This window comes from Frigoribacterium sp. PhB24 (assembly GCF_003755185.1).
GTDB lineage: Bacteria > Actinomycetota > Actinomycetes > Actinomycetales > Microbacteriaceae > Frigoribacterium.
Genome location: NZ_RKIC01000014.1, coordinates 1 through 55,148, shown reverse-complemented (window position 1 = coordinate 55,148; position 55,148 = coordinate 1). Strand labels below are relative to the sequence as shown.

At 69.5% G+C, this 55,148-nt stretch carries 56 protein-coding genes (1 of these 56 running past the window's edge); 37 read left to right on the top strand and 19 right to left on the bottom strand.

What is annotated here, in order from left to right; translation table 11 throughout:
* The 3 genes in view from EDF50_RS13335 to EDF50_RS13325 are tightly spaced (at most 46 nt apart) and all read left to right on the top strand, a layout consistent with a single transcriptional unit that may run on beyond the window.
* Window positions 1-532, top strand: partial view of an NADP-dependent oxidoreductase gene (locus EDF50_RS13335; RefSeq protein ID WP_123520161.1) — the 3' portion only. The gene continues 464 nt to the left of window position 1, outside the view; 532 of the gene's 996 nt are visible here — the last part of the coding sequence; its start codon lies off the left edge, out of view; it ends in the stop codon at window positions 530-532.
* 46 nt (window positions 533-578) lie between these two features.
* Entirely contained in the window at window positions 579-1,433 is an 855-nt protein-coding gene (locus EDF50_RS13330; RefSeq protein WP_123520017.1) for an alpha/beta fold hydrolase, read from the top strand.
* A gap of 30 nt (window positions 1,434-1,463) precedes the next feature.
* A complete protein-coding gene (locus EDF50_RS13325) occupies window positions 1,464-2,168 on the top strand; it encodes an SDR family oxidoreductase (RefSeq protein WP_123353566.1) in 705 nt (234 codons plus the stop codon).
* Window positions 2,169-2,189: 21 nt separating this feature from the next.
* Here the strand turns inward: EDF50_RS13325 and EDF50_RS13320 are convergent, their stop codons facing one another.
* Entirely contained in the window at window positions 2,190-2,795 is a 606-nt protein-coding gene (locus EDF50_RS13320) for a TetR/AcrR family transcriptional regulator (RefSeq protein ID WP_123520016.1), read from the bottom strand.
* 109 nt (window positions 2,796-2,904) lie between these two features.
* On the opposite strand from EDF50_RS13320, the gene EDF50_RS13315 reads away from it, so the two are divergent.
* Window positions 2,905-3,615 carry an SDR family oxidoreductase gene (locus EDF50_RS13315; RefSeq protein ID WP_123520015.1) on the top strand — a complete coding sequence of 237 codons (711 nt, stop codon included), beginning with the start codon at window positions 2,905-2,907 and terminating at the stop codon, window positions 3,613-3,615.
* Between the two features lie 72 nt (window positions 3,616-3,687).
* Here the strand turns inward: EDF50_RS13315 and EDF50_RS13310 are convergent, their stop codons facing one another.
* Together EDF50_RS13310 and EDF50_RS13305 are read right to left on the bottom strand one after the other, a co-directional pair.
* Window positions 3,688-4,725, bottom strand: a complete 1,038-nt coding sequence (locus EDF50_RS13310; protein ID WP_123520014.1) for a LacI family DNA-binding transcriptional regulator — start codon at window positions 4,723-4,725, stop codon at window positions 3,688-3,690.
* Between the two features lie 34 nt (window positions 4,726-4,759).
* On the bottom strand, window positions 4,760-7,045 hold the full coding sequence (locus tag EDF50_RS13305) for an alpha-L-rhamnosidase (protein WP_123520013.1): 2,286 nt from the start codon (window positions 7,043-7,045) through the stop codon (window positions 4,760-4,762).
* A gap of 329 nt (window positions 7,046-7,374) precedes the next feature.
* On the opposite strand from EDF50_RS13305, the gene EDF50_RS13300 reads away from it, so the two are divergent.
* The 3 genes from EDF50_RS13300 to EDF50_RS13290 all read left to right on the top strand — a co-directional run bounded on the left by EDF50_RS13300 (window position 7,375) and on the right by EDF50_RS13290 (window position 10,486).
* A complete protein-coding gene (locus tag EDF50_RS13300) occupies window positions 7,375-8,640 on the top strand; it encodes an ABC transporter substrate-binding protein (protein WP_158612720.1) in 1,266 nt (421 codons plus the stop codon).
* A 96-nt stretch (window positions 8,641-8,736) separates the two neighbouring features.
* Window positions 8,737-9,663, top strand: a complete 927-nt coding sequence (locus EDF50_RS13295) for a carbohydrate ABC transporter permease (RefSeq protein WP_123520011.1) — start codon at window positions 8,737-8,739, stop codon at window positions 9,661-9,663.
* 1 nt (window position 9,664) lies between these two features.
* Window positions 9,665-10,486, top strand: coding sequence for a carbohydrate ABC transporter permease (locus EDF50_RS13290; protein WP_123353573.1), 822 nt, complete (start codon window positions 9,665-9,667; stop codon window positions 10,484-10,486).
* Window positions 10,487-10,510: 24 nt separating this feature from the next.
* Here the strand turns inward: EDF50_RS13290 and EDF50_RS13285 are convergent, their stop codons facing one another.
* On the bottom strand, window positions 10,511-10,981 hold the full coding sequence (locus EDF50_RS13285; RefSeq protein WP_123520010.1) for a MarR family winged helix-turn-helix transcriptional regulator: 471 nt from the start codon (window positions 10,979-10,981) through the stop codon (window positions 10,511-10,513).
* Between the two features lie 111 nt (window positions 10,982-11,092).
* On the opposite strand from EDF50_RS13285, the gene EDF50_RS13280 reads away from it, so the two are divergent.
* Together EDF50_RS13280 and EDF50_RS13275 are read left to right on the top strand one after the other, a co-directional pair.
* Window positions 11,093-12,916 carry an NAD(P)/FAD-dependent oxidoreductase gene (locus EDF50_RS13280; protein WP_123520009.1) on the top strand — a complete coding sequence of 608 codons (1,824 nt, stop codon included), beginning with the start codon at window positions 11,093-11,095 and terminating at the stop codon, window positions 12,914-12,916.
* A 134-nt stretch (window positions 12,917-13,050) separates the two neighbouring features.
* Window positions 13,051-13,947, top strand: coding sequence for an SMP-30/gluconolactonase/LRE family protein (locus EDF50_RS13275; protein WP_199738794.1), 897 nt, complete (start codon window positions 13,051-13,053; stop codon window positions 13,945-13,947).
* A gap of 71 nt (window positions 13,948-14,018) precedes the next feature.
* Here EDF50_RS13275 and EDF50_RS13270 read toward each other — a convergent pair whose 3' ends face one another.
* From EDF50_RS13270 to EDF50_RS13260, 3 genes are all read right to left on the bottom strand, one after another.
* Window positions 14,019-15,695, bottom strand: a complete 1,677-nt coding sequence (locus tag EDF50_RS13270; protein WP_123520007.1) for an Mbeg1-like protein — start codon at window positions 15,693-15,695, stop codon at window positions 14,019-14,021.
* A 43-nt stretch (window positions 15,696-15,738) separates the two neighbouring features.
* Window positions 15,739-16,248, bottom strand: coding sequence for a DUF1269 domain-containing protein (locus EDF50_RS13265; protein ID WP_123520006.1), 510 nt, complete (start codon window positions 16,246-16,248; stop codon window positions 15,739-15,741).
* An 80-nt stretch (window positions 16,249-16,328) separates the two neighbouring features.
* Window positions 16,329-16,928, bottom strand: coding sequence for a TetR family transcriptional regulator (locus tag EDF50_RS13260; RefSeq protein ID WP_123353579.1), 600 nt, complete (start codon window positions 16,926-16,928; stop codon window positions 16,329-16,331).
* A 130-nt stretch (window positions 16,929-17,058) separates the two neighbouring features.
* Here EDF50_RS13260 and EDF50_RS13255 point away from each other — a divergent pair, with 130 nt between their 5' ends.
* The 3 genes from EDF50_RS13255 (at window position 17,059) to EDF50_RS13245 (ending at window position 20,202) form a co-directional block, all read left to right on the top strand.
* On the top strand, window positions 17,059-18,357 hold the full coding sequence (locus tag EDF50_RS13255; RefSeq protein WP_123520005.1) for an ABC transporter permease: 1,299 nt from the start codon (window positions 17,059-17,061) through the stop codon (window positions 18,355-18,357).
* Window positions 18,354-19,493 (top strand): ABC transporter permease, encoded by a 1,140-nt coding sequence (locus EDF50_RS13250; RefSeq protein ID WP_123520004.1) that lies wholly within the window; start codon window positions 18,354-18,356, stop codon window positions 19,491-19,493. Before EDF50_RS13255 ends, EDF50_RS13250 begins: the two co-directional genes overlap by 4 nt.
* 70 nt (window positions 19,494-19,563) lie before the next feature.
* A complete protein-coding gene (locus EDF50_RS13245) occupies window positions 19,564-20,202 on the top strand; it encodes a TetR family transcriptional regulator (RefSeq protein ID WP_123520003.1) in 639 nt (212 codons plus the stop codon).
* 8 nt (window positions 20,203-20,210) lie between these two features.
* Here EDF50_RS13245 and EDF50_RS13240 read toward each other — a convergent pair whose 3' ends face one another.
* The 3 genes from EDF50_RS13240 to EDF50_RS13230 all read right to left on the bottom strand — a co-directional run bounded on the left by EDF50_RS13240 (window position 20,211) and on the right by EDF50_RS13230 (window position 23,084).
* A complete protein-coding gene (locus tag EDF50_RS13240; RefSeq protein ID WP_123520002.1) occupies window positions 20,211-20,975 on the bottom strand; it encodes an SDR family NAD(P)-dependent oxidoreductase in 765 nt (254 codons plus the stop codon).
* A gap of 105 nt (window positions 20,976-21,080) precedes the next feature.
* On the bottom strand, window positions 21,081-21,896 hold the full coding sequence (locus EDF50_RS13235) for a carbonic anhydrase (RefSeq protein WP_123520001.1): 816 nt from the start codon (window positions 21,894-21,896) through the stop codon (window positions 21,081-21,083).
* Between the two features lie 183 nt (window positions 21,897-22,079).
* The gene (locus EDF50_RS13230; RefSeq protein ID WP_123520000.1) at window positions 22,080-23,084 is read right to left on the bottom strand and encodes a LacI family DNA-binding transcriptional regulator; all 1,005 of its coding nucleotides are present in this window, start codon (window positions 23,082-23,084) and stop codon (window positions 22,080-22,082) included.
* A 101-nt stretch (window positions 23,085-23,185) separates the two neighbouring features.
* Between EDF50_RS13230 and rhaI the strand changes: the two genes are divergently transcribed.
* The 13 genes from rhaI (at window position 23,186) to EDF50_RS13165 (ending at window position 39,573) form a co-directional block, all read left to right on the top strand.
* Entirely contained in the window at window positions 23,186-24,349 is a 1,164-nt protein-coding gene (gene rhaI, locus EDF50_RS13225) for an L-rhamnose isomerase (RefSeq protein WP_123520160.1), read from the top strand.
* 59 nt (window positions 24,350-24,408) lie between these two features.
* Complete coding sequence (locus EDF50_RS13220) at window positions 24,409-26,448, top strand: bifunctional aldolase/short-chain dehydrogenase (protein ID WP_123519999.1); 2,040 nt, start codon at window positions 24,409-24,411, stop codon at window positions 26,446-26,448.
* A complete protein-coding gene (locus EDF50_RS13215; protein WP_123519998.1) occupies window positions 26,445-27,992 on the top strand; it encodes a rhamnulokinase family protein in 1,548 nt (515 codons plus the stop codon). Before EDF50_RS13220 ends, EDF50_RS13215 begins: the two co-directional genes overlap by 4 nt.
* Before the next feature lie 37 nt (window positions 27,993-28,029).
* Complete coding sequence (locus EDF50_RS13210) at window positions 28,030-29,265, top strand: alpha-hydroxy acid oxidase (protein WP_123519997.1); 1,236 nt, start codon at window positions 28,030-28,032, stop codon at window positions 29,263-29,265.
* 8 nt (window positions 29,266-29,273) lie between these two features.
* Window positions 29,274-29,567: a helix-turn-helix domain-containing protein gene (locus EDF50_RS17125; protein WP_123519996.1), complete on the top strand. Its 294-nt coding sequence runs from the start codon at window positions 29,274-29,276 to the stop codon at window positions 29,565-29,567.
* A 531-nt stretch (window positions 29,568-30,098) separates the two neighbouring features.
* The gene (locus tag EDF50_RS13200; RefSeq protein ID WP_123519995.1) at window positions 30,099-31,085 is read left to right on the top strand and encodes a LacI family DNA-binding transcriptional regulator; all 987 of its coding nucleotides are present in this window, start codon (window positions 30,099-30,101) and stop codon (window positions 31,083-31,085) included.
* A gap of 97 nt (window positions 31,086-31,182) precedes the next feature.
* Complete coding sequence (locus EDF50_RS13195) at window positions 31,183-32,568, top strand: ADP-ribosylglycohydrolase family protein (RefSeq protein WP_199738792.1); 1,386 nt, start codon at window positions 31,183-31,185, stop codon at window positions 32,566-32,568.
* A gap of 68 nt (window positions 32,569-32,636) precedes the next feature.
* Entirely contained in the window at window positions 32,637-33,986 is a 1,350-nt protein-coding gene (locus EDF50_RS13190) for an ABC transporter substrate-binding protein (protein ID WP_123519994.1), read from the top strand.
* A gap of 119 nt (window positions 33,987-34,105) precedes the next feature.
* Window positions 34,106-34,918, top strand: a complete 813-nt coding sequence (locus EDF50_RS13185; RefSeq protein ID WP_123519993.1) for a carbohydrate ABC transporter permease — start codon at window positions 34,106-34,108, stop codon at window positions 34,916-34,918.
* Window positions 34,915-35,832 carry a carbohydrate ABC transporter permease gene (locus tag EDF50_RS13180; protein WP_123519992.1) on the top strand — a complete coding sequence of 306 codons (918 nt, stop codon included), beginning with the start codon at window positions 34,915-34,917 and terminating at the stop codon, window positions 35,830-35,832. The genes EDF50_RS13185 and EDF50_RS13180 overlap by 4 nt, the downstream gene beginning before the upstream one ends.
* A 179-nt stretch (window positions 35,833-36,011) precedes the next feature.
* Window positions 36,012-37,544, top strand: coding sequence for a sugar ABC transporter ATP-binding protein (locus EDF50_RS13175; protein ID WP_123519991.1), 1,533 nt, complete (start codon window positions 36,012-36,014; stop codon window positions 37,542-37,544).
* Entirely contained in the window at window positions 37,541-38,536 is a 996-nt protein-coding gene (locus EDF50_RS13170) for an ABC transporter permease (RefSeq protein ID WP_123519990.1), read from the top strand. The genes EDF50_RS13175 and EDF50_RS13170 overlap by 4 nt, the downstream gene beginning before the upstream one ends.
* Before the next feature lie 38 nt (window positions 38,537-38,574).
* Window positions 38,575-39,573, top strand: coding sequence for a sugar ABC transporter substrate-binding protein (locus EDF50_RS13165; protein WP_123519989.1), 999 nt, complete (start codon window positions 38,575-38,577; stop codon window positions 39,571-39,573).
* 52 nt (window positions 39,574-39,625) lie between these two features.
* Here EDF50_RS13165 and EDF50_RS13160 read toward each other — a convergent pair whose 3' ends face one another.
* The 5 genes from EDF50_RS13160 to EDF50_RS13140 are packed head-to-tail and all read right to left on the bottom strand — an operon-like array spanning window position 39,626 to window position 43,678.
* A complete protein-coding gene (locus EDF50_RS13160; RefSeq protein WP_123519988.1) occupies window positions 39,626-40,489 on the bottom strand; it encodes a MurR/RpiR family transcriptional regulator in 864 nt (287 codons plus the stop codon).
* A gap of 30 nt (window positions 40,490-40,519) precedes the next feature.
* A complete protein-coding gene (locus EDF50_RS13155; RefSeq protein ID WP_123519987.1) occupies window positions 40,520-41,461 on the bottom strand; it encodes an NAD(P)-dependent oxidoreductase in 942 nt (313 codons plus the stop codon).
* Window positions 41,458-42,426: a shikimate dehydrogenase gene (locus EDF50_RS13150; protein WP_123519986.1), complete on the bottom strand. Its 969-nt coding sequence runs from the start codon at window positions 42,424-42,426 to the stop codon at window positions 41,458-41,460. Before EDF50_RS13150 ends, EDF50_RS13155 begins: the two co-directional genes overlap by 4 nt.
* On the bottom strand, window positions 42,423-43,082 hold the full coding sequence (eda, locus tag EDF50_RS13145; protein WP_123519985.1) for a bifunctional 4-hydroxy-2-oxoglutarate aldolase/2-dehydro-3-deoxy-phosphogluconate aldolase: 660 nt from the start codon (window positions 43,080-43,082) through the stop codon (window positions 42,423-42,425). The genes EDF50_RS13150 and eda overlap by 4 nt, the downstream gene beginning before the upstream one ends.
* The gene (locus EDF50_RS13140; protein ID WP_123519984.1) at window positions 43,079-43,678 is read right to left on the bottom strand and encodes a glucose-6-phosphate isomerase family protein; all 600 of its coding nucleotides are present in this window, start codon (window positions 43,676-43,678) and stop codon (window positions 43,079-43,081) included. Before EDF50_RS13140 ends, eda begins: the two co-directional genes overlap by 4 nt.
* Window positions 43,679-43,819: 141 nt before the next feature.
* Here EDF50_RS13140 and EDF50_RS13135 point away from each other — a divergent pair, with 141 nt between their 5' ends.
* From EDF50_RS13135 to EDF50_RS13125, 3 genes are read left to right on the top strand one after another with little or no spacing between them, the layout of a single operon-like run.
* Window positions 43,820-44,551: an SDR family NAD(P)-dependent oxidoreductase gene (locus tag EDF50_RS13135; protein WP_123519983.1), complete on the top strand. Its 732-nt coding sequence runs from the start codon at window positions 43,820-43,822 to the stop codon at window positions 44,549-44,551.
* Between the two features lie 19 nt (window positions 44,552-44,570).
* The gene (gene xylB / locus EDF50_RS13130) at window positions 44,571-46,064 is read left to right on the top strand and encodes a xylulokinase (protein ID WP_123519982.1); all 1,494 of its coding nucleotides are present in this window, start codon (window positions 44,571-44,573) and stop codon (window positions 46,062-46,064) included.
* Window positions 46,061-47,008, top strand: a complete 948-nt coding sequence (locus EDF50_RS13125) for a phosphotriesterase (protein WP_123519981.1) — start codon at window positions 46,061-46,063, stop codon at window positions 47,006-47,008. Before xylB ends, EDF50_RS13125 begins: the two co-directional genes overlap by 4 nt.
* Before the next feature lie 91 nt (window positions 47,009-47,099).
* Here the strand turns inward: EDF50_RS13125 and EDF50_RS13120 are convergent, their stop codons facing one another.
* On the bottom strand, window positions 47,100-47,951 hold the full coding sequence (locus EDF50_RS13120) for a LuxR C-terminal-related transcriptional regulator (RefSeq protein ID WP_233570639.1): 852 nt from the start codon (window positions 47,949-47,951) through the stop codon (window positions 47,100-47,102).
* Window positions 47,952-48,128: 177 nt separating this feature from the next.
* On the opposite strand from EDF50_RS13120, the gene hxlA reads away from it, so the two are divergent.
* Complete coding sequence (gene hxlA, locus EDF50_RS13115; protein WP_043597635.1) at window positions 48,129-48,752, top strand: 3-hexulose-6-phosphate synthase; 624 nt, start codon at window positions 48,129-48,131, stop codon at window positions 48,750-48,752.
* A 92-nt stretch (window positions 48,753-48,844) separates the two neighbouring features.
* Here the strand turns inward: hxlA and EDF50_RS13110 are convergent, their stop codons facing one another.
* Genes EDF50_RS13110 through EDF50_RS13100 form a run of 3 tightly spaced genes read right to left on the bottom strand, consistent with a single transcriptional unit; the run spans window position 48,845 to window position 50,297 of the window.
* Window positions 48,845-49,180 (bottom strand): hypothetical protein, encoded by a 336-nt coding sequence (locus EDF50_RS13110; RefSeq protein WP_123519980.1) that lies wholly within the window; start codon window positions 49,178-49,180, stop codon window positions 48,845-48,847.
* Window positions 49,177-49,785: an Asp23/Gls24 family envelope stress response protein gene (locus tag EDF50_RS13105; RefSeq protein ID WP_148076838.1), complete on the bottom strand. Its 609-nt coding sequence runs from the start codon at window positions 49,783-49,785 to the stop codon at window positions 49,177-49,179. The genes EDF50_RS13110 and EDF50_RS13105 overlap by 4 nt, the downstream gene beginning before the upstream one ends.
* A complete protein-coding gene (locus EDF50_RS13100) occupies window positions 49,782-50,297 on the bottom strand; it encodes an RNA polymerase sigma factor (RefSeq protein WP_123519978.1) in 516 nt (171 codons plus the stop codon). The genes EDF50_RS13105 and EDF50_RS13100 overlap by 4 nt, the downstream gene beginning before the upstream one ends.
* A gap of 282 nt (window positions 50,298-50,579) precedes the next feature.
* Here EDF50_RS13100 and EDF50_RS13095 point away from each other — a divergent pair, with 282 nt between their 5' ends.
* The 8 genes from EDF50_RS13095 (at window position 50,580) to EDF50_RS13060 (ending at window position 54,995) form a co-directional block, all read left to right on the top strand.
* A complete protein-coding gene (locus EDF50_RS13095) occupies window positions 50,580-51,026 on the top strand; it encodes an Asp23/Gls24 family envelope stress response protein (RefSeq protein WP_123519977.1) in 447 nt (148 codons plus the stop codon).
* Window positions 51,023-51,211, top strand: coding sequence for a DUF2273 domain-containing protein (locus EDF50_RS13090; RefSeq protein ID WP_043597628.1), 189 nt, complete (start codon window positions 51,023-51,025; stop codon window positions 51,209-51,211). Before EDF50_RS13095 ends, EDF50_RS13090 begins: the two co-directional genes overlap by 4 nt.
* Window positions 51,208-51,561 (top strand): hypothetical protein, encoded by a 354-nt coding sequence (locus EDF50_RS13085; RefSeq protein WP_123519976.1) that lies wholly within the window; start codon window positions 51,208-51,210, stop codon window positions 51,559-51,561. Before EDF50_RS13090 ends, EDF50_RS13085 begins: the two co-directional genes overlap by 4 nt.
* A complete protein-coding gene (locus EDF50_RS13080; RefSeq protein ID WP_123519975.1) occupies window positions 51,558-52,136 on the top strand; it encodes a DUF6286 domain-containing protein in 579 nt (192 codons plus the stop codon). The genes EDF50_RS13085 and EDF50_RS13080 overlap by 4 nt, the downstream gene beginning before the upstream one ends.
* Window positions 52,133-52,735: a hypothetical protein gene (locus EDF50_RS13075; protein WP_123519974.1), complete on the top strand. Its 603-nt coding sequence runs from the start codon at window positions 52,133-52,135 to the stop codon at window positions 52,733-52,735. Before EDF50_RS13080 ends, EDF50_RS13075 begins: the two co-directional genes overlap by 4 nt.
* 96 nt (window positions 52,736-52,831) lie before the next feature.
* Entirely contained in the window at window positions 52,832-53,899 is a 1,068-nt protein-coding gene (locus EDF50_RS13070) for an Asp23/Gls24 family envelope stress response protein (protein WP_123519973.1), read from the top strand.
* Entirely contained in the window at window positions 53,896-54,312 is a 417-nt protein-coding gene (locus tag EDF50_RS13065; RefSeq protein ID WP_233570638.1) for a hypothetical protein, read from the top strand. Before EDF50_RS13070 ends, EDF50_RS13065 begins: the two co-directional genes overlap by 4 nt.
* 77 nt (window positions 54,313-54,389) lie before the next feature.
* Entirely contained in the window at window positions 54,390-54,995 is a 606-nt protein-coding gene (locus EDF50_RS13060; protein ID WP_123519971.1) for a hypothetical protein, read from the top strand.
* Window positions 54,996-55,148: the final 153 nt, after the last annotated feature.

The window sequence follows — 55,148 nt, the reverse complement described above, 5'->3', positions numbered from 1 at the left end:
CGGCTCGATCGCGATCCAGCTCGCGAAGCACCTCGGCGCACACGTCGCGACCACCGCCTCCTCGTCGAACGCCGACTTCCTCCGCGAGCTCGGGGCCGACGTCGTCGTCGACTACCGCACCCAGGACTTCGAGGAGGAGCTTTCCGGCTACGACCTCGTCCTCGACAGCCTCGGCGGTGAGAACCTGGCGAAGTCGCTCCGGGTGCTGCGCCCGGGCGGCCTCGCGATCGGCATCCAGGGCCCGCCCACGCCCGCCTTCGCCGAGGCCGCGGGCCTCAATCCCGTCGTGCGCCTCGCCATCGCTGGCCTCAGCCGCAAGGTGCGTGCCCAGGCGAAGAAGCTCGGGGTCCGATACGAGTTCCTCTTCATGCACGCCGACGGCAGCCAGCTCCGAGAGATCGCCACACTCGTCGACGCGGGCGCGATCCGCCCGGTCGTCGGCGCGACGCACCCGTTCGTCGAGACCGCCACCGCCCTCGACGGGCTCGGCAAGGCCGGGATCCGCGGCAAGGCCGTCATCACCCTCCTGTAGCTCGCCCCGCCACAGACCCGCGTCGCCTCCTAGGAAGAGAACCGGCATGACCACCTCAGAACCCGTTGTCAGCTCGTATGCTGACGCCCCCTCGAAGACCGTCACCGCGAACGGCGTTCGTTACGCCTACCGCGAGCTCGGGCCACGGGGAGGCATCCCGGTCGTGTTCTTCGTGCACCTCGCCGCTACCCTCGACAACTGGGACCCGCGCATCGTCGACGCGATCGCGGCTCATCGGCACGTGATCACCTTCGACCAGCAGGGCGTCGGCGCCTCGTCGGGGCGTGTGCCGGACACCATGGAACAGGCGGCCGACGACGCCTACGCCTTCATCAGTGCTCTCGGTCACGACACGATCGACGTCTTCGCGCTGTCGATGGGCGGCATGATCGCCCAGGACCTCGTCGTGTCGCACCCCGAGCTCATCCGCAAGCTCGTCTTGACCGGGACCGGCCCGCGTGGCGGGAAAGACATCGACAAGGTCGCCGGCATCACCTTTTACGACGTCCTGCGATCTGTCTTGACGCGGTCCGACCCGAAGGAGTTCCTCTTCTTCAACCGAGACCGTGTCGGCAAGACCGCCGGCGAGGCGTTCGTGGCCCGCCTCGCGGAACGCACCCGCGACCGCGACGCCAAGATCAGCCTCCGAGCATTCGCCACCCAGCTCAAGGCGATACAGAGCTACGGCCGCTCGAGACCGTCTGATCTGGGTGTCATCACGCAGCCGACCCTGATCGTCAACGGCGACCACGACCGCATGGTTCCCACGGTGCTCTCGCATGACCTGCACCGCCGCATCGCCGGGTCAGAGTTGATCATCTACCCGAACTCCGGCCACGGCAGCATCTTCCAATACTGGGAGCAGTTCACGACGGCCGCGGCGAAATTCCTCACGGACTGATCCCTCTTTTCTCCGACGAAAGCAGCCCACATGACCTCACTCCAGAACGCAGTCGTCCTTGTCACCGGTGCGAACGGAGGCCTCGGGACCGAGTTCGTCCGTGCCGCCCTCGCTCGTGGGGCAGCCAAGGTCTATGCCACAGCCCGGGCCCCTCGGGAATGGGGCGACGAACGCGTCGTCGAGTTGACGCTCGACGTGACGGACGCCGCGTCGGTCGCCGCTGCGGCCGCCGCAGCGCCCGACGTGACCGTTCTCGTCAACAACGCAGGCGGGCTGCCGGCTACCGCGAGCATGCTCGACATCGAAGAAGCCGACCTCCGTCAGACGATGGAGATCAACTTCTTCGCTCCTGTCCGAATGGCCCAGGCCTTCGCCCCCGCTCTCGTCGCTGCCGCCGACGGAGCCCTGATCGACATCCACTCCGTGGCCAGTTGGTATGCCTTCGGCGGGGGATACAGCGCTTCGAAGGCTGCGTTCTGGTCCGCCACCAACACGCTGCGGCTCGAGCTGGCTCCCCGAGGGGTGCTGGTCACGGGCGTGCACGTCGGGTACGTCGACACCGCGATGGCCGCGCATGCAGACGGAGAGAAGATGCGCCCGGCCGAACTAGTGGCCGCCGTCCTCGACGGGGTCGAGGCGGGTGCCTTCGAGGTCGTCGCCGACGAGCTCAGCGCGGCCGTGAAAGCAGGTCTCTCCGGACCGATCGCAGAGCTCTACCCCGAACTCGCCAGCTGACCGCCTGGGGGCCTGCTGGGCTCACCGAGGCGGCAGGATCGCCTTGAGCTGACGTCGCACCCCCGCGACGATCTCGTCGTCCGGCACGGACTCGTCGACCGCCGACGACATCGCGAGCATCATCACCGCCGACACGACGTGGGCGAGCGCGGCCGCGTCGGAGGGCGCCGCCGAGGTGAGGCGCACCACGATCCCGGCCACCGCCTCCTCGGTCCTGGCCACGATCGCGAGCGCCTCCGCGTGGTGCGGCTCCGTCGCGTCGCCGAACGCCATCTCGCGGAGGTACGTGCGGCCGTTCTCGACCTGGGCCCGGTTGCAGTGCACGATCGGCTCGAGCACGGCGACGACAGCGTCGAGCGCGGTCGAGGCGGCCGAGGAGGCGCGGATCCCCTCGTCGAGGGACCGCGCGTACGCCGCGTTCTGCGCCAGCAGCAGCAGCTCGCCCTTCGTGCGGGCGTAGAGGAACAGCGTGCCGGCGCCGACGTCGGCCGCCTCGGCGATCTGCTGCGTCGTCACCTCGTCCACCCCGTGCCGGGCGAACAGGTCGGAGGCGGCGCGCGTGATGCGCTCGAGCTTCTCCTGCTTGTTGCGCTCGCGCCGGCCGGGGGGCGGGGCTGACGGCGTCATTCGGATCTCCCGGAATAGAAACTGACTGAACTCAATTATGACATGAGTCACCTACGGCGACTCGATCACGAGCCGCCTCATCCTCGCACCACCCCCGAAAGGAACACCCATGATTGACATCACCGGCTCCGTCGTCCTCGTCACCGGAGCGAACGGGGGCATCGGCACCCAGTTCGTCGAGGCCGCCCTCGCCCGCGGCGCCGCCAAGGTCTACGCCACGGCCCGCACCCCGCGCACCTGGGACGACGAGCGCGTCGTGCCCCTCACCCTGGACGTGACCGACGCCTCCTCGATCGCGGCCGTCGTGGAGGCCGCCCCCGACGTGACGATCCTCGTCAACAACGCCGGCGCGAACGCGCCCACGCCGGGCATCCTCAGCCACACCGACGACGAGATTCGTGCGAACGTCGAGACCAACTTCCTCGGGCCGCTGTTCCTCGCCCGGGCCTACGCGCCCCTCCTCTCGGCCCGCGGCGGCGGCACCGCGATCATCGACATCCACTCCGCCCTCTCCTGGTACGCCGTCGCCGGCATCTACTCCGCGACGAAGGCCGCGCTCTGGTCGGCCACCAACTCGCTGCGCCTCGAGCTGCAGCCCGCGGGCGTGCAGGTCGTCGGCGTGCACGTCGGCTACGTCGACACCGCCATGGCCGCAGGCGTCACCGACGCGAAGACCGACCCGGCAGTGCTCGTGTCCGACGTGCTCGACGCCCTCGAGGCCGGCGAGCACGAGGTGCTCGCGGACGAGACCTCGCGCCAGGTGCGGGCGGCGCTCTCAGCACCGCTCGAGGCGCTGTACCCGCAGCTCGCACGGGACTGACGACGGGAGCGTCGACCCTAGGTCCACCAGGCTCGCTGCTCCGACCGATGGTCGGTCAGTGTGCCCGGCGTGCTACCGCTGTGCGGACGAGTTGCGGATCACGAGCATCGGGTCGAGCTCGACGTGGCGTGGCTCCGTCGGTGTCTCCCGGATGCGGTCCATCAACAGCTCGATCGCGGTCGCTCCGATCTTGACGCCGTATTGATCGACGGTCGTGAGCGAGACGAGCGGGTGGCTCGCCAGCTCGATGTTGTCGTAGCCGACGACAGAGACTTCACGGGCGGACAGCCCCCGTTCGGCGACGGCACGCAGGGCCCCGATGGCGAGGGTGTCGTTGCCGGCGAAGATCGCCGTAGGGCGACGGGCCCTGTCATCCAGGAGGAGTCGGGTGGCGATGTAGGCCGAGTTCTCCGATGCGTCCGAGATCACGACGTGGGGTCGCAACTCGTTCTCGAGCATGCATCGTTCGTAGGTCGCCTGCCGGATCGCGTGTGGGGTGGAGGAATCGGCCCGGGTCGGGCCGGACCCCACCGTGAGGTGTGCGATGTCCCGGTGGCCCAGTGCTAGGAGGTGCTCCATCGCCGACGTGACTCCCGCACGGTCGTCGTTGGTGACCGTGTCGTAGTTGATCTGGCGGTCGTGGCGGCCGACCAGCACCATGGGGACGTACTCGGCGAGCCGATCCAGGTAGCTCGGAGTGACTTCGAGGGAGATCGCGAGGATGCCATCGACCTGCCTGTCGACGAGGGCGTCGAGGACCTTCTTGTCCCCCTCGCCGTCGAGAGCCGGAGCGATGATGAGCTGGTAGCCGCTGCCGGCCAGCCCATGTGCCGCTCCCGTGGTGACCTGCGTGAAGAAGTCGTTGCCGAGCTGGGGCATCTCCGAGCCGATCGCGATCGTGAAGGTCTGACCACGCATGCCACGCGCCCCGGTGCGCGGACGGTAATTCAGGTCGTCGATCGCACGTTGCACCCGCTGCTGCATCGCGGGGCTGACTCCGTAGGCGTTGCGGATGACCTTGGAGACAGCACCCTGAGACACTCCCGCATGGCTGGCGACATCGGCGAGCGAAGGTCGACGACGACGCCCTTGCTCGTTGACCTGTGTCATCGTCGCTCCCTCTGCGTCCTGCCCTCGGGCTGCCTCACTGTACTGGGGCGGCGTCGATCGGTTCACGGACAGGTGCGATGACCTGGTGGGTTCCTGGCGGCAGTTCCTCGTCAGGTCGTCCCCTCCGGCGGAACACGCCGACCGAGCCGCGAGGGATCGTGATGTCGAACCGTACGTCGTCGCCCGATCGCGCCCAGCTGACCTCGGCGTGGCCGTGGGGGGTGACCAGGGAGCTGCGCGCCCAGTCGATGCCGGGGCCGATGTCGGGGGCGATGAGGATCTTGCGGTAACCCGGTTCCAGAGGGGCGAGGCCGCCGACGACACGATGCATCCAGTCAGCGACGGCGCCGAGCGCGTAGTGGTTGAAGCTGGTCATGCCACCGGGATTGATGCTCCCGTCGGGGAGCATGGAATTCCACCGTTCCCAGATGGTCGTCGCGCCCATCGTGACCGGGTAGAGCCACGAGGGGCACTCGCGCTGGAGCAGGAGCCTGTACGCCGTGGCCGTCTGGCCGGTGGACGTGAGGGCGTCGTTGATGAAGGGCGTACCGGCGAAGCCGGTCGAGATGTGGAAGCCGCTCTCCTGGACGAGTTCCGCGAGCCGCTCGCCTGCCCACGCCTCCTGCTCGGGTTCGAGGAGGCCGAAGACGATGGCGAGCGAGTACACGGTCGTGCAGTCGCTGAGGATCATGCCAGAGTGCACGTACTCACGGTGGAAAGCGGCGCGAAGGCCGTCTGCCATGCTCTTGAACTCGGCTGCCTCAGCGGCATGTCCGAGGACGGTCGCAGTTGCGCTGATACGTGCAGCGCTGCGGTAAGCACACGCGGTCGCGACGACTCCGGGGTGCGCCTTGGCGGCGCCGGGCTCATCTGCCGGCGCGTCGGGGTCGAGCCAGTCCCCGAACTGGAAACCGGTGTCCCACACCCCTGTCGAGGACAACAGGGATCGTAGGCGGCGACCGTAGGTGACCATCGACTCGAAGGTCTCGTCGAGCACTCGCGGATCGCCGTACGCCTCCCAGAGCGACCACGGGACCCAGACGGCCGCATCGCTCCAGAACGCGGCGATCTCCTCGGCGCCGGCGCCTTCCTGAGCGACAGTCGCGTACTTCAGGACATCGGGAACGATGTACGGGACGACGCCGTCGTGGTGGTCCTGCTCGAGGGTGACGTCACGGAGCCAGTCGGCGAGGAAGTCCTGCACGTCGAAGAGGTAGGCGGCGGTGGGGGCGAATGCAGACAGGTCGCCCGTCCAGCCGAGGCGTTCGTCTCGTTGCGGGCAGTCAGTGGGGATGTCGACGAAGTTGCCGCGCATGCCGCGAACGACGTTCTCGTGCAGTTGGTTCAGGTCGGGCACGGAGCACTCGAACGATCCGATGCGTCGCAGGTCGGACGAGATGGCGATCGCAGAGGACGCTGCCTCGACGTCTCGCAGGGGTGCGTCCCAGCCGATGATCTCGGCGTAGCGGAAGCCGTGGAACGTGAAGGTCGGCTCGAAGACGTCGTCCCCGCCCGAGAGGATGTAGACGTCGGTGGACTTCGCCGACCGGAGGGTGCGCAGGGCCAATTCTCCGTCTTCCAGGACTTCAGCCTGCCTGACCGTGATCGTCGTTCCCGGGGTGCCCCTGAGCTCGAGACGAACGAAGCCGACGATGTTCTCGCCGAAGTCGATCAGGGTCGTCCCGGAGGGGCCGTACCACGTCCTCTGTGGGGGAAGCTCGTCGATGCGTCGGACCGGCGCGGCGGGATCGAGGTCGAACTGTTCAGGGTCGTAGTCGACTACGTGGACGGAGCCCCAGTCGGGGCTGCTGAAGCCGGGCATCTTCCAGCTCTCGTCACGGAGCCGGGCATCGATGATCTGCCCGTCGTAGAAGTCGTTCGCGACGATCTCGCTGGGCCCGACGGACCAGGTCTCATCTGTGACGACGACCTGCTCGTGCCCGTCCTCGAAGCAGATGCGCAGCTGCGCCCAGGCGGCGATCTCCTCGCCGTACCGGGCGGTCTCGATCCACCCGAGTCGACCCCGGTACCAGCCGTTCCCTACTGCGATGCCCAAGGTCGAGTCCTTGGCGAGCAAAGTCGTGACGTCGTGATCGACGTAGTGGAGCCGCCACTCGTAGCTGGTCCACCCAGGTGTGAGCAAGGCGTCGGAGACGGGGACCCCGTTTATCCAGGCTTCGCAGATGCCGAGCGCGCTCAGTGACAGAACGGCCGCCGTCACGAGTCCATGACCGTCGTCGAGCTGCAGATCGCGGCGGAACAGTGGTGCGCTTGCTGGCTCGTCGTCGGCAGCGACGAAGCGAGCGGTTCCGAAGGTCATGAGGGTCTCTTTCAGGGCACACAGACTGAGTCTGCGGACGAGTCGGTGCTGGTGCGGACATCGCTCTGGCAGCGGCCGCAGGCCCACTCCGACGCGTAGCTCCGCGCCGAGCGAACGACTCACGGTAGTTCCCGACGAGTTCAGGTGTCAATCGATTTACGGACCTCGTCCCGCGTGCGTCAATCGATTTACGTCAACTGATTGACGAAAGAAGACGAGGCCCCTAATGTCGGTCTCGCATCGCCTCGTGGCCGTTCTCGTGACCGTCAGGCGACCTGCCTGGCCAACGCGGTCCGGGTACTCACCCTTGAAGTCCAATGGAGCATTTCATGCGTAAAGCAGCAGCACTCGTGCCCGCGGCCGTTCTCTCGGCACTCGCACTCGGCCTTGCAGGTTGTTCTGCCGGCCCACAGTCCGCCGGTGGCGGCGACGAGAACACCTTGACCGTCTCGGGGTGGAGTGGAGACGAGGTGATGTCTGCCCTCGCGAGCCAGTTCGAGGATGACAACCCGGGCGTCACCGTTGAGATCACCGAGCTCCCGTGGCCGAACATCCTCACGCAGATCAACACCGAGATGGTCTCAGGAACCGCATCCGACTTCGTCGTCGTGTTCCCGGGCAACGGGAACCCGATCACGGCGCAGACCCTCGCCAAGGGCAACTTCCTCGAAGACCTCAGCTCAGACGAGTGGACGGGCGATTTCACGGACGTCAACAAGGCAGTGATGGGCGCTGACGGCAAGATCCTCATGGGTTCCAACAACTTCACCATCATCCCTGCCACCTACAACACGCAGGCCCTGGAAGCGCTCGGTGCAACAGCTCCCACCACGTGGACCGAAGTTCTCGACCTGTGTTCTGCTGCGAAGGCGGAGGGAAAGGTCGCCTACGCGTTGGCGGGACTCGCCGGCGGAACCTTCAACTACCTCCCCTACGCCCTGTCGGCAACGCTGGTCGATGGCGCCGACCCCGACTTCGCCTCCGAGCAGGCCTCGGGGGATGCGACATTCGCCGACTCTGAGTGGTCGACGGTCCTCGACAAGTACCTCGAGATGATGGATGCAGGCTGCTTCACCGCCGACGCCTTGGGGACGAGTCTCGAAGTCGCTCAGGGTCAGGTCGCGACGGGCGACGCCGTCGGCATTGTCACCGTCAGCAACCAGATCGGTGACATCGAGCGTGCCGCCCCGGAGGGTTCGACCTTCGAGACGGCACCTCTGCCCGCAACGGACGACCCGTCCGAGACAGTCCTGCCAGTCGGGCTCGGATCCGGATACGGCGTGAACGCGAAGGCCAAGAACAAGGATCTCGCGAACAAGTTCATGGACTTCTACCTGAGTGAGCAGGGCGTCCAGCTGGCGCTCGACACCGGGTCCATCTTCCCCAGCGTCCCCGTGGACGGGTTCGAGCCGACTCCTGCCCTGGTGGGCGTCTCCGAGCAGGCCCAGAGCGACAAAACCGCTGCGTTCCCCGACCAGACCTGGCCCAACTCCAACACCACGAAGGTGTACCAGGACGAACTGCAGAAGCTTCTCGGGGGTCAGACCTCGGTCGACGACGCCCTGGCGGCCATGGACTCCGCCTACGCAGGCTAGTTCTGCGACGCCCCCGAGGCGGTGCGATCCCGCGTGGACCCGACGCATCGCACCGCCTCTCCACGCCAGTCACTGCGCCGAGAGAAGAAGAGCACCATGGCCATCGCCCCTGCCGCCGCGGCGAGCACCCTGCCAAAGAAAAAGCCGAGCCGCCGTTACCGCGGGTATGCCCAAACCGTCTGGTGGTTCGTCTTGCCTGCCGCCGTCGTCTACGTGTTCGCAGTCATCGTCCCCAGCGTTCAGGGTGCGTTGTTCGCGTTCACCAACTGGGATGGCGTGTCGGCCGAGCGGGCGTGGGTAGGGGCGAAGAACTTCTTCGCGATCCTCGACGATCCCAATGCCGTCGTCGCCATCCGGAACACCCTGCTGATCGCTGTCGCGGTCACCATCATCCAGAACGTCCTCGGACTCCTGATCGCACTGGGGCTCAACTCGCAGATCAAGTCACGGAACGTCTTGCGCGTCGTCATCTTCGCCCCGGTGGTGATCACGTCGATCGCGGTCGGTTTCCTCTGGCAGAACCTCTTCGCTCCCGCCGGCGGGATCAACGTCGCTCTCGAGGCGGTCGGACTGGGCGGGCTGCGTCAGAACTGGCTCGGCGACCCGGACGTCGCGATCTGGTCGATCATCATCGTCGTGATCTGGCAGTTCGTCGGGTACTCGATGGTCATCTTCCTCGCCGGACTCCAGGGTGTGCCGGAAGAAGTGCTCGAGGCTGCCGCCATCGACGGCGCAGGCCCGGTTCGCCGATTCTGGTCAGTCGTGCGGCCCATGCTCGCACCGGCGATCACGATCAACGTGATGCTCTCGATCATCGGGGGCTTCAAGCTCTTCGACCAGGTCTTCGCCATGACCCAGGGCGGTCCGGGTGGTGCCACGAACACGATCTCGACCTTGATCTACTCGAATGCCTTCCAGCTCGGCCGATTCTCGTACGGAGTCACCCTCGCCGTGGTCCTGACCGTGTTCGTCGCGATCGCCTCTGCCATCCAGTACAAGCTGCTGTCACGACAGGAGAACTGACATGTTCCGATACACATGGCGGACAGCCGTTCTCGAGGCGGTCATGATCTTGGTGGCCATCATCTTCCTCTTCCCCATCTATGTCTTGGTCAGCCTCGCGCTCAAGGCCCCAGGCGACCAGAGCTCCACCCTCGCGCCACCACTCGAGCCGACGTTCCAGAACTTCGTCGACGCATGGAACCAGGGTGGACTGGGAACGGCACTGATCAACAGCGCCGTCGTCTCGGTCGTGGCCATCACGATCATCGTCGTTCTCAGCGCCGCCGCTGCCTACCCTCTGTCGAGGCTCGCCACTCGATGGTCCAAGGGCACCTACTACCTGTTCCTCCTCGGACTGCTCCTCCCCGCCCAGCTCGCTCTGCTGCCCCTCTACCAGACGATCCGCGACCTAGGCCTGCTGGGGAGCCTCGCGGGTGTCATCCTCGTCACGGTCGGGCAGAGCATGCCCTTCTCGATCTTCCTCTACGCCGGGTTCATGCGTGCCCTGCCGGCGGACTTCGAGGAGGCGGCGTCGCTCGACGGGGCCAGTGCGTTGCGCGCCTTCCGGTCCATCGTGTTCCCACTCGTCCGTCCGATCACGGGCACCGTGATCATCCTCACGGCAGTGTCGACGTGGAACGAGTTCCTCACGCCTCTGCTCTACCTCTCTGGATCGCAGCAGCAGACGATCACGATCGCGGTCTATGGTTTCGTCGGCCAGTACGGGGCGCAGTGGAACCTCATCTTCGCCGGAATCATCATCAGCATCTTGCCGATCTTGATCGCCTACTTCTTCCTGCAGCGGTACATCGTCGCCGGATTCGCCGGTGGGCTGAAAGGCTGACGTCTCCCACCGGGCAGGCGGCGGTCAAGCCTGGTCGAGAGCAGTGATCTGGCGGGCGATCCCTGTCATCCCTCTGAGGAGCCCTCGCAGTTCCGGGAGACTGAGGCCTTCCAGCACGTCGTCCCGGAATTCGGGGCGGGCCGAGACGATGTCGCGTACGACCGAGCGACCTAGGGTCGTCGCCGTCACTCGCCGGACACGGTGGTCGGCCGGATCCTCGACCCGCTCGACCGCTCCCAGTGCCGTGAGGCGGTCGAGCAGGCCGGACATTGCGGCCTCGGAGACCCCACACGTCGTCGCGAGAACCCGACCAGTCGCGGCGCCGTCACCGGTGACGAGAAGTGTCAGCACCTTGAGCTGCTGAACGGTCAGGCCTAGGGACAAGAGGGGCGCGGCCGAGGCTGGCAGCGTCGCCGTCTCGAGGAGCGTCGTGACGACGCGGAGTTCGCTCGCGATGCGCTCTCGTTCGGTCACGGTGCCCTCGTCGGCGTTCACGTTCTCACACTAGAGCAGAACTGACAGGCACGATTCAGGTCCAGATGCTTAAGGTCGCATTAAGCAGTTGTCACATGTCGGCTGCGTTCACGAGACCGCACGAGGAGCACCATGACCGACCGTACGTCCGACACCCTCGACCTCGCCCCCAGCGCCGACGACCTCGACGCCCTTCGTGACAAGTACGCGGCGGAACGCGACCGCCGCCTCCGTCCCGACGGGGCGGGCCAGTACCGCCGGGCTGCTGGTGAGTTCGGCTACTACGCGAAGGACCCTTACACGCCGTGGACGGAGAGGCAGGCGTTGACCGACCGGGTGGAAGTCTTGGTCGTCGGTGCGGGCTTCGGCGGTCTCGTGACGGCCGCGCGCCTCCGCCAGGCCGGGATCGACTCTCTCCGTCTCATGGACGAGGCTGGTGACGTCGGCGGTACCTGGTACTGGAACCGCTACCCCGGGGTCCACTGCGACATCGAGTCCTACGTCTACATGCCCCTTCTCGAAGAGGTGGGGACGGTGCCAGAGTGGCGGTACGCACCGGGGGAGGAGATCAGGAGACACGCCGTCGCGATCGCCGAGGCGTTCGACCTCTACCGGGACGCGGTCTTCCAGACCCGCATCACAGAGCTCACCTGGGACGACGATGCGGCGGAGTGGATCGTGAACACCGATCGAGGCGACCGGATGCGTGCCCGCTTCGTCGTCACCTCGTCTGGCACCCTCAGCCAGCCGAAGCTCCCCGGCATCCCCGGGATCGAGTCCTTCCGCGGGCACACCTTCCACACGAGCCGATGGGACTACGGCTACACGGGCGGCACGCCCGACGGCGACCTGACCGGGCTGGCCGACAAGAAGGTGGCCGTCATCGGGACGGGAGCGACCGGCCTGCAGGTGGTGCCGCACGTGGGCCGTGACGCGCAGCACACGTTCGTCTTCCAGCGCACGCCCTCGACCGTCGACGTGCGGGACAACCGCCGCACCGACCCGGACTGGGCCGCGTCACTCCGACCCGGGTGGCAGAAGAAGCGGCAAGACAACTTCCTGGCCGTCGTCTCCGGCGAGGACGTCGATGTCGACCTCACGCAGGACGGCTGGACGTCGACTCCCGACCTCCAGCGCGCGATGATCACGGGCAAGCTCGACCCCGCCCTGACGCCCCAGGAGCGCGAGCGTCGTGACGAACTCCTCGACGCGCAGAAGATGGACGCCATCCGGGCACGGGTGGACGCCGTCGTCGACGACCCGACCATTGCGGAGGTGCTCAAGCCCTGGTACCGCTACATGTGCAAGCGCCCCGGCTTCAGCGACACGTACCTCCAGACCTTCAACCGCGAGAACGTCACACTCGTCGACGCGGCCGACCACGGTGGCATCACCCGCATGACCGAGACGGGGATCGTCGTCGGCGACACCGAGTACGAGGTCGACTGCGTCATCTTCGCCACCGGCTTCGAGGTCGGGGTCTCGGGCGTCCTCAGCGGGACCATGCCCGTGCACGGTCGTGATGGCCGCACCTTGCTCGAGGCTTGGGCGAGAGGGCCCGAGACGCTGCACGGCTTCTACAGCCACGGGTTCCCGAACCTCTTCCAGCTCGGGGCCCTGCAGAACGCCAATTCGGTGAACTTCGTCCACATCTTGCAAGACCAAGCAGAGCACATCGCGGCGGTCGTCACCGCGGCGCGTCAGGCGGGTGCCGGGATCGTCGAGCCCAGCGAGGAGGCGCAGCGAGAGTGGACGAGGGAGGTCCAGGAATCGGCCTTCGACAACGAGCAGTTCCAGGCCGATTGCACACCGGGCTACTACAACAGCGAGGGCAAGGGGCGGCCGAACGACTTCACGTACGGACCCGGTCCCGTCGAGTTCCACCGGGTCCTCGAGGCTTGGCGTGAGGAGCACCTCGACGAAGTCCTCCGGGTCGAGACTGAGGTCTGCTCGTGACTGGACGTCGCGTCGTGGGCGGCCTCGCCGCGTTCGTCAGTGCGACCGTCTTCCTGGTCGGGTGTACGTCCACGTCGAAGCCAGGACCCGGCGGCACGCCCGACACGCAGGTCACGACCGCCACTCAGCTTCTCATGGTCACTGACGTCCACCCGGAGACCGGGTCGACGTTGCTGGAAGGCCCGACGTTCGGGCCGGACGGAGATCTCTACGTCGTCGACGTCACGGCACCGGCGGGCGAGCCGAAGGTGATCCGCATCGACGTCGAGACCCAGGCCGTCACGCCGGTCTACACCGACGACATCAGCGCGTTCACCTCGGCGCAGTTCAGCCCGTACGACGGCCGCCTCTACCTCACGGACATCGCGGGCGGCGCCATCACGAGCATCACCCCGGAGGGTGAGGACCCCCAGGTGTTCCATGCGGGTGAGGTAGACGGTCAACGGTTCAGCCCGGACGACTTGGCGTTCGACGAGCACGGTGACCTCTACGTGAGCGACTTCACAGCCTTCCCCGGAGCGCCTCTCGAGGCTGCCTCCCTCGGGGGGCGCGTCGTGCGGTTCGACGCCGAGACGGCCGAGCCCACGGTCGTCCTGGACGGCCTGGCCTCGCCGAACGGCATCTCGTTCACCGACGACTTCAGAGGTCTCTGGCTGAGCCAGTACGCGGCGAACCGCATCGACCTGCTGACGCTGACCGAGGACGGAAAGGGCGCAGCATCCGTGCACCCGGCTGTGTACGTCGACGCCGGGTCGGCGCACGTCGACTCGAACGCGGTCGACGCCGAGGGCAACATCTACCAAGGGTTCGAGGGCTCGCCACGGATCGTGGTGCACGGCGCGGACGGCGACGAGCTGGCTGCGATCGAGCTCCCCGCGGACGATGTCGCCGCCGGCCTGTCGTCGGCCACGAACGTCGCGATCGAGCCAGGAACTGACAAGGGCTACATCATGGTCAGTGGGGCCGCCGGCGGGTACGTGTACGAGTTCACGGCGCTCGCCGAGGGCATCAGGCAGTCCAACGGAGGTTGAGCGGTCGACGCAGCTGGCAGAAGGGCTTCCACGACTACTCGGAGCGGTGAGCGACCCGGACTGGAAGGGCGCTACGAAACCCGAGCGTCATCGCCGAACTTGGCGAGGTCCTCGATCGCGGACTCGTCGACGTAGGCGCGGCGGACGCGGTCATGGACGGTGAACAGCATCTCGACGAGCCCGGCGACGATGAAGTACAGGCCCACCTGTAGCACGAAGAGCGACATGACGCGGTCGGCCGTCACGAGGGCGACGACCCCCATCAGCACCGCAACGGCAGCGCTGATGAGCAGGAGTGCACCGCGCATGCCACGGCGAGGGCGACGGTACAACAAGGGAAAGCCGTCCTTCGCGCTCGAGCAGCCGGCCGCGATCAGGGCCGCGCCGAGCAGCAGGTTGGTCGGCGTCACGAGGCTCTCCACGTTCGCCAGGCCGACCAGCAGGAGCGCGAACGCGAAGACGCCGCCGGCGATCCAGGGCCAGCGCACCTCGTGCTCCTTCCTGTACCGGGCCGCGTACCGCAGGAGGCGCACGGCGACGACCACGCTCACGACGAACGTGGCGAAGGCGCCCAGCACCTGGAGCGCGACGACGGGTGCCTCGACGAACAGGACCCCCACGACGACGAGGAGCGCACCGCGCACCATCTGGCCCCGGCGCAACAGCTCGGACGTGTCGACCCTGCGCACCGCGCGACGCAGTACGCGGACCGTCGTACCGAGGGAACGACGCGTCTCGCTCCGGCTGCGCACGAGGGAGAAGAGCACCGATTCGAAGCTGCCGTGGTCACGACGGGCGACGTCCTGGACCAGGGTGGCGCCTCCGGCCCCCAGGGCGGTGAAGAGCGCGTCGGTGAAGTCGCGACGGTCGTCGTGTGCCGCGTCCTCGAGCCAGGCGTCGATGAGGCCGGAGACGGTGGCGGCACGGGCGGAACCGGTCGCCCGCTCCACGAGGTGCGTGCCCTCGACCTGCCACGTCATGATGTCGTGCTGCACGATGCCCTTACCGGTCGACGCCACGATGAGCGAGGCGGGACCGCTCTCGAAGAGCCGTCCGATGACGGCGAACTCGGGCACGATCTTCGTGGTCCGTGAGCGGAGGACCTCACGGGCATCGAGATCGGTGATCTCGGGGCTCAGCCCGGGACCGTCGTTGTCGTAGACATGGACGATGCGCTCCCGATCGGCAGGTGTCGTCGACAGGGCGGCGAAGACCGCGAGGTGCCCACCCTTGGAGTGCCCGCCCACGCGCACGGGCCCTGAAGTGGTCGCCAGGACCTCGCGGAGATACGCGGCGGCCGAGGTCTGGGCCGGCACGCGGTCGAAGCTCAGGGTGAAGTCCTCGCGCCAGCCCACCAGGGAGTTGTCGGTGCCCCGGAACGCGACGTAGCTGCTGCCGTCCGGCAGAGCCACCGTCACGGCCGCGAACTGGGTGCCGGTCACCGCGTCCGTGATGTCCACGGCGCGGGAGAGGAGGGCCTCGCCGAAGCGCCGCGACGAGCCCGCGTCGACGACCAGCGCCGGGGGCACGAAGACGAGACGCCGGGAACGTGGCGTGCCCGCCTCCTGCTCGGTCAGCGCCCGTCCCACGGCCTGGAGCGTGACCGCCCCGCCCCCGAGGGGCGGGACGAGGTCTCCGAGTTCGACGTTGGCCAACGCGGCGAGCACCAGATTGTCGACGATGTTGAAGGCGTCGTCGTCGAACGGCAGGTCGCCGCGCCAGCGCACGTAGTCGTGGAGGTTCGGCATGAGGTCAGAGGGCAGCGGAACCGGTGGGCGCAGTCACGCCGGGTCAGTCGCGGTCGGCGTCGGGAGCCGGGACGGATGCGAAGAGGTCGGCGACGCTCGTGTCGACGGGGACGGCGACGATCCGCTCGGCGTCGAGGGACTCGAGCACTCGGCGTGCGCTGGCGACGGTGTCCGTCGCGAGCTCGAACACGACGACGGATTCACGGGCCCCCAGGGAGGCGCCGAGCTCACGCAGCTCCGCGTCCTTGAACCCGACGTCGCGGAGCTTCGAGGCCAGAACGCCGATGCCGCTGCCTGCGAGCACGCCGAGGGGTCCTCCGATGAGGCCGATCGCTCCGCCTACGAGTGTTCCCCGCCCGGCTCCCCAGTCCTTGGTCTCCATGAAGCGGGGTGTCCCGTCCGACTTGACGGAGAGGATTGCTGTGTTCCCGATCTTGCCTGGGTGCGCGACCGTGACGGCAGCGCCTGCACGGGAGCCGCCATCGGGCGTGCTGAACGACGCGGCGAGGATCTGGCGGGTGGTGGCTCGGTCGTGTTCCGTGGTGGTGCTCATGATGGGCTCCTTCTCGTGGCGCCGGCATCTGCCGGCTCATGGGACCACTCTCGCCGACGCCGCCGGGGGCGGAGTCGTCCTCAGGGACGGTCCTCGCCTCGTCCGTCTGCAGTAGTCCCGGTGAGGAGGCGCTGCAGGCCAGGGGCATAGAGGGCGACGACCTCGTCGGCAGGTGCGTCGCGGAGGAAGCGGTCGTCGTAGACCGCGAGCGCGGACATGAGGCCCGTCAGCTGGGCCGCGAAGAGGTGCGCCCGTAGGCGGGCGTCCGGACCGGCGAGCTTCGCGACGAGCGGGTCGGCGAAGAACGTGATCGTCGACTCGCGGAGGCGTGCGTGGATCTCCGGTCGGCCGGAGGCTCGCACGATCGCCCCGAAGCTCTGCAGTCCCTTCTTGCGGCTCGCCATGATGCGTGCCACCGCCCGCTCGGCGACCTGCTCGACGGGCCCGTCGAGCAGGGCCTGCCACGCCTGGACGCCGTCCACGCTGACGACGAACAGCGCCTCCTTCGATCCGAAGTGGCGGATGACGATCGCCGGATTCACGCCGGCGTCGGCAGCGATGTCACGGATGCCGGTCGCGTCGAAGCCGTCGGCGGTGAAGAGGCGACGCGCCGAGGCGCGGATCGCGTCCTTCACCGAAGCGCTGCGATCAATGCGGCCTGGCGGCGGTGAAACGGACATCTTGCCTTCTCTCGGGTTGCGACGTCGTCAGTCAGAGTCTCGCGCATCCGAGATGGGCCAGGCGCATTTGACCTGACTGTCAACGCCGTTTACATTGTAAATGCTGTTTACATCTACCTGTGGAGATCCCGTGACCGACACCCCCGCCCCCGCGATGGCTCAGGGGGCCGAGACGGCCTCTGCTCCCTCGGTGGCTGAGCCAAGCCGCGCTTCCGTCGCCAAGAAGCTCGTCTTCGCTCTTCTCCTGCCGCTGTACTTCGTCATCGTGTTCCCTGTCATGTTCGTGTCCGCCCTGCACGCGCCCACGCCCCACGACCTCTCGCTGATCGTCGTCGGGCCGGCTCAGGTCGTGGGGCAGATCGCCGACGGGCTCGACGAGACCAGGGAGTTCCGGGCGACCCACACCGACGTCGTCGAAGAGGCGCGCAGCAGCGTCGAGGACCGCACCGTCGAGGGGGCGATCGAGATCACCCCCGTGCCCGCTGCCGACCCGACGGAGCAGACCGACTTCGTGGTCACCACCTACTACGCTGACGCCGAGGGGCGATCGGTGGGGTCAGCCGTGCGAGCAGCAGGCGACCAGGTCGCCGAGCAGCTGGGCACGACGGCCGAGGCCGTCGACGTCGCCCCGCTGGCTGCGACCGACACGCTCGGCACGACGCTCTTCTACCTGCTCACCTACACGTCGCTCGCGGCTTACCTCGTCATCATCGTGCTGACCCAGGTCCAGCCTCGCGCCCGGCTCCGCACCCGGTACCTCGCGTCGGCGATCACGGCGGTCATCGCTCCGCTCATCGTCTTCGGCCTGTCGTCGATCTGGGTCGGCGACTACGGCGCGAGCTTCGGCACCATCGCGGGACTGCTCGGCGTCAACGCCCTCTACGTCTTCACCGTGGGAGCGGCGGCGATCCTCATCCAGCAGTTCCTCGGCAACGTAGCGACCTTCGGGATCATGGGCTTCATCGTCTTCCTGAACTTCCCGAGCGCAGGAGGCGCGGGCCCGTCGGCCATGCTGCCGCCCTTCTGGCAGGCGGTGCACTCCTTCTACTTCGGCGCCGGTGCGAACGAGGCGTTCCGGTCCATCGTCTACTTCGACGGCGCCGGGGCACAGAGATGGGTGCTGCAGTTGCTCGCGTGGACGGTCGGTCTCGTCCTCGCCACGGTGGTCGTGCACCTCGTCAAGACGGTGCGGGCGCAACGTGTCGATCTCGCCCTGCTCACCGACCGCGATGCGCAGCACGTCGACGCGCGGCGAGAGCTGCGCGAGGCGAACCGCCTCGTCGACGACGAGGCTGGCGACCGTCACCGCCACGTCAAGGTCGAGGCCTACGTCCTGGACGACGAACCCGACGCCGAAGCACCGACGAGCGAGCCACGCCGCTCGATCACCGCCGGTCACCCCTCCACTTCCGAAGGAACGGCCCGATGACCCCCTCCGAACAGCGCCCGCACGGCACGCACCTCCCGGAGCGCTTCGAGATGCCCGAGAACCACCTCGACGTCGTCGTGTCGCCCGGGTCCATCGACACCTCGCGGCGTGCGTCGCTCAAGACCACGCTCATCGCGGTCGTCTCCATGCCGTTGTTCTTCCTGCTGGCCTTCACCATCTGCTACGTCAGTGCCTCACACGCGCCGGTGCCACACGACCTGGCGCTCACCATCAGCGGTCCGGCCTCGATCACCGACCCGCTCGCTGAGATGATCGACGACGAAGCCCCGGCAGCCTTCGACGTCACGCAGACGATCAGTGCCGACGATGCTCGCGAGGCCGTGGCGAAGCGGGAGGCTGTGGGAGCGGTCGTCGTCGACGGCTCCGACGTCACGACGGTCATCGCCTCCGGAGGCGGTGCCCTGGCCACGCAAGTCGTCCAGACCGCAGGGCAGGAGATCGCGGACGAGCTCGGCGGCGTGAACACGGTCGAGGACGCATCGCCCCTGCCGGCCGACGACCCCGGAGGATCGGTGCTCTTCTTCCTGCTCGTCGCCTGCACGGTCGGCCCGTTCCTCAGCATCACGGCCATCAGCCAGGTCCTGCGGAAGGCGCGGACGCGAACGTACGTGGCGACCGCGGCGGGTGCCGCCGTGCTCGTGCCGATCATCGCGTTCTCGATGATCAGTCTGTTCGTGGACTACGGAGTGACTTTCGGCACGGTTGCCGCGGTCCTCGGGGTGGCGATGATCTACGCCTTCACCGTGGGCCTGCTGGCGACGTTCTTCACCAAGGTCGCCGGCCAGGGCGGGGTGCTGCTCGTCATCCTCTTCCTGGTCGCCCTCAACTTCCCGAGCGCGGGCGGGACCGCTCCTGAGTCGATGCTCCCGCCGTTCTGGCAGGTGCTGCACCAGGGATGGCTCGGGGCCGGAGCCTTCGAGCAGATGCGGAACATCCTCTTCTTCGCCGGTGACGGCAGCCACCGCTGGCTCCTGCAGCTGCTCATCTGGACGGCGGGCGCCGCAGCGCTGGTCGGGCTCGTCACGGTACGCGACAGGCGGCGCTCCGCAGCGGGCGACGTCGACCACGACGCTGATGGGAACAGCCCCTCAGTGGGAGCAGCCGTGGTCGGGTGAGGTGCAGGGGCAAACGACCCGAGACATCCGAGGCGCGTCGTCGAGTTCGTCCGGGAGCTAGCCTCGCAACATGTCGACAGCTGCGTCCACCTCCTCGTCCGACATGACGCGACGCGTTGGTCGTCCGATCGCGACCGACCGCGCGGCGGTCGGCCGGACTGCCCTCGCCCTCTTCGAGGAGCGCGGGTACGACTCCGTGAGCATGGCCGACATCGCCGAGGCTGCAGGGGTCGGACGGCGCAGCCTGTTCCGTCATGCCAGGAGCAAAGCGGATCTCGTCTGGGACGGCGCGGGCCCCGCGGCCGACGAGATGGGCAGGCGTCTCCGATGTGCGCCTGCGGGGGTGCCGATGCTCGTCGCGTACCGCGAGGCGTTCGTCGGCGCGATGGAGTCCGCCGCGGTCGACCTCGTCGCGACGCGCAGCCGCCTCCGGCTCATCGTGCGGCACGCGGAGCTCCGCGCCGCTGCGCCGCAGCACCTCGCGGAGACCGCGGAGGTGCTGTCCGGTTTCGTGGAGGACAGGCGGCCGGAACTGGCCGGGACTGTCGGACTCCAAGTCGTGGCGGAGGCTCTCGGTGCGGCATCCTTCGCGGCGCTGCGCTGGTGGGCGACGGCTCCCGACGAGAGGGGCGAACGTTCGCTCCGTGAGGCGGTCGAGGAGGCGCTGGAGGCGCTCGCCGTCTTGTGCGGACCGGCCAGCGCCTCCTGAATCGTCGCTCAGATCGCTGACCAGCCACCGTCCGAAGCGAGGACGACGCCGTTGACGTTCGACGCGTCCTCGCTGGCCAGCCAGGTGATGGACGCAGCCATGACGTCTGCCTCGACGGGGGTCGGGATGGTCGCCTGCATGATCGGCCCGAGCACCGCCGCGGCGACCTGCGACTTCATGGGAGCCTCGATGTTCGTGATGGTGGGTCCGGGTGCGACGGCGTTCGTGCGGATGCCCTGCTTGGCGTAGATCACCGCGGTGTTCTTCGTCATCCCGGCGACGGCGTGCTTGGAGGCGGTGTACGCGAGCCCTGCTGCCGAGCCTCGGAGGGACGCCTCGGAGGCGACGTTCACGATGGCACCCCGGCCGGCCTCGAGCATGAGGGGCAGGACGGCGCGCGTGAGGCGCATGACCGCCGTCACGTTGACGGCGAACACGAAGTCCCACGCCGCGTCGTCGATCTCACCGGCGGGCACGAACGCGTCCATGACGCCTGCGACGTTGGCGAGGGCGTCGACTCGTCCTCCGGCGGCCTCGACGACCGCTTGGATGCCTTCCTGACTGGTGATGTCGCCCGCCACAGTGATCAGCTCGAGGTCGGGGTGCTCGGCGACGAGCTCGTCGAGACGCTGCGCGACGACGTCCGCCGCGATCACCCGAGCGCCCTCGCGGGCGAAACGCAGGGCGGACGCGCGGCCGATGCCGCTGCCAGCTCCGGTGACGATGACGGTCTTGCCAGCGAATCGGTCGGCGACGGTGGTGTTCTCAGACATGGTTCCCCTTACGTTCGGGGCGGGCTTCGAGGCCCGCCGGTGAAACTATTGTGGCATCAAGTGCCGTAAGTCTTACGGCATGCATCTCCACGCATACGACGTCGGTCACTCGGACCTGAGCATCGCGTCCCCTCCTCGGACGACACGATCGTTCAGGCCTTGAGTGGGACGGGCGTTGTGGTCGTGAACGGCGTCCAGGCGGGCGATCTGCTCCGTGGACAACGTGACTGGTTCGGAGAAGACGACCCAGGAGACGCCCTCGCTGCAGGGCGGAGTGGTCAGGCTCCCGTCGTAGGACCAGTACTGCAGCGACGACGGAAGAAGCGATGCGACATCGATCGTCGAAGTGGTGCCGTCCGGGCCGGTCGCCGTGTCGAGGAACGTCTGCCACGGCTCCGACGCGGAGCCCTCGTCGACGAGGACGCTCAGGACGAGCAGCTGTCCGTCGTCAGAGGTGTGCACGAGGTGCATTTCGGCGACCGGTGCAATGCCGTCCACGGTGTGCTCTGCCGGCGTGTGTGCGTGCATCTGGAGGAGCTCGAAGTCACGGCTACCTGCGCGCACCGTAGAGCCGTCCGCACCGACCTCGACCTGCGAGGCGTGACCGGTGTCCGCTTCCGTCACCGGAGCGACCCGAGTGCCGATGCTCACGTCGTCTGAGAGGTCAGGCACGGTACGCGGCAGGTCGATCGGTGATTGCGAAGTTCCCGAGGCACACAGGTCGTAGTCCTCCGATAGGCCACCCCACGCCTCGGGCCCGCCGACCTCCTCGTAGGACCAATGGGCCGGGGCCCGACCAGTGGAGGGCGGTGCCCCGGTCTGTCGCGAGGCCTCGTCGCTGGTGCTGGAACAAGCGGTGAGGAAGAGGGAGCTTGCAGTCAGGCCCGCGAGAGCGAGCACGAGGGGCATCTTCGATGGCATGGTCGTCTCCGAGAAGTCGATGACCTGGTCCGCGGTCGGCCAAGTACTGAGGAGACCAGCCTCGTGACGCTCTGTCGCTCGTGCGTCATCCGCGTGAATCGGTTCCGCTACTCCAGCTGCAGTACTACGCCGAAGACTCGAACCAGTACCGCGAGGGCGAGCGTGTTCACGGGCAGGGCCTTCTCAACCTGTGCTGGCACGCACCACGAGTTCCGGAGTGAAGATGACGCGTTCATGTTCACGGTGGGGGTCGGCCGCGTCCGCGCGCAGAACCTCGACGGCGGAGCGGCCCATGAGTTCTCGGGGCTGGCGTATGGAGCTCAGGGGCACCACGGTGGCTCGTGCGAAGTCGATGTCGTCGTAGCCGATGAGTGCGACGTCCTCCGGCACGCGGAGGGCGCTCTGCATGACGAGGCCCTGCAGCACGCCGACGGCCACGAGGTCGTTGGCGGCGAAGACGGCATCAGGGCGCTTTCCCGGACCACCATGCGCGAGGGTGTGGGCCGCAGAACGCCCTGCCTCGACCGTGAGATCGGGCGTGTCGAGCACCTGCAGGACGGCGTCGGGCGTGGCCGCCACTGCTGCCCGCGCTCCGGACAGACGGTCAGAGACCTGTCGGAGGCCGCCCGGTCCGCCGACGAAAGCGATGCGTCGCCGACCGAGGGAGAGCAGGTGCTCCACGGCCATCCTCCCGCCCGCGACGTCGTCGACCGACACGGAGGACAGTGTTCCGGGTGCCGCCTCCCTGTCGACGAGGACGGCAGGGATGCCGTGGTCGCGGAGTCGCCGGAGGGGCACGGTGACGTCGCCGACCGGGGACACGAGGACGCCCATGACGCGCCGCTCGGCGAAGATGTTGAGGTAGTGGGCTTCGCGGTCCGTCCGCTGATCGCTGTTCCCGACGAGGATGACCTGACCCAGCTCTTCCGCAGCGGCCTCCGCGCCCCGCGCCACGTCGGCGAAGAAGGGGTTTCTGGCGTCGAGGACTACGAGGCCGATGGCACGGCTGTCACCACCCCGGAGCTGCCGCGCGGCGTCGTTCCGCAGGAATCCGAGCTCGTCGATGGACCGGGCCACCCGGGCCACGGTCGCTGGGCTGACGCGGTCCGGGTTGTTGAGGACGTTCGACACCGTGCCGACCGAGACGCCGGCGGCCGCCGCCACGTCTCGGATGCTCGTTCGTTTCAAGAGCGACTCGTGAGCTCGTGGTGGTTGGGATTTGACGGCGGCACAGATCGAACCCTATCGTCAGATTGAAACGATTCAACGTCGAACGAGCCGGAGCCACCATGACAACCTTCGAATCCATCGCGCCGACCCTCGAGCGCCAGGCCATCGAGCTGCCCAGCTGGGCCTTCGGCAACTCCGGCACGCGGTTCAAGGTGTTCGGCACGCCGGGCACGCCGCGCACGGCGGAGGAGAAGATCGCGGATGCGGCCCGTGTGCACGAGCACACCGGCCTGGCGCCGAGCGTGGCCCTGCACATCCCGTGGGACGAGGTCGAGGACTTCGGCGCCCTCCGCTCGTACGCTGAGGGGCTCGGCGTCGCGCTCGGGACTGTCAACTCGAACACGTTCCAGGACGACGCGTACAAGTTCGGCAGCCTCGCGCACAGCGACGCCGCTGTCCGCCGCAAGGCGGTCGACCACCACCTCCGCTGCCTCGAGATCATGCACGAGACCGGGTCGCGCGACCTCAAGATCTGGCTCGCGGACGGCACGAACTACCCGGGGCAGGACTCGCTGCGCCAGCGTCAGGACCACCTCGCCGAGTCGCTCGCCGAGATCTACGCCGGCCTCGGCGACGAGCAGCGCCTCGTGCTCGAGTACAAGTTCTTCGAGCCGGCGTTCTACCACACCGACGTGCCCGACTGGGGCACCAGCTACGCGCAGGTGAGCGCCCTCGGCGACCGCGCGCTGACCTGCCTCGACACCGGCCACCACGCCCCCGGCACGAACATCGAGTTCATCGTCATGCAGCTGCTGCGCCTCGGCAAGCTCGGCTCGTTCGACTTCAACTCGCGCTTCTACGCCGACGACGACCTCATCGTCGGGGCGGCCGACCCGTTCCAGCTGTTCCGCATCCTGTTCGAGGTCGTCGACGGCGGCGGGCTCGACGAGGGCTCGCCGGTGCAGTTCATGCTCGACCAGTGCCACAACGTCGAGGACAAGATCCCCGGCCAGATCCGCAGCGTGCTGAACGTGCAGGAGATGACGGCGCGCGCCCTGCTCGTCGACCGTCCGGCGCTCGACGCGGCCCGCGCCTCCCACGACGTGCTCGGCGCGAACGCCGTGCTGATGGACGCCTTCTACACCGACGTGCGGCCGGCCCTGGCCGACTGGCGCGAGTCGCGCGGCCTGCCCCGCGACCCGATGTCGGCCTACCTCGCCAGCGGCACCCCCGAGCGCCTCGCCGCGGAGCGCGTCGGCGGCAAGCAGCTCAGCTGGACCTGATCTGCACCTCCTGGCCCGCGCCTCCTCGACCTGCCCCTGACCTCGAACGGAACCCCCTCGTGACCAGCACCACCACCGCCGCCGACCTCGTCGCGCGCAGCAACCGCCTCGGCGCCGACCCGGCGAACACGAACTACGCCGGCGGGAACACCTCGGCCAAGGGCACCGCGACCGACCCGGCGACGGGCGAGCCGGTCGAGCTGCTCTGGGTCAAGGGCAGCGGGGGAGACCTCGGCACCCTCACCGAGCAGGGCCTCGCCGTGCTGCGCCTCGACCGACTGCGCGGCCTCGCGGGCGTCTACCGCGGCGTCGAGCACGAGGACGAGATGGTCGCCGCCTTCGACTACGCCCTGCACGGCAAGGGAGGCGCGGCGCCGTCGATCGACACCGCCATGCACGGCCTCGTCGACGCGGCGCACGTCGACCACCTGCACCCCGACGCAGGCATCGCGATCGCGACCGCTGCCGACGGAGAACGACTCACGGCCGAGATCTTCGGCGGCGCGGTCGTCTGGGTGCCCTGGCGCCGACCGGGCTGGCAGCTCGGCCTCGACATAGCCGCGATCAAGGCGGAGCACCCGGAGGCGCGCGGCACGATCCTGGGCGGGCACGGCATCACCGCCTGGGGCGACACCAGTGAGGAGGCGGAGGCCGCCTCACGCTGGATCATCGAGACCGCGCAGGCCTGGCTCGACGAGCACTCGAGGCCCGAGCCCTTCGGCCCAGCCCTCGCCGGCCACGCGGCCCTGCCCCTCGACGAGCGCCGCGCCAAGGCCGCGGCCCTCGCACCCGTCATCCGCGGAATCGCGTCGCACGACCGGCCGCAGGTCGGCTCGTTCACCGACAGCGACGTCGTGCTCGACTTCCTCGCCAGCACCGAGCACCCACGGCTCGCGGCGCTCGGCACGAGCTGCCCCGACCACTTCCTCCGCACGAAGGTGCGGCCGCTGGTCCTCGACCTGCCGGCCGACGCGACCGTCGAGGAGTCGATCGCGCGCCTCCGCGAGCTGCACGAGCAGTACCGCCTCGACTACCAGGCGTACTACGACCGGCACGCGACGCCCGACAGCCCGGCGATCCGCGGGGCCGACCCGCTGATCGTGCTCGTGCCGGGCGTCGGCATGTTCTCGTACGGGGGCGACGCCCAGACGGCGCGCGTCGCGGGCGAGTTCTACGTCAATGCGATCAACGTGATGCGCGGCGCCGAGGGCGTCTCGAGCTACGCGCCGATCGACGAGGCCGAGAAGTTCCGGATCGAGTACTGGGCCCTCGAGGAGGCGAAGCTGCAGCGGCGGCCCGCGCCGAAGCCGCTCGCCACCCGCGTCGCGCTCGTGACCGGTGCTGCGTCGGGCATCGGCAAGGCCATCGCCACCCGGCTCGCCGCCGAGGGGGCCTGCGTCGTCATCGCCGACCTCGACCTCGCGAAGGCGCAGGCGGCCGCAGCCGAGATCGGCGGGCCGGACGTGGCGCGAGGGGTCGCCGCCGACGTCAGCGACGAGGCTGCGGTGAAGGCGTCGATCGCCGAGGTGCTGCTCGCCTTCGGAGGGCTCGACCTCGTCGTCAACAACGCCGGGCTGAGCCTGTCGAAGTCGTTGTTCGACACCACCGAGGCCGACTGGGACCTGCAGCACGACGTGATGGCCAAGGGCTCGTTCCTCGTCGCGAAGAACGCGGCCCGCGTGCTGGTCGACCAGGGCCTCGGCGGCGACATCGTCTACATCTCGTCGAAGAACTCGGTCTTCGCCGGCCCGAACAACATCGCCTACAGCGCGACGAAGGCCGACCAGGCGCACCAGGTGCGGCTGCTCGCGGCCGAGCTCGGCGAGCACGGCATCCGCGTCAACGGCATCAACCCCGACGGCGTCGTGCGCGGCTCGGGCATCTTCGCCAGCGGCTGGGGCGCCAACCGCGCGGCGACCTACGGCGTCGACGAGAAGGACCTCGGCGCCTTCTACGCTCAGCGCACCATCCTCAAGCGCGAGGTCGTGCCCGAGAACGTCGCCGCCGCCGTCTACGCGATCTGCACGAGCGACTTCTCGCACACGACCGGGCTGCACGTGCCGGTCGACGCGGGGGTCGCCGCGGCCTTCCTGCGATGACGGGCACCGGGCCGAACGCGACGGGCGGCGTCGTCGCCGCGGTAGACCTCGGCGCGACGAGCGGGCGCGTCGTGCTCGGCCACGTCGACCCCGACGGAGTGCGCCTGCAGCACGTCGCCCGGTTCGCGAACGACCCGGTCACGCTGCCCGAGGGGCGGGGCGACGGCGAGGGCGCCGTCGAGAGCCCAGGAGGCGCGGGCTGCGTCGGCCTGCACTGGGACGTCCTGGGGCTCTGGCGGTCGGTCGTCGCGGGGCTGGCCGAGGCTCTCCGTGACGAGCCGGGCGTGGCCTCGATCGGCGTCGACTCCTGGGCGGTCGACTACGGGCTGCTGCGTGAGGGCCGCCTCCTCGGCTCTCCGTACCACTACCGCGACGAGCGCTCGGCAGCGGGGGTCGAGACGGTGCACGCCGTCGTGCCGCCCGATGAGCTCTTCGCGCGCACCGGCCTGCAGCACCTGCCGTTCAACACGGTGTTCCAGCTCGCCGCCGACCACGCGTCGGGCGTCCTCGCCCCGGCCGATCGTGCCCTGCTCGTGCCCGACCTCGTCTCGTGGTGGCTCACCGGCACGGCCGCGACCGAGCGCACCAACGCCTCGACGACGGGTCTGCTGTCGCCGGCGACGGGGGAGTGGGACGTCGAGCTGATGCGTCGACTCGGCCTGTCGCCCGACCTGTTCGCGCCGCTCGTCGACCCGGGCACCTCCCTCGGTCCGCTGCTGCCGTCGGTCGCCGCGGCGATCGGTGCCCCGGCGTCGCTCGGGGTCACGGCGGTCGGCTCGCACGACACCGCCTCGGCCGTGGTCGCCGTGCCGCTCACGGGCGACGACGCTGCCTACGTGTCGAGCGGCACGTGGTCGCTCGTCGGCCTCGAGCTGCCGTCGCCGCTGCTCGGCGAGGACGTCCGAGCGGCCGGCTTCACGAACGAGGGCGGCGTCGACGGGCGGGTGCGGTTCCTCAAGAACGTGTCGGGCCTGTGGCTGCTGAGCGAGTCGATTCGTGCGTGGAGCCGCTCGGGCACCTCGGCCGCCGAGCGCAGCAGCGACCTCGCGGCCCTGCTCGCCGAGGCGGCGGCCGTGACCCGGCCCGTCGCCGTCTTCGACGCCACGGACGCCCGCTTCACGCCGCCCGGCGACATGCCGGCGCGCATCGAGGCGTGGTGCGTCGAGCACGACGTCGCGCCGCCGCGCGGGCGGGCCGAGACGGTGCGGAGCATCCTCGAGTCGCTCGCCGCGGCCTACGCCGCGACCCTCCGCGACGCCGAGCGGCTCTCCGGCCGCACGGTCCGCACCGTGCACGTCGTCGGGGGCGGCTCGCAGAACGAGCTGCTCTGCCAGCTGACCGCCGACCGCACCGGCTGCACCGTGCTGGCGGGGCCGGTCGAGGCGACGGCGCTCGGCAACGTGCTCGTCCAGGCCCGTGCTGCCGGGCTCGTCGAACGCGCGTCCTCGCTCGAGTCGCTCCGGGCGCTCGTGGCCGCGTCGTCCGCCCCCGTGACGTACCGCCCGCGGTCGGGAGCGTCCTCAGCCGCCGCCCGCGCCTCCTGATCTCCTCCCTCCCCACCGACCCGGAAGGACCGTCCCCATGGTCGACCGCCGCCTGCCGAAGTTCCACGACCTCGCGCCGCTCATGCAGTTCAAGAAGCCCACGTTCGACCTCAAGGCCAAGCGCCTGCGCGAGGCGCTGACCATCGAGGACCTGCGGCGGATCGCCAAGCGCCGCACCCCCACGGCGGCCTTCGACTACACCGACGGCTCGGCCGAGGCGGAGATCTCGCTGCGGCGGGCTCGGCAGGCGTTCCGCGACGTGCAGTTCAACCCGGAGATCCTGCACGACGTCGCAACCGTCGACACCGGGTGGGACGTGCTGGGTGCGCGGGTAGAGCAGCCGTTCGGGATCGCCCCGACGGGCTTTACCCGGATGATGCAGACCGACGGCGAGAAGGCGGGCGCCGCGGCGGCCGCGGCGGCGGGCATCCCGTTCAGCCTCTCGACGATGGGCACGGCGAGCGTCGAGGACGTCGCGGAGGCGGCGCCCGACGGTCGGAACTGGTTCCAGCTCTACATGTGGAAGGACCGCGACCGGTCGATGGCCCTCGTCGACCGGGCGGCCGCGGCGGGGTTCGACACCCTGCTGGTGACGGTGGACGTGCCGGTGGCCGGTGCGCGCCTCCGCGACTCACGCAACGGCATGACGATCCCGCCGTCGCTGACGCCCAAGACCATCGTCGACGCGCTGCCCCGGCCCTGGTGGTGGATCGACTTCCTCACCACTGAGCCGCTCGCGTTCGCGTCGCTCGACCGCTGGTCGGGCACCGTCGCCGAGCTGCTGAACACGATGTTCGACCCGACCGTCACCTACGACGACCTGGCGTGGATCAAGTTGCAGTGGCCCGGGAAGCTCGTCGTCAAGGGCGTGCAGACCGTCGAGGACGCCCGCCGGGTCACCGACCTGGGCGTCGACGCGTTGATTCTGTCGAACCACGGCGGGCGTCAGCTCGACCGCGCGCCGATCCCGTTCCACCTGCTGCCCGACGTCGTGAGGGAGGTCGGGGCCGACACCGAGGTGCACCTCGACACGGGCATCATGTCGGGTGCCGACATCGTCGCCGCCATCGCCCTCGGCGCCCGCTTCACGCTCGTCGGCCGCGCGTACCTCTACGGGCTCATGGCCGGCGGGCGCGAGGGCGTCGACCGCGCGATCGAGATCCTCTCGGTCGAGATCGCCCGCACGATGCGCCTGCTCGGCGTCAACTCGCTCGAGGAACTCGAGCCGCGGCACGTGACCCAGCTCGAGCGGCTCATCCCGCGGTCCCGCTGAGCCCTGACATGTCCAACAGCCACGGCTCGGTCGACGCGGGAGCGGGCAGGTCGGGGCACCAAGAAGCCGTGCTTCTCGGCCGCCAGATACGTCTGGCAAGGTCGGCATCGGGAATGCGCCAAGAGGACCTGTCTTCTCTGGTCGGCATCGGTGTGGCCACACTGCGCCGCATTGAAAGAGGCGAAACGGCTCATCCGAGCGTCTTCGTCGTGACTCGCCTGCTCTACGAGTTGGAACTGTCCCCGAACGTGCTCTTGGCCATCCACGCTCGTGCACCTCGCGGTGGCTCAGGGGCGCCGTGATCGGGGCACGGACATCACCAATCCGGTCACTGCTCAACACGGTCGAGACCACGCCGACCTTCGGGCAGATGGCCTTGCTCGCCTTTTTGGTCGCCCTAAACGGCCCCACTCAGATGCATCTCGATGGTTCTCGATCGCAGAAGCCGGTGAACTGCACGTTGTCCGTCCCCCGTGTTTGTCGACGACCCGGCCTCGCCAAGGGCTCGGCGACGGTCTGACCACGGATCAGAAGGTTGGGGGTTCGAGTCCCTCCAGGCGCACAGACAACGAGGCGGTCCACGACGTGGGCCGCCTTTTTCGTGCACCCTCCGGGGCTATGACCCCCCAGCGGCCCGGCGGCGCTGGCGCGGCTGGTGGCACGAGAAACCCCTGATCGTCAGAGCAGCCGCACGTCCTCGTGCAAACGGTCATCAGTACCGTTTGCTTCTTGACAGGCACAGCGCCCTCTCGCAGTGTTGATGAATCGGATCATGCAAATCGATTTGTATCGATCTTTCTCTCACCGCCGATCGAGACAGGGGGCCGAACGCCATGAAGAGGATGGGCGCCAACATCTCTCAGGTCGCCGCAGAGGCGGGCGTGAGTCCGACGACCGTTTCGCACGCCCTCAGCGGCAAGCGTTCGGTCTCAGCCGAGACGAAGGTTCGCATCCACGAGGCGGTGGATCGCCTCGGGTACCGACCGAACCTCCTCGCCAAGGGGTTCCGCAGCCAGCGGACCCACACGGTCGGTCTGCTCGTCGCGGACATCTCGAACCCCTACTACCCCGAACTCGCCAGGTCGGTCGGCGACGTCCTGGCCGTCGACGGCTACATCGCCTTCATCCTCAACACGGACGGGTCGGCGGACCGAGAGAGGACGTACTTGCACGAGGTCGTGGCACGAAGCGTCGACGGCGTCATCGTGCAGGCCATGTCCCTCGGACCGGAGGAGATCCGTCACATCGTCGGCGACGAGACTCCCTTGGTGGTCCTCGGGGATGGTCGTGGTGAGCATCTGTTCGACCAGGTGTCGACTGATGACGCCCTGGGCATCCATGAAGCCGTGGATCATCTTCGCTCCACCGGGCGCACGGACCTCGCGTTCCTCAACGGTGCCGGCTCGGCTCGGCTCGCGGCGTTCGAGGTGGCGTCGAAGCGGTCCGGTCTCGAGATCGGAGCGAACCGGACGGCCTCGACCGAGTTCACGCGTGCGGGTGGCGTCAGCGCCATGACGTGGATGCTCGAGGTCGGCCCCCCTCCGCAGGCCGTTCTCTGTGCGAACGATCTGATCGCCATCGGTGCGATGGACGTCATCCATGCTCGTGGCCTGCGCATACCCGACGACATCGCCGTCGTCGGGTTCGACAACATCGAGACGGCCGACCTCGTCACCCCGCGTCTCACGACGGTCGACAACTTCGCGGCGGCCGTCGGCTCCGCTGCGGCGCACGCGCTCCTGGGCCGCATGCTCGGGGGAACCTCGCCCTATGAGTCGCTGGCGCTCCCCACCAGGCTCGTCGTCCGAGAGTCCGCCTAGACCGCCGAGATGTGACCGTCGAAGACTGACCGCCGGGCCCACAGAAGGCCTGCTCCGCTCCGCCCTGCCCTCCACCACCCCATCGAAGGAGAAACCCGTGCCTGACACCCGCAGAGTCCCCGTCCCGTCGACCGATCACTCGTCGGACGTTCCGGCGGCGTTCCGCCACACGACGTTCGACCCTCTCGAGGCGAAGGACCTGCTCTTCGACGAGATCCTGCAGCGCCGCGAGTCCGGGTACGACGTCGACGACGTCGTCGCCCGCGCCGCGACGATCGACCCTGACGACCGCGAGGCCGTCCTGTCGCTCGTCGACGAGATGGCGACCGCGACGCGCCGCGACGACTGGTCCCATCACGAGCCCGACGCCCTCGAGGCGATCACGGCGACATGGGCCTCGAGACCGGTCCGGGTACCCGTGGACGACGCGCGTCTCCACGATCAGCTCCACGCCGCGTGGCTCGGGCGGATCGCTGGTTGCAACGTCGGCAAGCCGGTCGAGATGGGGTCCCACTGGACCGTCGAGCGCATCCGGGACTACCTCGAGCTCGCGGACGCCTACCCCCTCGACGACTACTTCCCGGTCATCGATCCGACCCCCGAAGGGTTCGAACTGCGCGACAACTGGACCGACACCCTGCGCGGGCTCGTCGACGGGTCCGCCCGCGACGACGACATCGACTACCCGATCCTCGCCCTGCACCTCCTCGAGCAGCACGGGACGCAGCTCCATCCGCGACACGTCGGCGACGCGTGGCTCGAACTCTTCCCGATCGTGCAGGTCTTCACGGCCGAACGCGCGGCCTACATCAACCTGGTGAACGGTGTCGAGCCACCGGAGACGGCCACGCATCGGAATCCTTACCGCGAATGGATCGGCGCGTTGATCCGCGGGGACGTCTTCGGTTACGTGAACCCGGGCGACCCCGCGACGGCCGCCGAGCAGTCCTACCAGGACGCATCGCTGTCGCATGTCGGCAACGGAATCTACGGCGAGATGTGGGCTGCCGCGCTGGTCGCTTCGGCCTTCGTGGCGGCGGACGCCCGGGAGGCGATCGACACGGCGACACTCGTCGTCCCGCCCGCCTCGAGGCTCGCGGAGGCGATCACCCACGTCGTCCGGCTGTTCGACGAGGGAGCGTCGTGGGACGAAGCCGTCGTCTCGATCCGCGAGCACTACGGGCACTACTCCTGGGTCCACACGATCAACAACGCCGCGCTGATCGTCGCCGGCCTCCTGTGGGGCGAAGGCGACTACATGAAGTCCCTGTCGCTGACCGTGATGGGCGGCTGGGACACCGACTCCAACGGAGCGACGGTCGGCAGCGTCGCGGGCATCCTCCACGGCACCGCGGGCCTGCCCGCGCGCCTCGTCGAACCTCTCCACGACCGCACGCGATCGGCCCTCTTCGGGTACGACCACTCCGTCATCTCGGATCTCGCAGAACGCACCCACCGGCTCGCGGCGAACGGGCTGAGTTAGCGCGACCGAGAGTCGGCACGGCGATGAGCCGACGCCCCACAGCCATCAATTGATCGAAGGAGATCGACATGCAGTTGTCACGACGGGAAGTCATCGTCGGTGGGGGCGCGCTCGCCCTGCTCGGTGCCCTCAGCTCGTGCGCGGCACCGGGTCGCGCCGCCGCATCGCTGGACTATTGGTACTACTTCCAGGACCTCGACCAGCGGAACTACTTCAGGAAGCACTTCATCGACGATTACCGCGGGTCGGTGCCGGTGACCCTCACCGTGAAGTCGAGTGCCACGATCGACCAGCTGACCCAGGTGGCGCTCGCGGCAGGCAAGGGCCCGGCCCTCGTGGTCACGCCCGGGCCGTCGGGCGTCGCGGCGTACGACGGAGCGGGCTACATCGCACACCTCGACGACTACGTCGAGCAGTACGGCTGGGACCAGAAATTCAGCTCCTGGGCGCTCGACGCGTCTCGGGTCGGCGACAGCCTCGTGACGCTTCCGACGTCGTACGAGTCGATGGTCCTCTACTTCAAGCCCGAGGTCGTGGCGCAGCACGGTCTCACGGTCCCGATCGACCGTGCCGGGTTCGTCGATTTCTGCACCGAGGCCAAGGCCAAGGGGTTGGTCCCGATCGCCGCGGGCAACGCGGACTACAAGGGTGCCAACGAGTGGTACCTCACCATCGCCCTGAACCATGACGCAGGCCCTGAGGCGGTGTACCGAGCACTTCAGGGTGAGACGAAGTGGACGGACCCGGTCTTCGTCGACGCGTTCCAGCGGCTCGCCGACGACTTCGGCAGAGGCTGGTACGGCGGTGGCGTCAAGTCGTACTTCACGAACCAGTTCCCGAAGATGTACCAGCAGCTCGCCAGCGGTGAGGCGGCGAGCATGATCTCGGGCACCTGGGAGTTCTCGAATCTCGCTCCGTACTTCGGAGAGGGGTCGGGAAACTCCGGCGACTGGGACTACCAGAACGTCCCGTCACTCAGAGACGGGGTCGGCTCGACCATCTGGGATCTCGGCATCGGCCAGTCGACCGGGGTGAACACGCAGTCGGGCAACGTTCCCGCGGCGGTCGAATTCTTGAACTTTCTGACCACCGACGTGAAGACCATCACGGCCAGCATGGAGGCGATGAGCTTCCAGCCCCCACCCATCGGGCTGACCCGCGCCGACTTCACCGCCAGCGCCGATCCACGGATGGTGCGTCTCTACACCGAATTGCCGGTCGCGACGACCATCGGGTACACGACGTGGACGTTCTTCCCGCAGAAGACGGAGACCTACATGATCAACGAGTACGAGAAAGTGCTGACGGGGTCGATGACCGCGGCCGAGTTCGCCTCCGGGATGCAGGACATCTTCGCGGGCGAGCTCGCGGCGGGAAGCGTGCCCGTGGCGCCCAAGCCCTCGGAGCTGGTCTCGTGACCGCCCCCGTCCTCGCTCCTCCGGTTCGGACCCCACCCCGGCCGGCGGCCCGGGCGATGACCAGGAGGCGGTCGTGGCGATCGCGCCTTCGCGATCGTCGCGTCAGTGGCTGGTTGTTCATGCTTCCGCTGCTCGCCGTGAACGTGCTCGTCGTGCTCATCCCGAGCCTCTCCGCGGTCGGCTACTCCTTCACCGACTGGACGGGAATCGGAGACGCCACCTTCATCGGCTGGTCGAACTACAGCACGTTGTTCGGCGACTCCGCCTTCCTCAACGCCCTGGGGCACAACATCTTCTGGACGGCGTTCTTCCTGATCGTCCCGATGACGATGGGATTGTTCGGGGCGTACGCGCTCACCCGGGTGCGAAGGTTCAAATTGATCTTCCGTGTCACGTTCTTCGTGCCCTACATCGTCGCCAGCGTCGTGACGGCATCCATCTGGCGGAGCCTCCTCTCGCCCGACACGGGGATCGGCCGATTCGTCGCCGTGAATTTCCTCGGTGACAGTGCCCTCGCCCTGCCGTCCGTGGCGTTCATCAACAACTGGGCCTGGTGGGGTTTCCTCGTCGTGGTCTTCCTCGCCGCCATGCAGGGCATCAACCCGTCGCTCTACGAGGCAGCCGCGATGGACGGGGCCGGACCGACGCGCCAGTTCTTCTCCATCACCCTGCCGGGCATCCGGCCGACCTTCGCCTTCCTCGGACTCATGACGATCATCTGGTCGTTCTTGTCCTTCGACTACGTCTACATCCTTACCCAAGGCGGTCCTGCCGGCTCCACGGACGTCTTGTCGACCCTTCTGTACCGCAACGCGTTCGGCAATCTGCAAGCCGGTTACGCCTCGGCCATCGGCGTCGTCATGGCACTCATCAGTGGTGTCGTCGTCGCGGCCTACCTGATCATCCGCAAGGTGAGGAACTGGGAAATATGAGCATCTCGACAAAGCTTCCCCTGGCCGATTCCCTCCATCGGGTCGAACGCGGATCGGTCGCCCCTGGTGGGCGGCGGCGGCAGGGTGGGTCGTTCCGTCGTGCCGGCTGGCTCACCTACGTGCTCCTCACCGCGTTGTCGATCTTCGCGCTGGGGCCGATTCTCTTCTTCTTCTTCAACGCCGTGAAGTCACAGGGGGAATTCGCCTCGAACCCACTCGGTGTCCCGCGGGTCTGGGAGTGGGGCAATTTCACCTCCGCCTGGACCGAAGCGGCGATGGGAGCCGGTCTGGTCAACTCCGCCATCGTCGTCCTCGGCACCGTCGCCGTCACGGTCGTCGTCGCGAGCAGCGCCGCCTATGCCTTGGCTCGCCTCGAGATCCGCGGCGGGACGACCTTCGTCACGTACCTGTTGGTCACGAGCTCACTACCGACGCAGATGTTCTTGGTGCCGTTGTTCTATCTCTGGGCGGACCTCAACCTCTATGACACACGTGTCGGGCTCATCCTCATCTACGTCGGTCTGTTCTCTCCGTTCGCGACCCTGCTGCTCCGCTCGTTCATGCTCACCATGCCGAAAGAGTTCGAGGAGGCCGCACGGATGGACGGTGCCAGCGAACTCGGGGTCCTGTTCAAGGTCGTCCTGCCGAACGCGCTGCCCGGCATGCTCACGATCGCGCTCGTGACAGCACTGTCCGCCTACAACGAATTCCTGTTCGCCATCACGTTCATCCAGACCGGGTCGCTCCTGCCCGTCTCGACGACGTTCTTCACCTTTCAACAGGGCTTCACGCAGAACTTCGCTCTCATCAGCGCGGCAGGCATCATCATGATCGCGCCGATGTTGATCCTCTTCCTCGTCTTGCAACGTCGTTTCATCGACGGGCTCGCCTCGTCAGGACTGGGCGGATCGTGAGCGGCGAGGTCGTCGTCCTCGGCGGCTGCGGCCGATCACCGAACAGGCCCCCTCGGTAGTGGAACTACGCAAGAGCGCTTCATTTGCCTTGCTCGACCCTTTGCGTTGCGATTGTTCGCCATTGTGACCTAGGCTTCGGTAGTCCCACTACATCCCGCAAAGGAGCGAGGGTGCCACACATGACGACCCGAACGCACACCGAGGCCAGGCGGCCTGCCTTCGCGCTCCGCGGCATCAGCAAGACCTACCCCGGTGTCACAGCGCTCTCCGGCGTCGACCTCGAGGCGTTCCCCGGCGAGGTCCTCGCGATCTGCGGGGCCAACGGCGCCGGCAAGTCGACGATGGCCCGCATGATCGCCGGGCAGGAACTGCCCTCGAGCGGCACCGTCGAGATCGCCGGCCACGAGGGCGACATCACGGGGCCTGCGGACGCCGAGGCGGCCGGCGTCCTCATGATGCATCAAGAACCCTTGGTCATCGACGACTTCACGGTCGAGGAGAACGTCTGGCTACGACGAATCAGTTCGGCCGGCGGTGTGCGACCGTGGGACGTCGTCCGGAAGGACCGCACCGGACGCACACGCTCCGCCCTCGACGCGGTCGGGCTGAACGAGCTCGCTCCCGAGACGCCGGCCCGCGAGCTCGGCCCCGGCCCGCGGCAGATGCTCGCCCTCAGCCGCACCCAGGTGAACGAGCACAGCGTCCTGCTGCTCGACGAGACCACCGCCTCCACCACGGAGGAGCACTTCCGAGACGTCCTCGACCTCGTCGACCGGGAACGCGCCTCGGGGGTCTGCGTCGTCTTCGTGTCGCACCGCATGGACGAGGTCTTCGCCATGGCGGACCGCATCGCGGTCATGCGCAACGGCGTGCTGGTGGACGTGCTGCGCACCGTCGAGACCACTCCGGGGGCCGTCATCGACCTCATGATCGGCGAGGCGGTCGCCGCGCTCGAACCGCTCACCGTGCAGGTCGACGAGACGGCCGTCCCGGTGCTCGACGTCGTCGACCTGGCCGCCGGCTCGGCCGAGGGTGTGAGTTTCCGGGTCGCACCGGGCGAGGTGGTCGGTATCTACGGCCTGGTCGGCAGCGGCCGGTCGTCGGTGGTCCGGTCGATCTCGGGCCACCAGCCCCGGCACTCGGGCACGGTGCGGCTGCACGGCCGCGACGTGCGTCCGACCAGTCCGCGGGCCGCCCTGAGGCTCGGCGTCGCCTACCTGACCGAGGACAGGCGACGCGAGGGTTTCGTGCCCCACTTCACCAACGGCGAGAACATGACCCTCTCGACCCTCGGTCGAGTCTCGTACCGTGGCGTGTTGCGCCGACGGGCCGAGCGCACGCGCGTCGCCGAGCTCATCCGCGAGTTCCAGGTCAAGGGCGGCGGCGACACCCTCACGCGCACGCTGTCGGGCGGCAACCAGCAGAAGGTCATCATCGCCAAGTGGCTGGAGGCCTCGCCCGAGGTCATGATCCTCGACGAGCCGACCAAGGGCATCGACGTCGGCGCCCGGTCGAACATCTACGAGATCGTCCGCCGGCTGGCCTCCCAGGGCACAGGCGTCGTCGTCGTCACCAGCGAAGCGGAAGAGGCTCTGATGCTCTGCAATCGCGTCCTCATCATGCGCGACGGACGCCTCGTCGACGAGTTCCACCCCGCCACCAGCACCACGGACGACCTGATCCGCGCTTCCCTCGGAGGAGACACCGCATGACCGACCTGACCACGGCGTCCACCCGGCGCGGCATCGACTGGGCCGTCGTCGGCCGATGGGCCAAGGAGCAGTACCCGCTCTACATCCTCGTCGTCCTCCTCGTCGTCGCGGGCCTCAGCACCGACGCCTTCTTCACCACACGCAACCTCACGAACCTGGTCCTGCAGACCTCGGTCATCGGCATCGTGACCCTCGCGCAGTTCATCATCGTCATCACCGGGGGCATCGACATCAGCGTCGGGTCGGTGGTCGGCCTGTCGGGCGTCCTCGCCGCAGGGCTCTTCGGTGGCACGAGCGTCGGCGTCGCGATCCTCGTCGCCGTGTGCGTCGGCGCGCTCATCGGCACCGTCAACGGCTACCTCGTCGCGTTCCGCGGGCTCGAGCCGTTCATCGTCACCCTCGGCATGCTCGCCCTGGCCCGCGGTCTCGTCTACGCCTTCACGGAGGGCAGCCCCGTCCGCCCCGAGGCGGCCGACTTCCGCGCGATCGCCACGTCGACCGTCCTCGGGTTCCCCGTCATCGGCCTCATCTGGTTGGGCCTCGCCGTCGTCCTCGCGTTCGTCACCCGCAGCACCGTCTTCGGGCGTCGCATCTACGCGCTCGGCAGCAGCAAGGAGGCGGCCCACGCCTCGGGCGTGCCGGTGCGGACCACCCTGGTCGCGGTCTACGCCCTCGCCGGCGTCCTCGTCGGCTTCGCCGGGTTCCTCCTCGCCTCGCGCGTGGGTGCCGGCACGCCGACGGCAGGCAACCTGTACGAGCTCGACTCGATCGCCGCGGTCGTCATCGGCGGCGCCGCCCTCGCAGGCGGCAAGGGCCGGGTGTTCGGCGCGGTCGTGGGCACGCTGATCTTCGGCGTCATCACGAACCTGCTCGTCCTCCTCAACGTCTCGACGTTCTTGCAGGACGCCTTCCGCGGCGGGCTCATCCTGCTCGCCGTGATCCTCACCACGTTCCGCTTCGCCACGAAGCGGACGGGCGTCGGGCCCACCTGATCCCCCTCGCATCACACAGCAGAAAGGTCAACGAAGACATGAAGAGACGCATCGGCATCATCGCCGCGACCGTGGGCGTGTTCGCCCTCTCCGCTTGCGGATCCGTCGGCGACGGAGGCGCCAGCGCAGGAGGCGACGCCGAGTCGCCCGAGGACGTCACCGTCGGATTCCTCCAGCGCCAGTTGGACGCCCCCTACTACGCGGCGATGCAGTCACGTGCCGAGGAGGTCGCCCAGGAGAAGGGCTTCACGCTCCTCTTCCAGAACGCGAGCGGAGACCCGGTCACCCAGCTCGACCAGGCGCAGACCATGCTGTCGCAGGGTGCGGACGTCCTCATCGTGAACGCCATCAGTCCCGAGACGGAGCGCGATCAGCTCGAGACGCTCGCCGGCGAGGTCCCTCTGCTGTTCATCGACACCGGCGTCCCCGACGTCGGGGTGACCTCGGTGGGGTCGGACAACGAAGCCATCGGGCGTTTCTCGGGCGAGATCGCGGCGAAGCGCTTCGAACAGGGCGAGGACGTCTCGCTCGCCGTGATCAACGGGGGGCCGAACGACGAGATCGTCGGGCCGGCGCGCCAGTCGGGCTTCATCGAGGGCCTCGAATCGGCTGGGCTCACCGTCGAGGTGACCGCCGAGGCCACGGGCAACTACTCCCAGGACGAAGCGGTCCCGGCGACGGAGTCCGTGCTCGCTGCGAACCCCGACATCGACCTCGTCCTCGGACTCAACGACGCGATGGCGCTCGGTGCCCTCACCGTCCTGCAGGACCAGGGCGACACCGACACGTTCGTGGCCGGTGTCGACGGTCAGAAGGAGGCGCTCCAGGCGATCCAGGACGGCGGCTGCGACAGCCAGTACATCGCCACGGGCTTGAACTCGCCGTCGGACGCGACCGACCGTGCGCTCGAGATCGCGGTGCAGCTCGCGACCGGCGACGCCACGGCCGACGACTTCGACGCCGATGAGTTCATCGAGGGGGCCGGGGTCGGATGCGACAACGTGGCCGAGTACTACGACCCCGAGAGCGTGTTCTGACCCCGTTCTCGTGGCACGGACGACGGGTCGGCCCTGCGGGGCCGGCCCGTCGTCACGTCAGGCGGCGGAACGCCACGAGCTGTTCTTTCATCGAGGCGAGGCGCTGGGCGTGCTCGTCACCTCGGTGCAACGACACCGCGGTCGCGAGCACGTCCACGATGACGAGCGCGGCGATCCGGCTGACGGTCGGGGTGAAACGGTCGGTGTCCTCGAAGGTCTTCACCGAGAGGACCACGTCGGACTCGGCTGCCAGGGCGCTGCCCTCGTCGCCTGTGATCGCCACCACGGTGGCGCCCCGCTCGCGAGCCGTGCGGGCGACCTGGACGACCGAGGCCGTCGTGCCCGTGTTGGAGATGACGAGGAACACCTGCCCCGCCGAAGCCGTCGAGGCCGACATGAACTGCTGATGGGAGTCGGAGGGGGCCGAGCAGGGCACGCCGAACAGGACTGCCTTCTGCTCGACGTCGAGGGCGATCATGGCCGAGGTGCCCAGGCCGACGACCGTCATGGACGACGCGGCGAGGACGGCCTCGATGGCCGCGTCGATGGCACCGAAGTCGAGGTAGCGCCGCGTCCGGTCGAGGCTGCTGATGGTGTGGTCGAACACCTTGGTCGCGAGCTCGGGCACGCCGTCGGACGTCGAGATGGTCGAGAGCGTCGCGGGCAGCCCGAGGGCGAGCGTCTGGGCGAGGGCGAGCTTGAACTGCTGGAACCCGTCGAAGCCGAGGCTGGTGCAGAAGCGCATGACGGTGGGCTCGCTCACGCCGCCGGCCTCGGCCAGCGTCGCCATCGTCGACTCGACGACGAGCGTCGGGTTCTCGACGACGATGTCGGCCACCTTGCGCTCCGACCGCCGCAGCGTCGACATCTGGCTCGCGATGTGCTCGAGGAGGGGAACGCCGGGGTCGTACGACATGTGAGCCTCAGCCGGTGCCGACGGTCGCGGTCACTCCGGTCGGTCCAGGATATCGAGCAGGTTCGACACCGACTGCTCGGTCGCGCGTCGGACGCTCGCGTCGGTGTACCCGCCGAGGTGCGGCGTGAGGATGGTGCGCTCGTGACGGAGGAGCGGCGTGAGCTCGGGCGGCTCGGTGTCGAAGGCGTCGACGGCATAGCCCGAGAGGGCTCCCGACGACAACGCGGCCAGCACGGCGGCGTCGTCGATCAGGGCCGAGCGGGCGGTGTTCACCAGCAAGGCCCCGTGGGGCATGGTGCGGAGCTCGTCGGTCCCGACCAGGGGGCTGCCGTCGGCGGGCGGCGGTGCGTGCAGCGTGACGACGTCGCTGCCGGCGAGGAGCTCGGGAAGATCGACCTGCCGGACGGCGTCGGAGGTCGACTCGACCCGGGCGAACGGGTCCGAGACGAGCACCCGGGCACCGAAGGCGGTGGCGAAGGCGGCGACGTGTCTGCCGATGGCCCCGTAGCCGACGATGCCGACCGTGAGATCGGGGAGCTCTCGCCCGATGGTGCGCGTCCATCGTCCGGAACGGAGCTCGCGGTCCGCGAGGGGGATGCCCCGCACCCCGTTCAGCACGTGCGCGAAGGCGAGCTCGGCGACACCGCGCGCGTTGGCGCCGCGGGCGGTCAGGACCGCGATGCCGCGGCGCTCCGCCGCAGCGAGGTCGACCGCGTCGGCGCCTGCCCCGTTGCGGCTGACGACACGGAGCCCCGGGAACAGGGCCAGCGCCTGCTCGTCGATCTTCTCGACGCCGGCGAGCCACCCGACGACGCCGGCGCCGACCTCGCGCAGGTCGTCGAGGGTCGGCTGACGACCGGCCGGGCCGGAGACGAGTTCGTAGCCCGCGTCCGTGACGGGACGGAGGGCGGGCAGCGCGTGGACGCCCGCGGCCGTCATCGATCGCGGCGTGACGAGCACCGTGCCCTTCATCGTGTCGACACGGCGATCTCGGAGAGGCGCTCGAAGCGCGGACCGCTCGTAGGGATGTCGATGTCGAAGACCTCGGAGATGACTCGGGTCCAGCCGTGGACGAAGTACGTCCAGCCGTCCTCGACGACGAGCCGACGCGCTTCCTGCTGTGCGCGGGCCTGCTCGAGGAACACCAGGTCGCCGCGGTAGTTGAGTTCCCAGACGAGTGCGGCCTCGGGGAACAACGCCGACGAGCCGAGCGGTGATCCGGGGGCGTCCTTGCCGAGGCCGGTGGCGTTGACGACGAAGGCGCCGGTGTTCAGTGACGCGAGCTGCGCGTCGTTGTCCGCTGCCGACTCGACGAGGAGCGCCGTGAAGGGCACATCGGGAGCGACCTGCGCGTGAACGGCCTCCGCCGTCGCCAGCCGCTCGGCTGACCGGTCGGACACGATCACGCGTGCCGGGCGGGCATCGCCTCGCTCGGGGCGGGAGAGGTGCCAGTCCATGGCGATCGCCGACCCGCCCGCGCCCATGACGAACACGTCTCGGCGGGCGCCGGCCCAGTCGGCGGGCGGCGCGAAGGCGTCGATCGCGAGGCCGGACGAGAAAGGGTCCTTGGCCGAGGCTCGCAGCTGCCCCTGCCGCTTCGAGAGGCAGCTCACCTCGCCCATCAGGGCCGCGAGCGGGTCGACCTCGTCGAAGCTCTCCCGGGCAGCGTGGAAGAGGTCGATCTTGTGCGTGGTGACGAGCGCGCCGAGGCTCCGGTCGTCGGTTGCGAGGAAGTCGACGACCGTGCGGTACTCGTCGGCCGGGGCATGGGGCTCGATGTCGATGCCCACGAGTTCGACGTCGCCGAGCCCGAGTTCGTCCGCCCAGCGGGGGAACACCCGTCGGATCGACGACGAGCCCGTGGTCACCCCGACGAAGTAGAACGTCGGGTGGGTGGCGGGCGTCAAGGTCGACGGCGTGAGGGTGACGGGGGTCATGCGCCCGCCACCTCCCCGGTGGACGCCACCCGCACCGCGGCAGCGGCCCTCGCCGTGACTTCGGCGAAGTCGCCCGAGTCGACGACGTCCCTGGGCGCGATCCAGGTGCCGCCGACGGCGGCCACCTCGGGTACGGCGAGGTAGTCGACGAGGTTCTCCGGGCGGATGCCCCCGGTGGGCATGAACCCGACGCCGCTCGCCCGCAGCGGCGTCGCCAGCGAGCGCAGCCCGGCGGCGCCCCCCGACTGCTCCGCAGGGAAGAACTTGAGGAGGCGGTGCCCGGCGTCGATGGCCGTCAGGGCCTCGGTCGCGGTCGACACCCCGGGGACGAACATGAGCCCGCTGGCCCGGGCCGCGTCGTCGAGGAGGGTAGTGCGTGCCGGGGAGACGAGAAAGCGTGCGCCTGCCTGCACGGCGGCCTCCACGTCGAGGGGGCCCAGCAGGGTGCCCGCGCCGAGCACGAAGTCGGGGAGGCTGTCGGCGACGGCGGCGATGGCGTCGAGGGCCGCGGGTGTGCGCAGCGTGATCTCCATCGCGGGGAGGCCGCCGGCCATGAGGGCGCGGGCGAGCGGAAGCGCGTCGGCGGCGTTCGCGATCTCGACGACCGGCACGACGCGGAGGGCCCGCAGGGCTGCGGCGTCGATGGGCGCGGTCACGGGCGGTACCCCGTGTGGGCCGGGTTGGTCACGGTTCGCCACCCGGCGTCCTCGTCGGCGATGACGAGGTCGCGCATGCCGTGGGCGTCGCTGATGACCGAGTAGTCCTGGCCGGCATCCGCCGCGTAGCAGAAGAGCGTGACGAAGGGCTCGTCGCCGACGTTCACGCTGCGGTGGATCCAGTGGCCGGGCACGTCGACGGCCTGCCCCGCGCGGAGCTCGACCGCCTCGGACCGGCCGTCGAGGGTCTCGAGGAGCATGACGCCGTGCCCGCCGATGCAGTGGTACAGCTCGGCACGGTCGGCGATGCCGTGGAGGTGCCCGCGGGTCACGGCGAACTCGTGGCCGTAGCGGCCGGGCTGGAGCGTGCTCGTCCCCACGATGAGGGAGCCCGGTTCGTCGCCGTACCGGTGCTCGGCGACCTCGTAGACGACGTGGTCGGGTCCGTGCTCACGGAGGGCGGCCTCGTGAGCGGCAGTGTCACGGTAGACCGCGGTCATGTCGCCGAGGTGCTTGCGGTAGACCCGTGTCGAACCGGTCATCTCGCCGCTCGGGGCGATCTCGATGCGAGCGGGCGTGTGAACTGTGCTGACCAAAACCGATCCTCCTCGAGCAATTTGTGTAGCGATACTACATGAACGATACCAAGATGGGGGATTCGGGGGCCTCCGGTGCGCGTGGGTGCGTCCGCACGAAGCTGTTCATGTAGTCTGCCTAGCCTGAGCAAAGGAGCTGAAATGGGATCGACCCTCGAAGGCCGCCGTGTCGCGGTCACCGGAGCGGCTGGCGGCATCGGCCACGCCATCGTCACGCGTCTGCTGGCCGAGGGAGCCGAGCCCATCGGCCTCGACGTCACAGGGCTCGATCGCCTGCCGGAGGGCGTCCCCGGACTCGAGGCCGACCTCACGTCCGCCGAGTCGATCAGCGCGGTCGTGTCCGCCCTGTACGCCGACGACGATCGTGCCGTCGACCTCGTCAATTCGGCAGGAATCGTGGAGGACGACGTGCCCGCCGAGGACATGTCGGTCGGCCAGTTCGACGCCGTCCACGGCGTCAACATCCGCGGTGTCTTCATCACGTCACAGGCGTTCGGTCGCGAGCTGCTGGCCCGCGGGGGCGGCTCGATCGTCAACATCGCGTCGATGAGCGGCAACGCACTCGTGAACTGGCCTCAGAAGCAGAGCGCCTACAACTCGTCGAAGGCTGCCGTGAGCGCTCTCTCACGCTCGCTGGCCGTCGAGTGGGGCGGGCGTGGCGTCCGGGTGAACACGGTGTCTCCCGGATACGTCGACACGCCCCTCAATCACCTCAAGGCGCACATGCACGATCGATGGAAGCGCGACACCGTTCTCGGCCGCTTCGCCACGCCGGAGGAGGTCGCGGGAGCCGTGGCGTTCCTGCTCGGGCCGGACGCCGGCTACTTCGCGGGCGCCGAACTGCTCATGGACGGGGGGTCGTCGTTGCGCTAGCGCGACGACGGACGAACGGATGATCCTCGCTCACGACCTCGGCACCACCGGCAACAAGGCCACCCTCGTCGACGCGGACGGCCGACTGGTCGATTCCGTCACGATCCCGTACCCCGTCGACTTCGGCCCGGGTGGCAGGGCCGAACAAGATCCGGAGGACTGGTGGCGAGCCGTCTGCGCCGCGACGGGTCAGTTGTTGGCCCGCCCGGGCCGACACGCCTCCGACGTCGACGTCGTCTCCTTCTCCGGCCAGATGATGGGTGCAGTGCTCGTCGACGGGCGCGGAGACCCGCTGCGGCCTGCCATGATCTGGGCCGACACCCGAGCCACCAGGCAGGCGGACGCTCTGGTCGAGCGGGTGGGCATGGAGCGCGCCTACGCCCTGACCGGGCACCGGCTCAACGCCACCTACACCCTGCCCAAGATCGCCTGGCTGCGGGACAACGAGCCGGACGTCTTCGGCCGGGCCTCCGCTGTCGTCCTGCCGAAGGACTTCGTCGTCGAGCGGCTCACCGGCGTCCGCGCGACCGACCCCTCCGACGCCTCGGGGACGAACGCGTACGACCTGGTCGGCGGGCAGTGGTCGGACGAGCTGCTCGCGGCCGCCGGGGTCGACCGCTCCCTGCTGCCCGAGATCGTGCCGAGCACGACCGTCATCGGCACCGTCACGACCGACGCGGCGCGCGCCACGGGCCTGACGGTCGGCACGCCGGTCGTCATGGGCGGCGGCGACGGACCCATGGCCGCGCTCGGTGCCGGCATCGTCGATGCCGACTCCGGGGCCTACGCCTACCTCGGCTCGTCGTCGTGGGTGTCGGTCAGCACCGACGCCCCCGTGCTCGACCCCCTCATGCGCTCCATGACGTTCACGCACGTCGTCCCGGGCCGCTTCGTGCCGACCGCCACCATGCAGGCCGGCGGGGCCTCGCTGCAATGGATCACGAACGTACTGGCACCGGGGCAGCAGGACCGCTACGAGCAGCTGCTCGCAGCGGCCGAGGTCGAGGCCGGCCTCGACGGGCTGTTCTTCCTGCCCCACCTGCTCGGCGAACGGTCCCCCTACTGGAACGCCCACGCACGTGCCGCCTTCGTGGGCCTGCAGATGCAACACGAGAGAGGGCACCTCGTCCGGGCCGTCCTCGAAGGCGTCGCCTTCAACCTGCTCACCGGCCTCCGTGCCTTCACCGAGGCGGGCGTACCGATCGTGAGCGTGGACGCCATCGGCGGAGCCGCCCATGCGGAGCTCCTCCTGCGGGTCTTCGCCGACGTCTGGGGCGTGCCGATCTCGTCGCGCGACCTCGTCGACGAGGCCACGTCGGTCGGCGCGGCGGTCGTCGGGGGCGTGGGCGTCGGCATCTTCGACAGCTTCGACGTGGCCAGGACGATGTCGCGCCGCACGGCCCGTCGAGAGCCGGACCTCGAGCGAGCCACGCGCTACGCCGCGGCGCACCCGGTGTTCGTGGACGCGTACCGCCGCCTCGAACCCTGGTTCGAGGAGGTCGCCGGGCGATGATCGGCGAGGTCCGCACCGTCTTGGGTGACGTGCCGGCGAGCAGCCTCGGGCCGCTCGACTACCACGAGCACCTGTTCCAGGTGTCGCCGCTCCTGCCGGGCGACGAGCTCGACGACGAGGCCCTGTCGTCAGAAGAGGCGGTGTCGCTCGTCTCCGGGGGCATCCGCTCGATGGTCGAAGCCACCCCCGTGGGCCTCGGCGCCAACCCGGAAGCGGTGGCCCGGATCAGCGCCCGGACGGGCCTCCAGGTCGTGCATGCCACAGGGGCGCACCACCGTGGTCACTATCGTGACTCGGACCCCCTTCTGATCGCCTCCGAGGCCGACCTCGTCGAGCGTTTCGTCGGGGACGTCGTCGACGGCCTGCGCGGGCCCTCCGGCGCTCGCGCCATCGGTCCCGACGGCGCGCCGGTCCGAGCGGGCCTCGTCAAGGGGGCAGCACGCTACTGGTCGATCGACGCCTTCGGCGAGCGGGTCCTGTCGGCCTGCGCCGCGACGGCAGGGCAGACCGGGGTGCCGGTGATGGTGCACCTCGATCACGGCTCCGCCGCCCACGAGGTGCTCGACCGGTTGGCGGCTTCCGGTCTCCCGGCCGATCGGGTCGTCCTGGCGCACGTGGACCGGAACCTGGACGCCGGCCTGCACGCCTCGCTCGTGGAGAGGGGGGCTTGGCTCGGCTACGACGGCGCCGCCCGCCATCGGGAAGCGCCGGACTCCGCCCTGATCGACTGTCTTCGGCGCACGGTCGAGGCGGTCGGCGACGAGCGGATACTCCTCGGGGGAGACGTGGCGCGCGCGTCCCGCTACCGGGCCTATGGCGGGATGCCGGGTCTCGACTACCTCGCGGTCCGTTTCATGCCACGCCTCGAGCGGGAACTGGGGGCCGAATTCCTCCGCGCTCTGACGGTCAGGAATCCCGCTGTCTTCCTCGCCCTGAGCACGTGACGCCAGGTGCCGGGACGACGGCCGTCTCGGGACCACTCGACCGGCGGCGGCGCGGGCGGGCGAGCGCGGGCGGGCGAGCGCGGGCGTCGGGTCAGGGGGACGAGGCGAGGGCGGCGAGCTCGGTGCGGCTGCGGGCCCCGAGCTTGCGCAAGAGGTTCGAGACGTGGAACTTCACGGTGTTGTCGCTGATGCCGAGGGCCGTCGCGATGTCTCGGTTCCGGTCTCCGGCCGCGACGCGGTGCAGCACCTCGCGCTCCCTCTCGCTGAGCGCCGCGACCAGCTCCCACGGCTCGTTCGACGGCGGCGGGTCGAGCGGCAGTCGCACCGTCAGCTCCGAGCCCCACCCCACCGTCGACGTCACCGTCAGGTCGCCGCCGACGCCCGAGACCTGCTCGGTGATCGGCCGCAGGGCGTCGTCGTGCGCCGTCAACTCGCCCGCTCCGTCGTCGCGGATCGCGATCAACAGGTTCAGGCCGTCGCAGTCCCACTGGATGCGCACCCGTCGGGCGTCGCCCGCGTCGACGAAGGTGAGCACGGCGTTCCGGACGACGGCCCGGGCCACGTGCGCCACGTCGCCCGGTAGGGCGCGACCCGTCGCCGGTGGCTCGACGAACTGCACGTCCAGGTCGCCGAAGCGGACGAGCGGTCGCAGGTCGGACCGGAGGCGCGCGAAGGCCCCCACCACCGGCTCGAGGGTCGTGCCGCGCTCGCGGTCGGAACCGGTCCGGAGCGCGACCAACGCCCCCGCCGCCACGTCGATGGCCTCCGCCCGCGCCGCCCGGTCGTCGAGGCGCCGCGAACGCAGGGCGGCCAGGACGGACTCGAGCGTCATCGCGTGCCGGTCGACCAGGTCGGCGGTCGCGCGCGCGTGCTCGGACGCCAGGGTCCGGGCGAGGGCGTCGGAACCGGGCCGGGTGGGGCCGTCGTGCAGGGTGCGACTCATGGGCCCACCCTAGGCGTCCGCCTACCCGCCGCCACCGTCCCTACCCGAACGGGTGGGTGGGACGCCCCCGTCGAGGGGCTGCCCTCACAGCATGGTCGGACCAGGATCGAGGACAACGGGATCGACGACGTACCCAGAGGCCCGATCGGGCCCCGTCGCCCCCACGAGGAGCACCACATGAAGCTGCAGTTCGCCATGGACACCCTGACCACCGACGCCGCCCTCGAGCTGGCCGCCGCCGCCGCGCCGAGCGTCGACATCATCGAGCTCGGCACGCCGCTGATCAAGGCAGAGGGCTTCCGCGCCATCACCGCGATCAAAGAGGCCCACCCCGACAAGATCGTCTTCGCCGACCTCAAGACGATGGACGCCGGTGAGCTCGAGGCGGGCGAGGCGTTCAAAGCCGGTGCCGACCTGGTGACCGTGCTCGGCGTCGCCGGCGACAGCACGATCGCCGGTGCGGTCAAGGCCGCCAAGGCGCACGGCAAGGGCATCGTCGTCGACCTGATCGGCGTCGGCGACAAGGCCGCCCGCGCCAAGGAGGTCGTCGCGCTCGGCGCCGAGTTCGTCGAGATGCACGCCGGGCTCGACGAGCAGGCCGAAGAGGGCTTCACGTTCGAGAAGCTGCTCGAGGCCGGCAAGGCCTCGGGCGTGCCGTTCTCGGTCGCCGGTGGCGTCAAGGCCGCCACCGTCGGATCGGTCCAGGACGCCGGGGCCGACGTCGCCGTCGCCGGTGCCGCGATCTACTCGGCCGACGACGTCGCCGGTGCCGCCGCCGAGATCCGCGCCGCCATCAAGTAGCAGTACCGGCAACACGCGTCGCAGCTCACGAGAGAGCGGTGACGCTCAGGAGGCGCGGTGTCGGTCGGACCGGCACCGCGCCTCCTCGTCCGTCAGCGGGGCGCGTCGACCAGGCGGGACGAGACCGACACCACGACGTCGTCACCCGCCAGGCCGGCCTCGACCAGCCGTCGGCGCAGCGCGTCGGCGGCCCGGGCGAGCGTCTCGGGCGTCGGGGCGTCCAGGGCGGTGGCCACGTGGGCGGTGACCGACACCGAGCCGGGCCCCCGTGAGATCTCGACGAGCCCCGTCGAGGCCGCGAGGTCGAGCCCGGCGGCGACGACCCGGACCGCGCCCTCGACGACGGGGTGCGCGTCGAACACGTCCACGACGCCCGCTACTCCCCGCAGCAGGTCGGTCAGCTCTCGCGAGAGCGTGTCGTCGCTCATCGGTCGTCCTCCAGGGGCAGGAACACGTCGTCGATGTGCACGTCGACCCGGGTGACGTCCAACCCGGTGTGTCTGGTCAGGGTCTCGGCGATGCGTCCGCGCAGTTCGTCCGACACGACACCGAGGTCGAGGCCGTAGCGTGCGGCGGCCGTCACGCGGACGCTCACGGTGGCGCCGGCGGTCGACAGGTCGCCCTCGAAGGTCGTCGAGCCCAGCACGACGCCGGACTGCCCGTCGCCCGCCCGTCGCACCAGCCCGCGCGCCGCGGCCTCGGTGACGCTCAGTCGCACGGCGGGGTCGGGATGGCTCACCGGGATCTCGCGGCCGCCCACGACCTCGCGCTTGATCGAGTCCAGCAGGCCGTCGATCCAGGCGCCGTCACGGTCGGGCTCACGGGCGGCCTCGTGCTCGAGGGAGGCGCGGGACAGGTCGTGCACCCGGGCCAGCGACTGCAGGTACAGGCGGCAGGCCGCCGACCCCTCGATGTCCGGGTCGCGCGGCTCGCGGCCGGCGTCGAGGTAGTCGCTCAGCCGGTCCACCGGGATGCCGTCGACGGTGTCGTCGGGCTCGGGGGCGTCGAGGGGGGAGCGGTCGTCGGTGCTCATCGCCACGCCTCCATCTCGGTGATCAGGAACGTCCGGGCCCGCGCGATCTTGCCCCGGACCGTCGAGACGGGCAGATCGAGGGCCTCGGCGATGTCCGCGTACGAGTAGTCGGCCGTCTCTCGCAACAGCCAACACCGTCGCTGGTCGAGGGGGAGCTTGTCGAGCGCCGACCACATCGCGTCGAGCTGGAGTCGCGCCTCGACCACGCGTTCGGGCGTCTCGTGCCGGGGTGCCGCGACCTCGAGCCGGTCGACGTCGTCGTGGTCGCGTCGGACGCGGAGCCGGTCGACGGCCTTGTTGCTGACGATGCGCATCAGCCAGTTGCGCACCCGCGACGGGTCGTCGAGGTCGGGCAGGCGCCGCCACGCGGTGAGGAACGCGTCCTGCACGACGTCGTCGGACTCGAGCTCGGAGCCGAGGAGGCGCGCGGCGTAGACGCGCATGAGCGGGCCGTGTCGTCGGGCGATCACCTCGTAGGCGTGGACGTCGCCGTCGCGGGCCCGGACGGCCAACGTCGCGTCGGCCGCCTCGAGGAGCGGGTCGTCGGTGGTGATGACGACCTCCTGCCTGTGATCGACGATGGGACGGGCACGTGCCCTGACTACGTGAGTACCACCCTGCGCGAGGATCGGGGGACGTCGTGGCCGAAAAGTGAGTGGTCACGGATCGTTCGCTGAGAGCTGGCTGACCCACCATGACATGCGGCGTGACCGATGCGTCTGAATGATGTGACCCGCTTCACGGGCACCCAGACACCGGCCGGAAGACACCCGGCCCCAGCGCAAGGAGAAACCATGAGCAACGTGACCCCGGCCACCAGCACCAGCACCGCTGCCGCGAAGACCACCTCGGCGAACGCCGCCGGCAAGAACACCATCGCCGAGGGCGTCGTCTCGAAGGTCGCCGGCATCGCCGCCCGCGAGGTCCGTGGCGTCCACGACCTGGGCAACGGCGCCGCTCGTGCCATCGGCGCGATCCGCAACGTGATCAACCAGCAGGACCGCGGCCAGGGCGTCTCGGTGGAGGTCGGCGAGAAGCAGGTCGCCGCCGACATCGTCATCGTCGCCGAGTACCCCGTCGAGCTCCAGAAGGTCGCCGACGACGTCCGCAAGTCCGTCACCGACGCCATCTCGCAGGTCGTCGGCATGGAGGTCACCGAGGTCAACGTCACCGTCTCCGACGTGTACATCCCCTCCGAGGACGACAACAAGGACGACACCGACGACAGCCGCGTCAAGTGACCGCCACGACCACCGGCATGCTGGTCGGCGCCGTCCTGGCGCTGACCGCCCTGGCCTTCGGCTTCTGGGCCTTCGTGTTCGTCGCGATCGCCATGGCGATCGGGTTCGGCGTCGGCCGTGTCGTCGAGGGCAAGCTCGACGTCCGAGGCCTCGCCGACGCACTCCGCGGGCGGCGGTCGTCGTGACCGCGGCGGTGACGGCCGACCAGGCCCTCCACGGCCGGAACAAGATCACGTCACGTGCCGTGCGTCGGGTCGTCTCGGCCGTCACCGCGGAGGCCCTCGAGGTCTCCGCGTCGAAGGTGTCGGTCGAGCTGGCCGACCACGACGGCGCCCTCAGCGTGATCGCCAAGACGCCCATCCGCGTCTCACCCCTGGGTGTCTCCGAACGCCGTTCGGGCACTCTGCTGGACCGTCTCACGACGGCACAGTCCACCATCCGTGACCGCGTGTTGCAGCTCACCGGGTCGAGCATCGACACGGTCGACCTGCAGATCACGGGCGCCGACATCCGAGAGAGGAAGCGCGTCGCATGAGCACCGCATCGCTCTACAAGCGCATCGTGCGCCGTGAGACGCACTCGTCCCGGGCCGGCATCGCCATCACCCTGGCCGTCCTGTTGATCGTCGCTCTGGCGTGGATCGGCACCGAGGCGGTCCTGGCCGCCGTCGGGACGGCCCCGCTCCTCCTCGCGCCCACCGACCTCGTCGGGTCGACCCTGGACGCCGCGAGTGCCCCCGTGGGCGTGCTCACGGCCGTCGCGGTCGTCGTCGCGCTGATCGGGCTCGTCCTGATCATCGTGTCGCTCGCCCCCGGCCGCCGGGGTCGTCGCGGGGCGAAGGCCGAGCGCACCGTGGCCGTGGTCGACGACCGGGTCATCGCCCGCTCGCTGGCCCGCACCGCGAGCTACGCCGGTGACGTCGACCCCTCGCAGGTCAGCGTCAGCGTCGGCAAGCGCAGCGCCCTCGTCGAGGTGACCCGCACCTCCGGTCGTCAGACCGACGTCCGCAGCATCGACGAGGCCGTCCGCGACGAACTCGCCGGTTACGACTTCAGCCCGGCCCTGCGTCACAAGGTCAAGCTGTCCGAGAAAGGAACGGTCGGAGCATGAACAGCACCAATCGCGCCCTGAACCGCATCGTCGTCTTCGTCATCGGTCTCGTGCTGTTGCTCGCCGGTGGAGCGGTCGCCGTCGGTGCCCTCTGGCCCGACGTCCAGCAGACCGTCTCGCAGGGCGCCTCCGACGTGAAGGGCCCGACCACGGACGCCCTCACCGATCAGCCGTGGATCCTCTGGGTCGTCGCGGCGGCCAGCCTCGTGCTGATCGTCCTGCTCGCCTGGTTCGCCCTGCGACAGGGGCACGGCCAGACCGGCACGCTGCTCACCGTCGACGAGGGCTCGCGGAACGACCAGACCACCGGCGGTCGCCTCGTGATCGACGCGAAGGTCGCCGAACAGGTCCTCGAGGAGGCGCTGGCCGACACCCCGGGCATCGTCTCGGTGGACGTCACCGCCTTCCGCGTCAAGCGCGAATCGGTCCTGCGGGTCACGGCGAACGCCCGTCGCGGCGTCTCGCCGACCGAGATCCGTCGGAGCATCGACCAGGCCGTCGCCCACTGGGACGGCGTCCTCGGCACCGAGACCCCCGTCGTGATCCAGATCAACGGCGGCCTCCGCAGCCAGATGTCGTCGGCCACCCGCCTCGACTGACGACCGTCGACCCACCGCGCGGACGGCCCTCGCCCTCGACCGAGGACGGGGGCCGTCCGCCGCTCCACCCACGTTCCACGATGAAAGGCCGGTCTCATGAGCGAGTCCACCCACCACGTCACCCCCATCGACATCGACGCCGCGGCGTCCACCCAGGCCACCTCGCCCGAGGAGGTCCTCGAGCACACCATCGGCGTCACCGTCCTCGGCGTCTCGGGCGTCCACGCGCTCGGCAGCGCACCCCAGCGGTTGGCCGGTGCCCTGCGCACGGCGATCGGTACGGGTTCCGTCCCGGGCGTCCGGGCCGGCACCACCGACGAGGGCCTCGTGGTCGACATCGCCGTCGTCGCCGAGTACCCGACGAACGTCAGCGCGCTCGCCGACACCGTCCGCACCCAGGTCCAGCACGCCGTCGGGCAGCTCGACGGCGAGAAGGTCACGGTCAACGTGACCGTCACGGACGTGCACGGCCCGTTCGACTCCGACGAGGACGCCGCCGACAAGGTGAACGCGGCCGCCGACAAGACGAAGCAGGCCGTCTCGGACGCGCGCGACACGGTCGGGGCCGCGGCCTCCGAGGCGGGCGACCGCGCGAAGGAGGCCGGCGAGAGGACGAAGGCGGCCGCCGCCGAGGCGGGCGACCGCGCGAAGTCCGCTGCGGCCGACCTGTCCGACAAGGCCCGCGAGTTGGGCGGCAAGGCCGGCGAGCTCGCCGAGCAGGCGAAGGCCACCGCGGCCGAGGTCGGCGAGAAGGCGGCCGACAAGGCCGACGACGTCGCCGACAAGGCGCGCGACGTCGCCGACCAGGCGAAGGACGCCGCCGCCGACGCACGCGACTCCGCGGCGGACCGTGGCGACGACGCCCGCGAGAAGACCGCGGACGCCACCGACGCCGCACTCGACAAGACGTCCGAGATCGTCGACGGTGCTCGGGAGAAGGCCGCCGACGCCGTGGACGGCGTGGCCGACGCGGTGGACGAGAACCGCGCCTCCGACGACGACGCCACCCGCGCCTCCTCGGACGACGCCCGCGCGGCCGACGCGTCCGACGGCGCCGATGTGACCGTCACGGTCGACGGCGGCACCGTCACCGTCGAGGTCGACTCCGACAGCGACGCCCAGGTCGTCGTCGACGGCGACGACGTCGCGACCACGGAGAGATGATGTTCGGCCGTCGCGCCTCGACGAGCACCCGACGCCCTCGGTCGCGGGCCGTCTGGGCCGCCCTGGTGACCTCGGTCGTGCTCTGCCTGCTGATCGTGGTCGGCGTGCTGTTGCCCGTGCTCACCCTGATCGGTGCGGCGGACGGTGGCACGGCCGGTGCCCTCGACGTGCCCGTCGGCTCGATCGCCGCGGCGATCGCCATCGGCTACGTCCTGGCGCTGCTGTTGCTGCTGCTCATCGTGACGGTGCGCAACGGCGCCCTGGCCTGGGTGCTCGGGGTCGCCGCCGTGATCTCGACGCTCGTCGTGTCGCTCTGGCCCCTCGTGGCCGTCGCCCTCTCCGGAGTCGACCAGGTGGGGGATCTGATCCCGTTCATCCAGGACCTCATCGCCCGTTTCTGGCCCGGCAACTGACCCGGACCCGGGTGGACCGACCGGTCTAGGCTGACGTCGTCGCCGGGAGCGCCCCGGCGCGCGACCGGGGGGCCACCATGCGCTCGAGAAGCGACAAGACCGCACTCACCACTATCACCGGGGCCGTCGCCCTCGTGCTGCTGCTCGCCGGCTGCACGGGCGGGGACGACGACCCCGGCGACGCGGGCCCCTCGTCGTCGGCGGGACGGGCGACGGCCACGGCCGACGCCGACGAGCAGACCGGTCGGGGCGACGTCGCCCTGCCCGCCGACTGCGACACCGTCGCGACGGCGCTCGGCGGGGCCGTCGAGGGCCTCACGCTCGACTCGACGACCTCCCGCGTCGAGGACGGTGAAGCGGCCTGCACGTGGACGAGCGAGGTGGACCGGACGCGCATCGGCTTCTACGCCCAGGTGGCCGAGTACACCGAGGCCGAGATGGACGCAGCGCTGCCCGACTCGGACGGTCTGTCGCTCGAACGCGTCGAGAACGACGACGTCGACTCCCTCGGGGGTCGGCTCTACGTCGGCTCGGCCACGCCGGACGCCCCGGTGTCCGGAGGCGGAGCGGTCATCATCACGCCCCACGGCACCGTCGGCGTCCTCGCGGCCGCTCCCGCCGGGAGCGCCACACGGCTCGACACCGACCAGATGGTCGACGCCTCGCTGGCCTTCGTCCGCTGAGGCGACCACCGACGGGGAGGCGGGGGGGGGGGGGGCCCGCCCCCCCCCCCCCCGGGGGGCCCCCGGGGGGGGGGGGGGGCCGGGGGGGGGGGGGGGGGGGTGGTGGGGGGGGGGGGGGGCGGGGGGGGGCCCCCCGGGGGGCCCCCGCGGGGG

What these genes read in the sequence shown, in the direction of transcription:
- EDF50_RS13330 (WP_123520017.1), top strand. Translation starts at nt 579, where the DNA reads ATGACCACCTCAGAACCCGTTGTCAGCTCGTATGCTGACGCCCCCTCG.
- EDF50_RS13325 (WP_123353566.1), top strand. Translation starts at nt 1,464, where the DNA reads ATGACCTCACTCCAGAACGCAGTCGTCCTTGTCACCGGTGCGAACGGA.
- EDF50_RS13320 (WP_123520016.1), bottom strand. Translation starts at nt 2,795, where the DNA reads ATGACGCCGTCAGCCCCGCCCCCCGGCCGGCGCGAGCGCAACAAGCAG.
- EDF50_RS13315 (WP_123520015.1), top strand. Translation starts at nt 2,905, where the DNA reads ATGATTGACATCACCGGCTCCGTCGTCCTCGTCACCGGAGCGAACGGG.
- EDF50_RS13310 (WP_123520014.1), bottom strand. Translation starts at nt 4,725, where the DNA reads ATGACACAGGTCAACGAGCAAGGGCGTCGTCGTCGACCTTCGCTCGCC.
- EDF50_RS13305 (WP_123520013.1), bottom strand. Translation starts at nt 7,045, where the DNA reads ATGACCTTCGGAACCGCTCGCTTCGTCGCTGCCGACGACGAGCCAGCA.
- EDF50_RS13300 (WP_158612720.1), top strand. Translation starts at nt 7,375, where the DNA reads ATGCGTAAAGCAGCAGCACTCGTGCCCGCGGCCGTTCTCTCGGCACTC.
- EDF50_RS13295 (WP_123520011.1), top strand. Translation starts at nt 8,737, where the DNA reads ATGGCCATCGCCCCTGCCGCCGCGGCGAGCACCCTGCCAAAGAAAAAG.
- EDF50_RS13290 (WP_123353573.1), top strand. Translation starts at nt 9,665, where the DNA reads ATGTTCCGATACACATGGCGGACAGCCGTTCTCGAGGCGGTCATGATC.
- EDF50_RS13280 (WP_123520009.1), top strand. Translation starts at nt 11,093, where the DNA reads ATGACCGACCGTACGTCCGACACCCTCGACCTCGCCCCCAGCGCCGAC.
- EDF50_RS13275 (WP_199738794.1), top strand. Translation starts at nt 13,051, where the DNA reads ATGGTCACTGACGTCCACCCGGAGACCGGGTCGACGTTGCTGGAAGGC.
- EDF50_RS13270 (WP_123520007.1), bottom strand. Translation starts at nt 15,695, where the DNA reads ATGCCGAACCTCCACGACTACGTGCGCTGGCGCGGCGACCTGCCGTTC.
- EDF50_RS13265 (WP_123520006.1), bottom strand. Translation starts at nt 16,248, where the DNA reads ATGAGCACCACCACGGAACACGACCGAGCCACCACCCGCCAGATCCTC.
- EDF50_RS13260 (WP_123353579.1), bottom strand. Translation starts at nt 16,928, where the DNA reads ATGTCCGTTTCACCGCCGCCAGGCCGCATTGATCGCAGCGCTTCGGTG.
- EDF50_RS13250 (WP_123520004.1), top strand. Translation starts at nt 18,354, where the DNA reads ATGACCCCCTCCGAACAGCGCCCGCACGGCACGCACCTCCCGGAGCGC.
- EDF50_RS13245 (WP_123520003.1), top strand. Translation starts at nt 19,564, where the DNA reads ATGTCGACAGCTGCGTCCACCTCCTCGTCCGACATGACGCGACGCGTT.
- EDF50_RS13240 (WP_123520002.1), bottom strand. Translation starts at nt 20,975, where the DNA reads ATGTCTGAGAACACCACCGTCGCCGACCGATTCGCTGGCAAGACCGTC.
- EDF50_RS13235 (WP_123520001.1), bottom strand. Translation starts at nt 21,896, where the DNA reads ATGCCATCGAAGATGCCCCTCGTGCTCGCTCTCGCGGGCCTGACTGCA.
- rhaI (WP_123520160.1), top strand. Translation starts at nt 23,186, where the DNA reads ATGACAACCTTCGAATCCATCGCGCCGACCCTCGAGCGCCAGGCCATC.
- EDF50_RS13215 (WP_123519998.1), top strand. Translation starts at nt 26,445, where the DNA reads ATGACGGGCACCGGGCCGAACGCGACGGGCGGCGTCGTCGCCGCGGTA.
- EDF50_RS13210 (WP_123519997.1), top strand. Translation starts at nt 28,030, where the DNA reads ATGGTCGACCGCCGCCTGCCGAAGTTCCACGACCTCGCGCCGCTCATG.
- EDF50_RS17125 (WP_123519996.1), top strand. Translation starts at nt 29,274, where the DNA reads ATGTCCAACAGCCACGGCTCGGTCGACGCGGGAGCGGGCAGGTCGGGG.
- EDF50_RS13200 (WP_123519995.1), top strand. Translation starts at nt 30,099, where the DNA reads ATGAAGAGGATGGGCGCCAACATCTCTCAGGTCGCCGCAGAGGCGGGC.
- EDF50_RS13190 (WP_123519994.1), top strand. Translation starts at nt 32,637, where the DNA reads ATGCAGTTGTCACGACGGGAAGTCATCGTCGGTGGGGGCGCGCTCGCC.
- EDF50_RS13185 (WP_123519993.1), top strand. Translation starts at nt 34,106, where the DNA reads ATGCTTCCGCTGCTCGCCGTGAACGTGCTCGTCGTGCTCATCCCGAGC.
- EDF50_RS13180 (WP_123519992.1), top strand. Translation starts at nt 34,915, where the DNA reads ATGAGCATCTCGACAAAGCTTCCCCTGGCCGATTCCCTCCATCGGGTC.
- EDF50_RS13175 (WP_123519991.1), top strand. Translation starts at nt 36,012, where the DNA reads ATGACGACCCGAACGCACACCGAGGCCAGGCGGCCTGCCTTCGCGCTC.
- EDF50_RS13170 (WP_123519990.1), top strand. Translation starts at nt 37,541, where the DNA reads ATGACCGACCTGACCACGGCGTCCACCCGGCGCGGCATCGACTGGGCC.
- EDF50_RS13165 (WP_123519989.1), top strand. Translation starts at nt 38,575, where the DNA reads ATGAAGAGACGCATCGGCATCATCGCCGCGACCGTGGGCGTGTTCGCC.
- EDF50_RS13160 (WP_123519988.1), bottom strand. Translation starts at nt 40,489, where the DNA reads ATGTCGTACGACCCCGGCGTTCCCCTCCTCGAGCACATCGCGAGCCAG.
- EDF50_RS13155 (WP_123519987.1), bottom strand. Translation starts at nt 41,461, where the DNA reads ATGAAGGGCACGGTGCTCGTCACGCCGCGATCGATGACGGCCGCGGGC.
- EDF50_RS13150 (WP_123519986.1), bottom strand. Translation starts at nt 42,426, where the DNA reads ATGACCCCCGTCACCCTCACGCCGTCGACCTTGACGCCCGCCACCCAC.
- EDF50_RS13135 (WP_123519983.1), top strand. Translation starts at nt 43,820, where the DNA reads ATGGGATCGACCCTCGAAGGCCGCCGTGTCGCGGTCACCGGAGCGGCT.
- xylB (WP_123519982.1), top strand. Translation starts at nt 44,571, where the DNA reads ATGATCCTCGCTCACGACCTCGGCACCACCGGCAACAAGGCCACCCTC.
- EDF50_RS13125 (WP_123519981.1), top strand. Translation starts at nt 46,061, where the DNA reads ATGATCGGCGAGGTCCGCACCGTCTTGGGTGACGTGCCGGCGAGCAGC.
- EDF50_RS13120 (WP_233570639.1), bottom strand. Translation starts at nt 47,951, where the DNA reads ATGAGTCGCACCCTGCACGACGGCCCCACCCGGCCCGGTTCCGACGCC.
- hxlA (WP_043597635.1), top strand. Translation starts at nt 48,129, where the DNA reads ATGAAGCTGCAGTTCGCCATGGACACCCTGACCACCGACGCCGCCCTC.
- EDF50_RS13110 (WP_123519980.1), bottom strand. Translation starts at nt 49,180, where the DNA reads ATGAGCGACGACACGCTCTCGCGAGAGCTGACCGACCTGCTGCGGGGA.
- EDF50_RS13105 (WP_148076838.1), bottom strand. Translation starts at nt 49,785, where the DNA reads ATGAGCACCGACGACCGCTCCCCCCTCGACGCCCCCGAGCCCGACGAC.
- EDF50_RS13095 (WP_123519977.1), top strand. Translation starts at nt 50,580, where the DNA reads ATGAGCAACGTGACCCCGGCCACCAGCACCAGCACCGCTGCCGCGAAG.
- EDF50_RS13080 (WP_123519975.1), top strand. Translation starts at nt 51,558, where the DNA reads ATGAGCACCGCATCGCTCTACAAGCGCATCGTGCGCCGTGAGACGCAC.
- EDF50_RS13075 (WP_123519974.1), top strand. Translation starts at nt 52,133, where the DNA reads ATGAACAGCACCAATCGCGCCCTGAACCGCATCGTCGTCTTCGTCATC.
- EDF50_RS13070 (WP_123519973.1), top strand. Translation starts at nt 52,832, where the DNA reads ATGAGCGAGTCCACCCACCACGTCACCCCCATCGACATCGACGCCGCG.
- EDF50_RS13065 (WP_233570638.1), top strand. Translation starts at nt 53,896, where the DNA reads ATGATGTTCGGCCGTCGCGCCTCGACGAGCACCCGACGCCCTCGGTCG.
- EDF50_RS13060 (WP_123519971.1), top strand. Translation starts at nt 54,390, where the DNA reads ATGCGCTCGAGAAGCGACAAGACCGCACTCACCACTATCACCGGGGCC.